General features: G+C 70.3%; 56 protein-coding genes, 3 pseudogenes and 1 riboswitch (1 of these 60 cut by a window edge). Of the genes and pseudogenes, 14 read left to right on the top strand and 45 right to left on the bottom strand.

Features of this window, described 5'->3' with window-relative positions; all coding sequences use genetic code 11:
* Positions 1-67 precede the first annotated feature (67 nt).
* Both ACFY32_RS28840 and ACFY32_RS28835 read left to right on the top strand, forming a co-directional pair.
* Positions 68-227, top strand: a pseudogene (locus ACFY32_RS28840) (CGNR zinc finger domain-containing protein); the annotation flags it as partial.
* A 368-nt stretch (positions 228-595) separates the two neighbouring features.
* Positions 596-769 (top strand): hypothetical protein, encoded by a 174-nt coding sequence (locus ACFY32_RS28835; RefSeq protein WP_390675789.1) that lies wholly within the window; start codon positions 596-598, stop codon positions 767-769.
* Positions 770-1,346: 577 nt separating this feature from the next.
* On the opposite strand, the gene rosC is transcribed toward ACFY32_RS28835, so the two are convergent.
* The 11 genes from rosC to ACFY32_RS28780 all read right to left on the bottom strand — a co-directional run bounded on the left by rosC (position 1,347) and on the right by ACFY32_RS28780 (position 12,088).
* Complete coding sequence (gene rosC, locus ACFY32_RS28830) at positions 1,347-2,015, bottom strand: 8-demethyl-8-aminoriboflavin-5'-phosphate phosphatase (protein WP_390675758.1); 669 nt, start codon at positions 2,013-2,015, stop codon at positions 1,347-1,349.
* A 28-nt stretch (positions 2,016-2,043) separates the two neighbouring features.
* Complete coding sequence (gene rosA, locus ACFY32_RS28825; protein WP_390675757.1) at positions 2,044-3,087, bottom strand: N,N-8-amino-8-demethyl-D-riboflavin dimethyltransferase RosA; 1,044 nt, start codon at positions 3,085-3,087, stop codon at positions 2,044-2,046.
* A gap of 25 nt (positions 3,088-3,112) precedes the next feature.
* Positions 3,113-3,850, bottom strand: a complete 738-nt coding sequence (locus tag ACFY32_RS28820) for an enoyl-CoA hydratase/isomerase family protein (protein WP_390675756.1) — start codon at positions 3,848-3,850, stop codon at positions 3,113-3,115.
* A 19-nt stretch (positions 3,851-3,869) separates the two neighbouring features.
* A complete protein-coding gene (locus tag ACFY32_RS28815) occupies positions 3,870-4,343 on the bottom strand; it encodes a PaaI family thioesterase (RefSeq protein ID WP_390675755.1) in 474 nt (157 codons plus the stop codon).
* A 31-nt stretch (positions 4,344-4,374) separates the two neighbouring features.
* A complete protein-coding gene (locus ACFY32_RS28810; protein ID WP_390675754.1) occupies positions 4,375-5,595 on the bottom strand; it encodes a beta-ketoacyl-[acyl-carrier-protein] synthase family protein in 1,221 nt (406 codons plus the stop codon).
* A gap of 16 nt (positions 5,596-5,611) precedes the next feature.
* Positions 5,612-5,887, bottom strand: coding sequence for an acyl carrier protein (locus tag ACFY32_RS28805; protein WP_390675753.1), 276 nt, complete (start codon positions 5,885-5,887; stop codon positions 5,612-5,614).
* A 20-nt stretch (positions 5,888-5,907) separates the two neighbouring features.
* Positions 5,908-7,572: a fatty acyl-AMP ligase gene (locus ACFY32_RS28800; RefSeq protein WP_390675752.1), complete on the bottom strand. Its 1,665-nt coding sequence runs from the start codon at positions 7,570-7,572 to the stop codon at positions 5,908-5,910.
* Positions 7,569-9,095, bottom strand: coding sequence for a B12-binding domain-containing radical SAM protein (locus ACFY32_RS28795; protein ID WP_390675751.1), 1,527 nt, complete (start codon positions 9,093-9,095; stop codon positions 7,569-7,571). Before ACFY32_RS28795 ends, ACFY32_RS28800 begins: the two co-directional genes overlap by 4 nt.
* Entirely contained in the window at positions 9,092-10,399 is a 1,308-nt protein-coding gene (locus ACFY32_RS28790) for a B12-binding domain-containing radical SAM protein (protein ID WP_390675750.1), read from the bottom strand. Before ACFY32_RS28790 ends, ACFY32_RS28795 begins: the two co-directional genes overlap by 4 nt.
* A gap of 358 nt (positions 10,400-10,757) precedes the next feature.
* Positions 10,758-11,834, bottom strand: coding sequence for a nucleotidyltransferase family protein (locus tag ACFY32_RS28785; RefSeq protein ID WP_390675749.1), 1,077 nt, complete (start codon positions 11,832-11,834; stop codon positions 10,758-10,760).
* 5 nt (positions 11,835-11,839) lie between these two features.
* Positions 11,840-12,088, bottom strand: a complete 249-nt coding sequence (locus tag ACFY32_RS28780) for a hypothetical protein (RefSeq protein ID WP_390675748.1) — start codon at positions 12,086-12,088, stop codon at positions 11,840-11,842.
* A 367-nt stretch (positions 12,089-12,455) separates the two neighbouring features.
* On the opposite strand from ACFY32_RS28780, the gene ACFY32_RS28775 reads away from it, so the two are divergent.
* The gene (locus tag ACFY32_RS28775; protein WP_390675747.1) at positions 12,456-13,424 is read left to right on the top strand and encodes a nucleotidyltransferase family protein; all 969 of its coding nucleotides are present in this window, start codon (positions 12,456-12,458) and stop codon (positions 13,422-13,424) included.
* Here ACFY32_RS28775 and ACFY32_RS28770 read toward each other — a convergent pair.
* Positions 13,405-13,992 (bottom strand): nucleoside monophosphate kinase, encoded by a 588-nt coding sequence (locus ACFY32_RS28770; protein ID WP_390675746.1) that lies wholly within the window; start codon positions 13,990-13,992, stop codon positions 13,405-13,407. The two genes, ACFY32_RS28775 and ACFY32_RS28770, sit on opposite strands and share 20 nt — an antisense overlap.
* 72 nt (positions 13,993-14,064) lie before the next feature.
* On the opposite strand from ACFY32_RS28770, the gene ACFY32_RS28765 reads away from it, so the two are divergent.
* Positions 14,065-14,841: an aminotransferase class IV gene (locus ACFY32_RS28765; protein WP_390675745.1), complete on the top strand. Its 777-nt coding sequence runs from the start codon at positions 14,065-14,067 to the stop codon at positions 14,839-14,841.
* 25 nt (positions 14,842-14,866) lie between these two features.
* Here ACFY32_RS28765 and ACFY32_RS28760 read toward each other — a convergent pair whose 3' ends face one another.
* The 6 genes from ACFY32_RS28760 to ACFY32_RS28735 all read right to left on the bottom strand — a co-directional run bounded on the left by ACFY32_RS28760 (position 14,867) and on the right by ACFY32_RS28735 (position 21,514).
* Positions 14,867-15,883, bottom strand: coding sequence for an alcohol dehydrogenase catalytic domain-containing protein (locus ACFY32_RS28760; protein WP_390675744.1), 1,017 nt, complete (start codon positions 15,881-15,883; stop codon positions 14,867-14,869).
* Positions 15,884-15,927: 44 nt separating this feature from the next.
* Positions 15,928-16,671, bottom strand: a complete 744-nt coding sequence (locus tag ACFY32_RS28755; RefSeq protein WP_390675743.1) for an SDR family NAD(P)-dependent oxidoreductase — start codon at positions 16,669-16,671, stop codon at positions 15,928-15,930.
* On the bottom strand, positions 16,668-17,375 hold the full coding sequence (locus ACFY32_RS28750; protein ID WP_390675742.1) for a dTMP kinase: 708 nt from the start codon (positions 17,373-17,375) through the stop codon (positions 16,668-16,670). Before ACFY32_RS28750 ends, ACFY32_RS28755 begins: the two co-directional genes overlap by 4 nt.
* Positions 17,372-19,495, bottom strand: a complete 2,124-nt coding sequence (locus tag ACFY32_RS28745; protein WP_390675741.1) for an aminotransferase class I/II-fold pyridoxal phosphate-dependent enzyme — start codon at positions 19,493-19,495, stop codon at positions 17,372-17,374. Before ACFY32_RS28745 ends, ACFY32_RS28750 begins: the two co-directional genes overlap by 4 nt.
* Positions 19,492-20,658: a 3-dehydroquinate synthase family protein gene (locus tag ACFY32_RS28740; RefSeq protein WP_390675740.1), complete on the bottom strand. Its 1,167-nt coding sequence runs from the start codon at positions 20,656-20,658 to the stop codon at positions 19,492-19,494. Before ACFY32_RS28740 ends, ACFY32_RS28745 begins: the two co-directional genes overlap by 4 nt.
* A gap of 136 nt (positions 20,659-20,794) precedes the next feature.
* Complete coding sequence (locus ACFY32_RS28735) at positions 20,795-21,514, bottom strand: hypothetical protein (protein ID WP_390675739.1); 720 nt, start codon at positions 21,512-21,514, stop codon at positions 20,795-20,797.
* 116 nt (positions 21,515-21,630) lie between these two features.
* Between ACFY32_RS28735 and ACFY32_RS28730 the strand changes: the two genes are divergently transcribed.
* Positions 21,631-23,034 (top strand): SDR family NAD(P)-dependent oxidoreductase, encoded by a 1,404-nt coding sequence (locus ACFY32_RS28730; protein WP_390675738.1) that lies wholly within the window; start codon positions 21,631-21,633, stop codon positions 23,032-23,034.
* A gap of 87 nt (positions 23,035-23,121) precedes the next feature.
* Here the strand turns inward: ACFY32_RS28730 and ACFY32_RS28725 are convergent, their stop codons facing one another.
* The 12 genes from ACFY32_RS28725 to ACFY32_RS28670 form a co-directional block, all read right to left on the bottom strand.
* Positions 23,122-24,117, bottom strand: coding sequence for a phosphotransferase (locus ACFY32_RS28725; protein ID WP_390675737.1), 996 nt, complete (start codon positions 24,115-24,117; stop codon positions 23,122-23,124).
* On the bottom strand, positions 24,114-24,974 hold the full coding sequence (locus ACFY32_RS28720; RefSeq protein WP_390675736.1) for an SAM-dependent methyltransferase: 861 nt from the start codon (positions 24,972-24,974) through the stop codon (positions 24,114-24,116). The genes ACFY32_RS28725 and ACFY32_RS28720 overlap by 4 nt, the downstream gene beginning before the upstream one ends.
* A gap of 19 nt (positions 24,975-24,993) precedes the next feature.
* Positions 24,994-25,260, bottom strand: a complete 267-nt coding sequence (locus ACFY32_RS28715; RefSeq protein WP_390675735.1) for an acyl carrier protein — start codon at positions 25,258-25,260, stop codon at positions 24,994-24,996.
* Between the two features lie 30 nt (positions 25,261-25,290).
* Positions 25,291-26,913 (bottom strand): hypothetical protein, encoded by a 1,623-nt coding sequence (locus ACFY32_RS28710; protein WP_390675734.1) that lies wholly within the window; start codon positions 26,911-26,913, stop codon positions 25,291-25,293.
* An 18-nt stretch (positions 26,914-26,931) separates the two neighbouring features.
* Complete coding sequence (locus tag ACFY32_RS28705; protein WP_390675733.1) at positions 26,932-28,140, bottom strand: cytochrome P450; 1,209 nt, start codon at positions 28,138-28,140, stop codon at positions 26,932-26,934.
* Entirely contained in the window at positions 28,141-29,049 is a 909-nt protein-coding gene (locus ACFY32_RS28700; protein WP_390675732.1) for a hypothetical protein, read from the bottom strand.
* Between the two features lie 49 nt (positions 29,050-29,098).
* A complete protein-coding gene (ribB, locus tag ACFY32_RS28695) occupies positions 29,099-29,755 on the bottom strand; it encodes a 3,4-dihydroxy-2-butanone-4-phosphate synthase (RefSeq protein ID WP_390675731.1) in 657 nt (218 codons plus the stop codon).
* A gap of 119 nt (positions 29,756-29,874) precedes the next feature.
* Positions 29,875-30,003, bottom strand: a riboswitch (FMN riboswitch).
* A 109-nt stretch (positions 30,004-30,112) separates the two neighbouring features.
* Positions 30,113-30,493 (bottom strand): phosphopantetheine-binding protein, encoded by a 381-nt coding sequence (locus ACFY32_RS28690; RefSeq protein WP_390675730.1) that lies wholly within the window; start codon positions 30,491-30,493, stop codon positions 30,113-30,115.
* Positions 30,494-30,802: 309 nt separating this feature from the next.
* Positions 30,803-32,143, bottom strand: coding sequence for a condensation domain-containing protein (locus tag ACFY32_RS28685; RefSeq protein ID WP_390675729.1), 1,341 nt, complete (start codon positions 32,141-32,143; stop codon positions 30,803-30,805).
* A gap of 10 nt (positions 32,144-32,153) precedes the next feature.
* The gene (locus tag ACFY32_RS28680) at positions 32,154-32,930 is read right to left on the bottom strand and encodes an ABC transporter permease (RefSeq protein WP_390675728.1); all 777 of its coding nucleotides are present in this window, start codon (positions 32,928-32,930) and stop codon (positions 32,154-32,156) included.
* The gene (locus ACFY32_RS28675) at positions 32,927-33,730 is read right to left on the bottom strand and encodes an ABC transporter permease (RefSeq protein WP_390675727.1); all 804 of its coding nucleotides are present in this window, start codon (positions 33,728-33,730) and stop codon (positions 32,927-32,929) included. The genes ACFY32_RS28680 and ACFY32_RS28675 overlap by 4 nt, the downstream gene beginning before the upstream one ends.
* Positions 33,727-34,593 carry an ABC transporter ATP-binding protein gene (locus ACFY32_RS28670; protein ID WP_390675726.1) on the bottom strand — a complete coding sequence of 289 codons (867 nt, stop codon included), beginning with the start codon at positions 34,591-34,593 and terminating at the stop codon, positions 33,727-33,729. Before ACFY32_RS28670 ends, ACFY32_RS28675 begins: the two co-directional genes overlap by 4 nt.
* A 429-nt stretch (positions 34,594-35,022) precedes the next feature.
* On the opposite strand from ACFY32_RS28670, the gene ACFY32_RS28665 reads away from it, so the two are divergent.
* Positions 35,023-36,867 (top strand): amino acid adenylation domain-containing protein, encoded by a 1,845-nt coding sequence (locus ACFY32_RS28665; protein ID WP_390675725.1) that lies wholly within the window; start codon positions 35,023-35,025, stop codon positions 36,865-36,867.
* An 80-nt stretch (positions 36,868-36,947) separates the two neighbouring features.
* Here the strand turns inward: ACFY32_RS28665 and ACFY32_RS28660 are convergent, their stop codons facing one another.
* The 4 genes from ACFY32_RS28660 to ribX form a co-directional block, all read right to left on the bottom strand.
* Positions 36,948-37,097, bottom strand: coding sequence for a hypothetical protein (locus ACFY32_RS28660; RefSeq protein ID WP_390675724.1), 150 nt, complete (start codon positions 37,095-37,097; stop codon positions 36,948-36,950).
* Between the two features lie 225 nt (positions 37,098-37,322).
* Entirely contained in the window at positions 37,323-38,099 is a 777-nt protein-coding gene (gene rosB / locus ACFY32_RS28655) for an 8-demethyl-8-aminoriboflavin-5'-phosphate synthase RosB (protein ID WP_390675723.1), read from the bottom strand.
* A gap of 62 nt (positions 38,100-38,161) precedes the next feature.
* Positions 38,162-39,208, bottom strand: coding sequence for a riboflavin ABC transporter substrate-binding protein RibY (gene ribY, locus ACFY32_RS28650; protein ID WP_390675722.1), 1,047 nt, complete (start codon positions 39,206-39,208; stop codon positions 38,162-38,164).
* A gap of 73 nt (positions 39,209-39,281) precedes the next feature.
* Positions 39,282-39,842: a riboflavin ABC transporter permease RibX gene (gene ribX / locus ACFY32_RS28645; protein WP_390675721.1), complete on the bottom strand. Its 561-nt coding sequence runs from the start codon at positions 39,840-39,842 to the stop codon at positions 39,282-39,284.
* A 39-nt stretch (positions 39,843-39,881) separates the two neighbouring features.
* On the opposite strand from ribX, the gene ACFY32_RS28640 reads away from it, so the two are divergent.
* On the top strand, positions 39,882-40,130 hold the full coding sequence (locus ACFY32_RS28640; protein WP_390675720.1) for a hypothetical protein: 249 nt from the start codon (positions 39,882-39,884) through the stop codon (positions 40,128-40,130).
* 1,238 nt (positions 40,131-41,368) lie between these two features.
* Here the strand turns inward: ACFY32_RS28640 and ACFY32_RS28635 are convergent.
* Entirely contained in the window at positions 41,369-42,217 is an 849-nt protein-coding gene (locus ACFY32_RS28635; protein WP_390675719.1) for a helix-turn-helix transcriptional regulator, read from the bottom strand.
* 138 nt (positions 42,218-42,355) lie between these two features.
* Here ACFY32_RS28635 and ACFY32_RS28630 point away from each other — a divergent pair, with 138 nt between their 5' ends.
* A complete protein-coding gene (locus ACFY32_RS28630) occupies positions 42,356-43,135 on the top strand; it encodes an NAD(P)H-dependent oxidoreductase (RefSeq protein ID WP_390675718.1) in 780 nt (259 codons plus the stop codon).
* A gap of 374 nt (positions 43,136-43,509) precedes the next feature.
* Here the strand turns inward: ACFY32_RS28630 and ACFY32_RS28625 are convergent, their stop codons facing one another.
* From ACFY32_RS28625 to ACFY32_RS28610, 4 genes are read right to left on the bottom strand one after another with little or no spacing between them, the layout of a single operon-like run.
* Positions 43,510-45,531, bottom strand: coding sequence for a HEAT repeat domain-containing protein (locus tag ACFY32_RS28625; protein WP_390675717.1), 2,022 nt, complete (start codon positions 45,529-45,531; stop codon positions 43,510-43,512).
* A complete protein-coding gene (locus ACFY32_RS28620) occupies positions 45,532-46,212 on the bottom strand; it encodes a DUF7019 family protein (RefSeq protein ID WP_390675716.1) in 681 nt (226 codons plus the stop codon). It abuts the gene before it with no gap.
* Between the two features lie 7 nt (positions 46,213-46,219).
* Positions 46,220-46,408, bottom strand: coding sequence for a DUF397 domain-containing protein (locus ACFY32_RS28615; RefSeq protein ID WP_390675715.1), 189 nt, complete (start codon positions 46,406-46,408; stop codon positions 46,220-46,222).
* A gap of 36 nt (positions 46,409-46,444) precedes the next feature.
* Positions 46,445-46,801, bottom strand: coding sequence for a hypothetical protein (locus ACFY32_RS28610; protein ID WP_390675714.1), 357 nt, complete (start codon positions 46,799-46,801; stop codon positions 46,445-46,447).
* Between the two features lie 473 nt (positions 46,802-47,274).
* Between ACFY32_RS28610 and ACFY32_RS28605 the strand changes: the two genes are divergently transcribed.
* Positions 47,275-47,691 (top strand): hypothetical protein, encoded by a 417-nt coding sequence (locus ACFY32_RS28605; RefSeq protein WP_390675713.1) that lies wholly within the window; start codon positions 47,275-47,277, stop codon positions 47,689-47,691.
* A 181-nt stretch (positions 47,692-47,872) separates the two neighbouring features.
* On the opposite strand, the pseudogene ACFY32_RS28600 reads toward ACFY32_RS28605, so the two are convergent.
* Positions 47,873-48,378 (bottom strand): annotated as a pseudogene (locus ACFY32_RS28600) (transposase); the annotation flags it as partial.
* A gap of 1,468 nt (positions 48,379-49,846) precedes the next feature.
* Here ACFY32_RS28600 and ACFY32_RS28595 point away from each other — a divergent pair.
* The 3 genes from ACFY32_RS28595 (at position 49,847) to ACFY32_RS28585 (ending at position 50,937) form a co-directional block, all read left to right on the top strand.
* Positions 49,847-50,044: a hypothetical protein gene (locus ACFY32_RS28595; RefSeq protein WP_390675712.1), complete on the top strand. Its 198-nt coding sequence runs from the start codon at positions 49,847-49,849 to the stop codon at positions 50,042-50,044.
* A 124-nt stretch (positions 50,045-50,168) separates the two neighbouring features.
* Positions 50,169-50,342, top strand: a complete 174-nt coding sequence (locus ACFY32_RS28590; protein ID WP_390675711.1) for a hypothetical protein — start codon at positions 50,169-50,171, stop codon at positions 50,340-50,342.
* A 46-nt stretch (positions 50,343-50,388) separates the two neighbouring features.
* Positions 50,389-50,937 carry a TspO/MBR family protein gene (locus ACFY32_RS28585; protein WP_390675710.1) on the top strand — a complete coding sequence of 183 codons (549 nt, stop codon included), beginning with the start codon at positions 50,389-50,391 and terminating at the stop codon, positions 50,935-50,937.
* Here ACFY32_RS28585 and ACFY32_RS28580 read toward each other — a convergent pair.
* From ACFY32_RS28580 to ACFY32_RS28570, 3 genes are all read right to left on the bottom strand, one after another.
* A complete protein-coding gene (locus ACFY32_RS28580; RefSeq protein ID WP_390675709.1) occupies positions 50,918-51,187 on the bottom strand; it encodes a hypothetical protein in 270 nt (89 codons plus the stop codon). The two genes, ACFY32_RS28585 and ACFY32_RS28580, sit on opposite strands and share 20 nt — an antisense overlap.
* Before the next feature lie 777 nt (positions 51,188-51,964).
* Positions 51,965-52,345 (bottom strand): toxin Doc, encoded by a 381-nt coding sequence (locus tag ACFY32_RS28575; RefSeq protein WP_390675708.1) that lies wholly within the window; start codon positions 52,343-52,345, stop codon positions 51,965-51,967.
* 3 nt (positions 52,346-52,348) lie between these two features.
* Positions 52,349-52,600 (bottom strand): antitoxin MazE7, encoded by a 252-nt coding sequence (locus ACFY32_RS28570; protein ID WP_390675707.1) that lies wholly within the window; start codon positions 52,598-52,600, stop codon positions 52,349-52,351.
* Positions 52,601-53,402: 802 nt separating this feature from the next.
* On the opposite strand from ACFY32_RS28570, the gene ACFY32_RS28565 reads away from it, so the two are divergent.
* Complete coding sequence (locus tag ACFY32_RS28565) at positions 53,403-53,651, top strand: hypothetical protein (protein WP_390675706.1); 249 nt, start codon at positions 53,403-53,405, stop codon at positions 53,649-53,651.
* A complete protein-coding gene (locus ACFY32_RS28560) occupies positions 53,644-54,723 on the top strand; it encodes a response regulator (RefSeq protein ID WP_390675704.1) in 1,080 nt (359 codons plus the stop codon). Before ACFY32_RS28565 ends, ACFY32_RS28560 begins: the two co-directional genes overlap by 8 nt.
* Before the next feature lie 276 nt (positions 54,724-54,999).
* Here the strand turns inward: ACFY32_RS28560 and ACFY32_RS28555 are convergent.
* Together ACFY32_RS28555 and ACFY32_RS28550 are read right to left on the bottom strand one after the other, a co-directional pair.
* Positions 55,000-55,514 (bottom strand): annotated as a pseudogene (locus ACFY32_RS28555) (glycosyl hydrolase 53 family protein).
* Positions 55,515-55,689: 175 nt separating this feature from the next.
* On the bottom strand, positions 55,690-55,940 hold the 3' portion of the coding sequence (locus tag ACFY32_RS28550; RefSeq protein WP_390675703.1) for a sugar kinase. The gene runs 736 nt beyond the window's last position; the window shows 251 of its 987 coding nt (coding positions 737-987); its start codon lies off the right edge, out of view — the gene reads right to left on this strand; it ends in the stop codon at positions 55,690-55,692.

Genomic DNA, 55,940 nt, shown 5'->3' with positions numbered 1-55,940 from the left:
CCACCGCCCCCCGTCCACCTGCCCGGGGGCCGCACCGACGCGCACCGTCAGAACACCACCCGGCAGTGCGTGCGCGGCCATCGGCTTCCTGAGCGGCCCGTACCGCGAGGAGCCGCGCGCCTGTCACGCGCCGCCGCGTGCGGTACTTCGTACGGGGCCACGGACGCCAGGAGTGGTGCAAGCCCTCCTGCCGCAACCGGGCCCGCGCCACCCGCCACCGCCGACGGGCTGTCGCCCAGGAGATCGAGGTCAGCCAGCGGTCGGTGGAGCGCTACCGCAAGGGCGAGCGCAAGCACCCGCCCAACGTGATCGCGGACCGGGATCGACGCGGCCGTACGGGCGCACTGGCAGCCTCTGGCGCGCAGGCGCCGGCAGAACCAGACCGCCACCACACACGGGATCACCGTGGAAACCCGAACCCGGCTCAGCTACAGCACACCCACCGACACCACCGAGACGCTCATCGTCGTGCCCGGCGGCGGCATCCATGCCCAAGGGCTGCCGCAGGACGGCCCGCCCGATCAGCTAGAGACTCTTGTCGAGCGTGTGCGCGGACCGTTGCACGTCGCCTCCGCCCGACGACCGAACCATCCGGGTGCCCATCGGACACATCGAGCGTCAACAGATCTTCGCGGACGGCACGATCCATGTCGACCAGGACCCGCCCACCCACGCTCCGGCCGTCGCCCCGGTCTGGAACCAGGGCATTCCCGAGACGACCGGTCTGCTGGCCACCGTCCGGGCAGCCAGCGCCGGAAACCCGGCCTGACCCGTCGGCACGGTCAGCGGGCTGAGCGCGGTGACGGCGTCGCCGGGCGCGGTGACGCACATGATCTCCAACCAGAGCTGGACACCGACCGGGGCGAGGAACCGCCGACGGCCCCGACCGTGGCGGACGTCCACCAGGGCGACGGCGGCATACCGGCCGGCACCGGGCCATCGGACGGTCGCCTTCGCGTCCGCCGTGGTGCGCTCCCAGTCCTACGCGCCGGATGCTCGCAAATCCTCGTTCGTTGTCTCGCCTTGAGCCGTCCAGGTTCGAATTCCCTGCGAACACTTTGACGATCGCCGGTGTCGAGGTCCGCCGCGACTGACTCGATCGGGGCAATCCGGGCTGCTCGTCATCTGCACGTCGTCGCGCGGCGCGCTCGATCCCGCCGCGGCCTTGGCGGAGCCGGACTCTCGTGGGTCGCATGGTCGGCCGTTGCCGTGCCCCGGGTCGGGCCCGGACCGTCCGGGTGTTCTCCTCGTGGGCCGCCTCGGGGCGTGCCGTCGCGGACCGGGCCCCGATGCGTGCGCGGACCTCGGCGAGCGTGTCCGGGCCGAGCCGTCCCGGTGCCACGCCCTCACACCACGTCGGACGGGGCCGCCGCCAGATGGGTGGCGTCGCCGATGGATCGGACGACCATCCGATCGTCCTTGACGGCGAGGACGGAGACGCTGGTCAGCGGCAGGATCATGTCGAGCTGCCCCCAGCCGAGGTTCATCAGGCTGCCGAGCAGGATGACCAGCGCGGAGTCATGGCCGACCACCGCCACCCGGGTGGTTCCCTCAGAAGCCGGCGGAGTGCCCGCGACGGCTGCCGCGATCGCCTCCCGCATGCGCTCGGCGACCTCCTTCTCCGGCTCGGGGAACGGGTACACGCCAGGCGGTTTGAGCTCGCTGGGCCGTCCGTCGTCCCAGTCGGTGCGCACCTCCCGCAGCCGTGGATCGGTGTGGACACGCAGCCCGTGCTCGGCGGCCACGACCGAGGCCGTTTGCTGGGCACGGTGGGCGCCGCTCGCCCACACACCGTGCAGGGGGACCCCGGCCAGCCGCGCCGCCAGGTACCTCGCCTGTGCTCTGCCCCTGTCCGACAGCGCCGGGTCGCGCGGGTCGCCCTCGTAGTTCTCAAGGCCCTTGTAGGAGTCGGCGTGCCGGATCAGCCAGACCTCACTGACACCGGGGACTCCTACGAGGTAGCGCTCGTACACCGAGCGCATGACCTGAAGAAAGCTCTCGCGTCCGTCACTCACCACGTTCTCCGTATCCGTGCTCGGCGGTTCAGGCGGGGATGTTGCGGCATTCGATGACGGCCCACACGTCGCCCGCCACGTGGATGCCCACGATCTCGAAGCCTGCCCGCGCCAGCAGGTCCTCCCACTGGGCGCGGGTGCGGTGCTCGCCCTCGACCAGTACCAGCATGTCGAGGTCCAGCACCTTGCCGAGCTCCCCCGTCTCCCCGATGACCGAGTCCAGGAGGAGCAGGCGAGCCTCGGGGGTGTCGCCCATGGCCTGGTGGATGCGTGAGAGCAGCCGTACGGCGTCCGCATCCGCCCAGTCCTCCAGCACTCCGCGCAGGACGTACGCGTCGCAGCCGGCGGGCAGTACGTCGAAGAAGTCTCCGATCCGTACCTCGACGCGGTCGGTCAGCCGCCGCGACGCGAGGAACTCACGGGCGCTCTCGGCCACGGCGGTTCCGTCCACGAGCACCCCGGTCGCCGACGGAACCGCCGCCAGCACACCACTCAGGAACTGGCCACGGCCGCCGCCGATGTCGGCGAAGCGGGAGAACTGGGAGAAGTCGAAGGCGGACAGGAAGTCTTCGGCGAAGTACTGGCCGAATTCCACCATCGCCGCGTCGAACTCGTCGCGCACCTCCTTCTTCTCGGGGCGGGCGAGGAAGTCGTACAGCGGTTCCCGGTGGCGCAACTGGAACGCCGGGACTCCCCTGCGGACGGACTCCACCAGGTCGCCGTAGGCGGCGAGGACGTCCGGTTCGGCGAAGAACGTCGTCATGCCGCGCATGCCGCGCGGGTGGTCGCAGCGCAGCAGCTCGCCCATCGCGGCGAGTCCGAAGCCGTCGTCCGCTTCCTCGGTCAGGGCGTCGACAGCGGCCGCCGCGCGCAACAGTCGGCGCAGCCTGTCCGGGTCGGAGCCGGTCGCCGCCGCCAGGTCCGCGGCGGAGCGCGGGCCCTCGGCGAGGAGATCGGGGATGCGCAGTTTGGCCACGGCGTGGAGCACGAAGGCCACTTTGAGATCGACGTTGTACTGATAGAGCCGCCTCGCCGCGGTCCGTTCCGGGTTCTGGATCGATTCCGGCTGCATGCGTCCTCTCTCGGCAGGGGGCTCGTCAGCTTCGGCGCAGGGACGTGAGGTACGCGCTCAGCATCCGGGCCGTGCGCTCAGCGCTCCAGATCCGCGCCACCTCGGGGTCCTCCGATGGCGCCGCGGCGGCGATGCGTTCGAGGACGGGCCGATGGAGCTGGCGCTTGGACAGGGCGTACACCTCGGGTGGGGTCGAGCAGAGTGCTTCGGTACGGCGCAGGGCCGCGGTGAGCAGGAGGCCGGGCTCGACGGTCTCGTGCACCAGGCCGATCGAGGCGGCCTGTTCGGGTGTGAGACGACCGGCGGCGAGCACCATCGTGTCCAGTGCCGGGCCGACGGCGTGGCGCATGACCTCCAGACAGGCCGTGGGGAACGGCACCCCGGCGGCGAGCTCGGTGAGCCCGATGGTCCCGCCGCACATCAGTCGCAGGTCGCAGGCGGCTGCCAGCACACACCCCCCGGCCAGGGCATGGCCGTTGAGCGCGGCGACGACCGGTCTCGGATGGCCGTACAGGGCGAGCGTGGCCTGATGCAGGGCGGGCAGGAACGACGCGACATACGTCGGGCCGCCGTCGATGATCCGTTTCAGGTCCACGCCCGCCGAGAAGCTGCTTCCGCTGCCGGTCAGCACGATGCCTCGGGCTCCGGCGGCCTTCGCCAGGGCTTCGGGGAGGGCGGTGAGCAGCTCCAGGTCCAGTGCGTTCACCGGTCCATGACGCAGGGTCAGGACGGCGATGCCGTCGTGGTCTGCTGTGTCGATCACCTGTCGGGCCCCCGTCGGTTCAGTCGTCGTAGCCGTCGAGGTCGGTCAGGAGGATCGTGGACACCGTGTAGGTGCCCTGTCCCGCCGCCACGAGTTTGCCGCTCTCGGAGTAGACGTCGCTGCGGGCGACGTAGATCGTTCTGCCTGCGGTCACCACCTCGCCGACGGCGTAGACGCCCTCCTTGCGGACCGGCCGGACCAGGTTGATGTGGTAGTCGACCGTCAGGACACTGTACGTCTCCTCCAGCGAATTGGCGGCCATGAACCCGGCGGTGTCGCCGACCTCGAAGAGCATGGCCGCGTGCAGGAAGTCCGCGTTCTGCGTCAGCTCCGGCTGAAACGGAATGGCCACCCGTGCGCGTCCGGCCTTCTCGATCTCGATCGTCTTGTCGAGGAACCGGGAGATCTTGCAGCGCATGCAGCAGCGGGTCAGCTTTTCGAAATGCGAGGACGCCGAACTCGTGGCGGCGGAACCGGTGGACGCGGAACTCAAGACGGTGCTCCTTGTGAGTGCGGTGGCGCGGCTAGGTGCGGGACACCACCAGACTGGCATTGATCCCACCGAATCCGAACGCGTTGATCAGACATCGTCGAATCGCTGTCCCGCGTGGCTCACGGGCGATGTCGACGTCGGCGAACGACGGATCGGTCCGGTCCAGTTTCACGGTGGGCGGCACGGTCTGATGGCGCAGCGCCATGAGCGAGGCGGCCAGATTCATCGGGCCGTTCGCGGCGAACGCGTAGCCTGTGTGTCCCTTGATCGAGGTGACGAGCGGCCTCCGGCGCGCGCCCGCCGTCGCGGCCCGTATCGCCTCCAGTTCGGCCGCGTCGCCCTGGACCATGCCGGATGCCTGCGCGAACACACAGTCGACCGCGTCCGGCGCCAGGGCGGCGTCGGTGAGCGCGTCCGCCATGCACCGCGTGATGTGGCGGCTCGACAGGCCCGTGATGCCTTCGCCGCCGCTGTTCGAGGCGAAGCCGGCCAGCTCTCCGTGGATCGCCGCGCCCCGCGCCTCGGCGTGCTCCCGTTCCTCCAGTACGAAGACCGCGGCCGCCTCCCCGACGATCATGCCGTCCCTGCGCTCGTCGAAGGGGCGGGGTGTCAGCTCGGGGTCCTCGCCACGGCTGAGCACCCGCATCGCCTCGAAACCGGAGTAGGTGATCGGCGTCGTCACCGCCTCGGCCCCGCCCGCGACCGCCCAGGTCAGGGTGCCGCAGCGGATGGCGCGCATGGCCTGCCCGAGCGCCTGAGCGCCGCCCGCGCAGGCCCCGGCGACCGTCACCTGCTCCCCCTCGATGCCGTGCCGCAGCGCGATCATGCTCGCCGCCATGTTGGGGATGAGGGAGGGGATCAGGAACGGACTGGTCTTTCGCGTTCCCTGATGTTCCTGCTTGAGCACGCCCGCCTCGATGCTGGGCAGTCCGCCCATGGCGACACCGAGGTAGACGCCGCCCTCGCGCGGTTCGGCGATCCCGCTGTCCTTCAGCGCTCGGTCGGCGGCGAACAGGGCGTAGCGAACGAACCCGCTCATCCGCTCGATCTCGAACCGGAGCGGGACCGATTCGAAGACCACCCGGGTGTCGTCGATCTCGGCGGCATGCCGGGAGCGGAACCGTCCCGGGTCGAAGCGGGTCACGGGGCCGATCCCGGAGCGACCGGCGATCAGCCCTTTCCACAGTTCGTCGGCGTCCGCGCCGAGCGAGCAGACGACCCCCATGCCCGTGACCACTACGCTGCGCGGCACGACGTCACCGAGTCGGTCACGCCTGCTGCCGGGGGGCCACCAGGGTGTGCCTGATGTAGTCCTCCAGGTCCTGCATGGTCTCCATCCTGTCCATGGCGGACTCCTCGAAGTCGACGCCGAAGCAGTCCTCCAGATAGAGCAGCAGCTCGATCATCTTGAGCGAGCTCATGCCCTCGATGGAGTTGCTGACGTGCGACTGCGGAGTCAGATGGGAGACATCCTGCTCGACGAACTCACCGATGTGTGCGACGAGTTCGTCGAACAGTTCCAGGTCCTGCTTGTCATCCTGCATCGTGAGGGCCTTCCCCATCGTCATACGTGTCGGCTGGGCGCGGTGAGCTGTTCCTCGATCATCTTTCGGCACAGATGGCGCTGGATCTTGCCGCTGGTGGTGCGCGGAAGCTTCGACCGGGCGATCCAGTGGAAGCCGACGCCGGCGATCCCGAACGCCTCCGCGAGGGCGCGGGTCACCCGGTCGGTGACGGCCTGCCGTTCGCCTTCCTCGGCGAGCCGCTCGTCGAGCAGCAGATGGAGCTGTTCGGTGGGCAGACTCCGGTCGGGGACGCCGACGGCCACGACGGCCGGGGTGCGCGGGGACTCGGTGACGGCTTCCACGAACCGCTCCAACTGGTCCGGGATGTAGTTGCGGCCGGCGATGATCACGAGGTCCTTGCGGCGGCCGGTGACGTAGACCTCGCCGTCGACCTGGTACCCGAGGTCACCGGTACGGTGATGGCCGTCCGGCGTCCTGAACGCGTCGTCGGTGCCGTGCTCGGGCCCCGCCAGATAGCCGTCGATGACACTGGGGCCGGCCACCTCGATCTCGCCGATCATCCGCTCGGGCACCGGTTCGCCGTCCTCGTCGACGATCCGCAGGCGGTGTCCGGGCAGCACCCGGCCGACGCACACCATGGCGACGCCGCGCGGGTCGTCGGCGGGCCGCGGCTCGGCATGCCCCTCGGCAGTGACGGCCTCGGCGTCCACCCGGTCCACGGCATAGGGGCGGTCCACGTCGGAGATGGTCACCGCCAGCGTCGACTCCGCGAGCCCGTACACGGGCAGCAGCGTCGTCTCGGGCAGACCGAACGGACCGAAGGTGTCCTGGAACTCGCGCATGGTGCTCTCGTGCACCGGTTCCGCGCCGCACAGGGCGACCCGCCAGCTCGACAGGTCCAGTCCGTCCGGCGGGCGGCGCCGCGCGACCCGCGCGCAGATGTGGAACGCGGAACTCGGCGCGGGCGACAGGGTTCCGCCGTACCGGCTGATCCAGTGCAGCCACGACATGGGGTTGCGCAGGAAGGCGACGGGGTCCGCGAGCACCATCGGGATACGGGCCTGGAGCGCGTACGAGATCCCGATCAGGCCCATGTCGTGGAAGAGGGGCAGCCAGCTCACCAGCAAGTCGTCCGGTCTGGCCCGGATCGCCTGGGCGATGGCACGGACGTTGGCGACGATGTTGCCGTGCCGGACCATCGCGAGCTTGGGGTCGCCGGTCGAGCCGGAGGTGGCCTGGAGATGGGCGAGCCCCTCCGGACCGACGCGCGGCGCGTCGAGGTCAAGGGCCGCGCCGCGCAGGGCCTCCGGTGTGGTGACCGGGGCCGGGAGGGCCTGCGCCAGGTCCGGGGGCGCGATGATCCGGCGGGCACCGGTGTGGTCGGCGAGCCTGCGCAGGTGCTGCGCGTAGCGCTCGCCGGCGCCGCCCCTCGGTTCCGCGGCGACGACCGGAACGACTCCGGCGTAGAGGCAGCCGAGGTACACGGCGAGGAAGTCGCGGGAGGTGGGCAGGACGAGGATGACCCGGTCGCCCTTGTGCAGGTCCTGGGCGCCGAGTCCGGCCGCGGTCTCGCCGAGCAGTCGGGCCATGTCCGCGCAACTGAGGGCGAACTCCCCCTCGTCCCTCTCGATCACCCGGAAGGCGAGCCGGTCCGGGGTGCGCCGGGCGCTGTCGAGCAGGGCGTGGACGACGGTCCCGGTCATCGCGCGTATCGCTTCACGAACTCGACGTCGCTGCGCTTGGACGACTTCGCCAGCCAGTCGCGGAGCTCTCCGTGACGTGTGTCGAAGTCGGCCTTCAGCAGGTCCTCCTTCAAAGCCCCGGACGAGGTGTAGTACGGCTTCTCCAGGTCCTCCAGGAAGCGGATGTGCTGTTCCATGCCGGCCCGTCCGCGGTCGACGCTGCGGGCATAGGACTTCAGGCGGGCCCGCCGCTGCGGGCGTTGCTCGATCTCGAAGGCCCGTTTGAAGAAGATGTCGTAGCTGTCGAGGATGCCCCGCTGGAGTGTGCTGGGGCGCATCCGGCGGGGGAAGATGCCGACGAAGGAGTAGTGCTGGTAGGTCGGGACCTCCATGATGATGCGGTGGTCCTCGACGTCCTGCCGGGCCCCGTACAGCAGGTCCTGGAAGGGGTATTCGGCCAGGCACACGAAGACCGGGTGCATGATGCGGGCCTCCGCGCACCACCGGGCGGTCGCCTCGATCGCCTGCCTGTCCTGGACGTCGAGGCCGAAGATGATGGCCGAGTGGATGGCGATGTCGTTCTCGGCGAAGCGCAGCAGCCGGCGTGTCTGTTCCGAGGGGTCGACGCGTTTGTTGAACGCTTCGAGGACGCTCGGGTCCTCCGACTCCACGCCGAGGCAGTACTCCTCGAATCCCGAGCGCTTCAGGTCGAGGACGAGATCCATGTCGTCGGCGTGGTTGACCCGGCTCATGGCGATGAACTTGTAGTCGCGGTCCCGGAAGGTCTCGGCGATCTCCCGGCAGTAGCTTTTGCGGGTGGTGAAGTTGAGGTCGGTGACGTAGAAGCGGTTGCAGCCGGTCTGTTCGTAGATGGCGTCCAGTTCCTCCCGGACGTCTTCTGCCGTCTTGGTGCGGAACTTCCGGCCGAGCAGACGGATCGCGTAGCAGAACGAGCAGTCGAAGGGGCAGCCCCGGGACATGGAGACGGTGGCCCAGTGCAGTTTGGGCGCGCGGGCCAGGAGCCTTGGGTCGATGGCGTTGGCGATGTTGCCGTACCGGGCGACCTGGCTGAGGACCAGCCGGCCCTCCGCGCCGATGTAGGCGAGGTTGTCGACCCCGGTGACCGGGTCGCCCGCCTCCAGCGCCCTGATCAGTTGGACGGTGGGGATCTCGCCCTCGGCGATCACCGCGTAGTCGGAGTAGCGCAGGGCCTCGTAGGGTGCGAACGCGGCGTGCGGACCGCCCATGACGACCACGCAGTCGGAGCGCTTGTGTCGTTTGATCAGCTCCAGCGCCTCGATGTTGGACCAGAAGTGGGTGGCGAGCGCCGAGATCAGGATGTAATCGTAGCCGTCGAGCGGGAAGTCCTCGGGCCGCTCGCCCCAGAACATCTGGCACATCTCGACGCGGGCATCGGGGAACTCCTGCTGGACGAAGGAGGCGACGTAGTAGATGCCGTCGTTGTAGGTCGTCGCCAGGGTGGACGCGTCGGGATACGCCTCGTGGAAACCGAGTTGGACGCAGAGGATGTTCAGTTTCCTCATGACGGCGATCCCGAGTGGCTGACCTGCCGCTCGGCGTGCCGGCGCGCGAGTTCGTTGCGGACCTTCGTCTTCATCTCCTGCTTCAGCCGGGCGGCGATGCGGTCCGGGTCGTTGACCCGGCGCTGCGCCCAGGCGAGCAGGTCGCGCGCTTCGGTGCGGTTCATGTTCGGGTGCTTCCACACCAGGTTGTACAGATCGTGCTTGCTGAGGTCCGGCTCGTCGATCAGGTGCTCCATCTGACGGTAGAGCCGGGTGCCGTGGAAGGGGGTCAGCAGCGTCAACTGGCAGGCGAACAACCCCTCTTGGCTGAGCTGCTCGATGTCGTACCGCATATCCTCGATGGTGTCCTCGGCGAATCCCACCATGAAGGTGCCCAGGGCGCGGCGGCCGTTGTCGATGAGCTCGCGGACGGTCTGCCGTACGTTGTAGACGTCGTCGCGTTTCTTCACGTCGGCGACGTTCTTGTCCCGGTAGGACTCGATGCCGACGATGGCGCCGTCCATGCAGCGGTCGGTGAGTTCCGGGATGCGGCCCCGGATCAGGTCGGCGCGAGTAAGGCAGATCCACGGCAGTTCACGCTCGGCGAGGGCGTCCACGACCTGCTCGGCCAGTTGGTTGGTGAGGAAGAAGCTCTCGTCGTAGATGATGACGTGTGCGACCTTGGCATCCCGGTACGCGTCGAGTGCCGCGTACGTGTCCTCCATGAAGATGGCTTCTTCTTTGGGATTGAAGATCGGGGTCGAACAGAAGGTGCAGCCGATGTTGCAGCCGCGCTTGGAGTAGAGATAGCCGACCGGGGAGCTCATTCCACGGAATCCGCTCTCCCCCAGCATGGCGGGGTGCCGCACACGCGGCAGCGGCTTGTCGTAGACGTACTGGTGGATCGGTGCCTCACCGGCCCCCTTCACCAGCCGGGTGAAGTACTGGTCGATGCCCGGCGAAAGCACGCCGTAGTTGCCCGCCCAGATCTCCGGTACGCCGGCTTCCCGGGCACACTTGGCCATCTCGATCGCGACCGGCGTGGACCAGGTGTAGAAGCTGAGGCCGACCATGTCCCAGTCCTCGGCGTGCAGCGCGTCGAGGTATTCCTGCCAGGTCGGGTATTCGAGGATCTCCACGTCCGGCACATTGTGCTTGATGAAGCGGAGTCCGGTCGGCGGGCAGGTGACCGATAATCGGTCTTCCAGGTCGACCGCACAGGTCCAGGCCATATAGGTGTCGGTGCGGTCGTACCAGTTTCCGCCGATGCCGTCGGGCTCGATCAGTGCTTCTTTCGGAGCTGTCGCCAGGAGCACTTTCTTCATCGCGTCCCCTTCGCTTCGATCATTCCGTTGCGCGTATCAGCAGCGTGAATGGCTTTGATTTCGGGAGTGCTCCGAATTTTTGACCCTAGGTTCGCGCCAACTCGGGAGTCAACCCGGAAGCAGCGTTACGGTCATGGGGGCCGCCAAATTCACGCCACCCTGTCACCGGTGTCCTCGCTCGCAGCGAGGATGATCCGCGGCGCGAATCCGCGATCACGGCAGCGTGCCGGTAAGGAGCAGGTGGTCCACGGATTCCCGGCCGGCGGCGCGTGCCGGGGGCGGGAGATCACCGGGTGAGATCCGGGGACTGTTGCGGCGCCCGGTCCAATGGCCGGATCGGGCGCATCGATTGCCTGGCTCAACTGGGGCGCGTGGTCTGTTTCACCGAGTGGGAGAGCGCGCCCTCAGGAGGGGACGCCGGCGTGAAGCCGCCGGCCGGGAACGCCTCCTGGAAGTCGAAGAGCTTCGCGAGCTGCCAGCCCCAGTCGCGGACCCGGCTGTCCGAGGACCGGTGCACCGCGGCGAGGGTGTCCGAGGGAATCCGTCCGGGCGCCACCTGGTCGCAGAAGCGCAGGAAGTACGAGAGCGTCGGGCCGAGCGCAAGCTCCTCGGCCATCTGTTCGACGACGTCCCATGCCACCTGACCGGCGGCGATCTCGGGGAGCGTGTAGGCGAACGGGCGCAGCGAACAACCGCCGTGAATGGCCACCTCGTTGTAGTACCGGCTGAGGTTGAGCCAGACATGGTCGGCCGGCGACAGTGTCTCCCCCACTCCTAGACCGCTGGGTACCGCGCGGTCGAAGAGCGGGGCGGGGTCCGCGTCCAGGGCGACGTTGTGGTGCACGTCGATCGCGGTGAGGATCACCGCGCGGTCCCCGAGGGCGTAGAGCGGGTGGGCGTGGTGGGCGCGCGCCGCCGCCACCACCTCCGGTTCGGTCACCTCGACGGTTCTCACGAACGAGGCGAGCTCGTAGTGGCGCAGCTCGGTCTCGGCCACCTCACGCACATCCCGGTCCCTTACGATTCCGTGCGCCGTGTCGAAAACGGCGTGGCGGAATCCGAGCCCGTACAGGACCGACTTGACCGTCTCGATCCGGTCGCGTTCCACCAGGATGTCCCCGTCTCCCATGAAGCCGAGGGAATGACCGGGGAAGTGCCGCGGGATCAGCTCGCCGCCTTTGAAGATGAGCGTGCGCACTCCGCTGCCTGTCAGGGCTTCCACGACCTGCCGCAGCGCCCGGAGCTGGTGCTGCCACACCGTGTCGTAGGCGGTCTGCCGCGCGTCGGCGTTCCCCGAGGACAGCGCGAGGAGCGAGTCGATGTTCCGCGACCGAAGAAACGACCGGACCTCCTCGTCACAGGGGCCGAAGTCCGGGTCGTGTCCGCGGTCGGCGCACCATCGGAGCAGGCGGAATGCGGCGTGGGCGTTCGACAACCCGCCTACTCCTTCACGGGCCGGTCCGCCCGGAGGGAAATCCTGGCCGAGACGGCCACCGTGCTGTCCTCCAGGTCCGACAGAAGACCGACGACCACCGATTTCGAACCCCTGACCGATACGGCGACGGAATCGGCGACCTCCGCGAGAGTGCCGCGGATCATCCGCACCAGCGCGGACACATCGGCTGAGTCGCGCAGCGACAGGCTCACGGAGACGGGTGATTCGGCGCGGATATCCGGGATCTCGGACATCACAGATCACTTCCTCGGACTTGGTGGAGCGCACAAGGACCGCCTCCAGACTATTGCACGGCCGTCGGATCGGCACTCCGTAGGACTCCTTCTCCTGAACGGCAACAACCCGTTCGGCCGTCCCTTGTGCCGTGCGCTCCGGCGATCCTAGGGTGATCGGATGGCTGAATTATCGGTACTTTCCGCTGTCGATCGAATCGATCTCGTTCGGGCGACCCTGGTTCCGTTTCCCGGTGTTTCGTCGGGCCACCAGCGTGACTGCTTTTCACGGATCGTCGACACCCACGGTCCGCTGACGGTCTTCGACTGTCTGAAGCGGCGTCGGATCGTCAACGCCGCATTGACGAGTCATGCCTGGCATCCCGTGGTGCGGGATGCCGACGGGCCCTTCCGGCTCTTCCGGCAGGCCGGTCTGGCGGTGCGTGAGCTGCACCGGGCCGAACTGGCGCGAATCGCCGGGCTGCTGCACGGCCGGGGAATCCCGGTGATCGCCTACAAGGGGCTGGCGCTGGATGTGCTGCTCCACAACACGGCCGCGCCCTCGTTGAGCAGTGACATCGACCTGCTCGTCCGGCACCGGAGCCTGTCCGAGGCACGGGACGGACTGGTCTCACTCGGCTACGAACCCGATCTGCGCATCGACAGCGGCAAGGTGCGGCGCATGCCGGCCCGGATCACGCGCATGACCGAGGAATCCCTCTACTCCTTCGGGCAGTTGATGCCGTACGAGAAGGTCGTCCCGATGCCGGAACTGGCGCCGTACGGGGCCCGGCTGCGCGCGCTGATGCCGCACAGATTCTGTTTCGTCGACGACCGGCTGCACTTCAAGCTCTCGGTCGATCTGCACTACACGCTCAACATGCTGACCGACGACGTCGGCACCCGCGTCAAGCCCTCCGAGGACGACTGGTGGGCCGGTACCCAGAAGATCCGGGTCGCGGACCGGGACGTGGCGACGCTGAGCGACCGCGTCCTGACCTGGACCCTGCTGCACCGCCTCTACGCCGACTGCATGCTGCTGGGCGACCCCAACATCAAGGCGCTCTGTCACCTCAAACTGCTCTGGCAACAGGGCCGGTTGAACACCGGAGACCTGCGCGAGGACGCCAAGCGCTTCCCGTACCTCGCGCCGTCCCTGTACTACGCGCTGAGGGCGGCCGGACAGATCTGCGAGATCGAGGTACCTGAACTGCCGGACCCGGAGAGCATCCGCAGCACGACCGCGCCGCTGATGAACCTGGGCGACTGTCTTCCGGCTTTCCTCGACGTGGGTGTCATGGCCGAGTTGGGACCGCACGGCGGGCCTGGCGACCAGCTCACGGTCCGTATGTTCTAGGCCAGCCGTCGGGCAGCGACTCCAGAATCCGCCGGGTCACCGAGGACTCGTCCGCGGTGGCGTCGACGGTCACGAGCGGCCAGCGCGCCGCGAAGCTCTGCACAAGGCGGGTCAGGGACGCCGTCTGATGGGCCAGCCGACGGGCCGCCGTCTCCTCCAGGTCGTCCGGCCGGTCCGAGGGGGCACTGCTCCTGCGGAGCCTGATCCGTGGCTCGGCCACGGCGGTGGGCAGTTGGAGGAGCACACCGAAGACAGGAGTCCCGGCGGCGAGAACGTCGGCCAGCACCGGCACGTGCCGTTCGTCGCGCGGGGACCCGTCGAGGACGAGCACGCTCGCCGGCACCTCGTCCCGTACGTACCGCAAAAACCGCTTGTACTGGGCGGGCGTGATGGGCGAACCGTCGGCCACGGTCGACCGCGCGTCCTCGTCCCCGGCCGCCGCGAGCGCCCGCAGCCGGTCGCCGACGGAGACCGAGACCCCGCCGACGCCACGCGCGACCGCCCGCGCCTGCGTGCTCTTGCCCGCGCCCGGCACACCGAGGACCGCGATGACAGGAGGGAAGGTCACCCGGCAGACGGTACCGGAACCGGAGCCGGTCGCGTGCTGTTCGGTGCCCCCACGTCTCGTTACGCTGGGATCATGCCTCCCATCGACTTGCCTCGCTACGAGATGGATGGCCGCAGGGCCACGGCCGAGGACCTGTTCGGGCCGGTGCTGAGGGCGTACGGGCACTTCACCGCGATGCAGGTCCGCGCCGGCCGGGTGCGGGGGCTGGCGCTGCACCTGGCGCGCCTCGACGCCGCCAACCGCGAGCTGTTCGGGGTCGGCCTGGACGGCGAGCTGATCCGCGACCGTATCCGGCACGCGCTCGGGGACGACGTCCGGGACGCCTCCGTGCGGGTGCAGGTATATCCGGCGGGCGGCGGCGACGCGACGACGGTCCTGGTCGCCGTACGACCACCCAAGGCAGCGCCGAACTCCGCCCGGCGTCTGGCATCCGTCCCCTATCAGCGGTCCGTCGCCGAGGTGAAGCACATCGGGGACTTCGGGCAGGCCTACTACCAGCGGCTGGCCCGGCGCGGCGGTCATGACGACGCCCTGCTGGTGGCCGCCGACGGGACGGTGTCGGAGACGGCCACCGCGAACATCGGCTTCTTCGACGGCGCGACGGTGGTGTGGCCCGAGGCTCCGCTGCTCGCCGGGATCACCATGCAACTGCTCGTCGCGCACGGTCCGGAGTCGGAGCGGCGTCCGGTGCGGGTAGCCGATCTTCCGTCGTTCGCGGGCGTGTTCGTGGCGAACTCACGGGGCATCGCGGCCGTGTCGCATCTGGACGGCATCGAGCTGCCCTCGGCCGCGGACCGCACCGAAGGCCTGATCGAGACGTACGAGGCCCTGACCGGGGACCTGATATGAAACGGCGAGGCGAGCCGCCGCACCCTCACTGGGTCATGTCGAGCACGACCTTGAGGGAATCGCGGGCTTCCGTCACCGTGGCGAAGGCCCGTTGCACCTCCGTCAGCGGGACATGGTGCGTGATCAGCGCCTCGGCGTCGACGGCACCCTTCTCCATGAGCTCCAGCCCGCGGGCGAGGTCGACGTCCCCGGCGCCGTAGCTGCTCACCATCGTCAACTCCCGGCGCCAGAAGAGCTGGTTGAGCGTGAGCGGCATCGGGGTGGCCGGGTCCGGGGCACCGAAAAGGAGGAGGGTGCCGTGGCGGGTGAGCGCGCCGGATGCCGCCACCAGGGCCTCCGGGGCGCCGGTGGCCAGGACCGCCACGTCCGCCGGCCTGCCGTCGTTGACGCGGCGGACCTCGCTGACGAGGTCGGCGTCGGTGTCGAGCACCAGGGTCGCCCCGGCGCGCGTGGCCGCCTGCCTGCGGTAGCCGGCCTTGTCCACGGCGACGACCCGGTCGACGCCCGCAGCCAGTGCCGTCCGGATGTGCAGCAGGCCGAAGACTCCGCAGCCCAGGACCAGGACGCAGTGGTGCGGTTCGATCCGGGCGAGGCACTGGGAGTGCAGGGTGCACGCCAGTGGTTCGGCCAGTGTGCCGGCCGGAAAGGACAGACCGGACGGCAGCGGGGTGAGCCCGCGCCGGGCCACCTCCCTCGGTACACGGATGTATTCGGCCATGCCGCCCGGTTCGATCTCCGCCTGCTGCTCGCAGACGGCGTGGTGGCCGTTCCGGCAGGCGTGGCAGGTGCCGCAGGGGATCTGGTTGCGGACCACGACCCGGTCCCCCACCGCCCACGCGTCCGTCCGTGACTCGGCGACAACTCCGCTGATCTCGTGGCCGAGGATTCGCGGGCTCTTGGGCACGCGGAACCACTCCATCACGTCGCTGCCGCAGATTCCGCTCGCCACCACGCGCACGAGGACTTCCCCGTCCTCGACGACCGGGCTCGGGAACGACTCGACGCGGACCGTGCGATTGTCGTAGTAGCGGGCGATACGCATCGCCGGCACCTCCTTGGTATGGGCGGGACGGGCGGTGCCGGGCCTCACGCGCGGGCCGCTTCCCAGCGGCCGTCGCTGTCGACGGTGACGAGCATCCCGTCGAACCGCTCGCCGAGATCCGTCAGTGCCGTGCGGACGAACGGGGCGAAAACGGTCGGCGGGTCATACCCCTCGAAGGCGTATCCCGGTGGTCTGCGTGCCGCCAGGCCCGGGGTGGCGACCTGGTTGCGGGGCATCACCTGCACCACGGACACGTTGGTGTCCCTCAGCTCCTCGGCGAGTGCCCGGAAGAACGCCAGCGCACCCGCTTTGGAGGCCGCGTAGTGGGCCCGGCCCGGTGCGGACCCGAGTGCCGCGACCGAGCTGACGGAGAGAATCAGCGCCCTTGGTCTGGCGAGGAGTTCGGGAAGTACGGCGCGGACCGGGACGAACTGTCCCCGGAGGTTGACGGCCATCACCTCGTCCCACTCCTCCAGCGCCGTCGCGAGCACCGGGTGCCGGGGGCCACGGCCGTACGACACGGCGCTCAGGACGAGCCCGTCGAGCGGTTCGGGGACGCGCCCGCGCCAGCCGCGGATCGCGGCGTCCGTGGCGGACGCGTCCGTCAGATCGGCCTCGATCCGGTCGACGAGGGGCTGCCGGGCCAGTTCCGCCCAGGCCCGGTCGGCGGAGGACGGCCGCCGCCTCGACAGGACAGCGACCCTGCGTCCGGACGAGGCGATCGTCGCGGCGATGGCGGCGCCGATCCCCCTGGACCCGCCCGTGGTGAGGATCGCCCCGGGGGTCACGGACGGCCGCCTCGCCGCCCGGCCGGCCTGCGGCCCTCCTCCAGGTGGGCCAGACAGGCAGCGAGCACCTCCTCGGGCGAGCCCCTGGAGTCGATCGGCACCATGTGGTTCGCCGCCGCCAGCTCCAGCAGCAGCCGCTGAAGCTCCCCGTACTCCAGCGGGTCGAAACCCACGTCCGCCTCACCGGGCCGCGAGCGCAGCCGCCGCGCCGCGGTCTCCGGTTCGCTCCACAGGACGAAGGAGACGTCCGGCTGGATCAGCCTGCGGCACAGGTCGATGAACCAGACGTCACGGAAGAGCGCGTCCAGGACCGTCCGGCGCATCTCGGGCAGACGGAGCAGCAGGGTGCCGAAGGACGACAGTGCGTAGCGGTCGGTGATGACGGTCCGGCCCTCGCGGAGGGCGGGCGCGATGACGGCATGGCAGTGCTGAATCCGGTCGACCATGTACGTGACCTCGAAGGCCACGGGGTCCACCAGATCCGTGCGGCCCTGGTCGCGCAGGAGCCGGAAGAAGGAAGTCTCGCGCATCTGGGTGGTCGGCAGCCGCGTCGTGAGCACGGGCACGCCCGCCGACGTCAGACGGTCGCGCAGGGACGCCGTGAGGGTGGTCTTGCCGGAGCCGTCCAGGCCGTCGACGGTGATCAGCCTGCCGGGTCCCGGGCTCGGCGCGAAGGGAAGTCGGGGGGCGTCGCGCCAAGTCATTCGGTACGCCACCCGTCCGGCCCGAAGAACTCCCGCACCGCCGACACCACCGCGCCCAGCTCCCGGTCCCCGAGATCGGGGCGCAACGGCAGGCACAGCAGATGGTCGGCGAGATGCTCGGCGACCGGGAAGGCGCCCTCGCCCCGGCCGAGTTCGGCGAAGGCGGGTTGCAGATGGATCGGACATGGATAGCGGACCACGGCGTCGATGCCCCGGTTCTGGAGATGCGCCAGCAGGTCGTCGCGCCGGTCCGTGTACATCTGGAACAGGTGGTACACGTGTTCCTCGCCCGGCGTCTGGAAGCCGACCGGCAGCCCGGCGAGCGCGGACCGGTACTCGGCCGCCCGCTGTGCGCGTGCCTCGTTCCAGCCGTCGAGGAACGGGAGCTTGTGATGGAGGACGATGGCCTGCAGTGCGTCCAGCTTGGAGTTGTGCCCCTGCTCGCTGTGCACCTTGCGCCGGCGCTGACCGAAGTAGCGCAGGCCACGTATCCGTTCGGCGAGTTCGGAGTTGTTCGTCGTGACCATCCCGGCGTCACCTGCCGCGCCGAGGTTCTTGCTCGGGTGGAAGCTGAAGCATCCGATCGCCCCGATGGAACCCACCCGTCGACCGTCCACGCACGCCCCGACGGCCTGCGCGCAGTCCTCCACCAGCGGGAGATGGTGGCGTTCGCACACCTCGGCGACCCGTGCCAGATCCAGCGGGAGCCCGAAGAGGTGAACGGCCACGACGGCCTTGGTGCGGAAAGTCACGGCCGCGTCCAGGGCGGCGGTGTCCATCAGGTAGTCGTCGGGGCGGGCGTCGACCAGCACGGGGGTGGCACCGGCACGGATGATCGCCAGCGCGGTCGCGTGGAAGGTGTTGGCCACGGTGATCACTTCGTCGCCGGGGCCGATGCCGAGCGCCTCCAGGGCGAGTATCAGGGCGTCGGTCCCGCTGTTCACCCCGAGCGCGTGCCGGCAGCCGATGTACTCGGCGAAGGCTTCCTCGAATCGCGTGACCTCCGGCGAGAGGATCGCCTCACCGGACAACAACACGCTCTCCATCTCGGCGAGGACGGGCGTCAGGACCGGGGCCATCTCGAACCGGCTGTTGGTACGGGCTACGGCCACCTCGGACACGCCCGCCGGGAACCGCCTCAACGGTATGCACTCCCCCAGCAGTCGCTGAAGCCGCTCGTCCCCGGGCAGCAGTGCGGCCATTTCCCGCACGGCGGTCAGGGTGGTGCCGGGCAGGGGCCGTACCGAGGCATTCGGCAGGGCCCTCGCGAGCCGTTGCTCGAACCCGGTGCGCAGCAGGGACGGTTCGCCCAGCAGGGTGGAGCCGACGAGCAACACCTCGTGGGAGCCGCCCAGTTCGGCGCGCTCGGCCACGGCCCGTGCTCCGGCGACCAGTTCCTCCGCCGCGCGCTCCACGATGCCCCGGGCGCAAGCGTCCCCTTCCTGTGCGGCGCCGAGCACGAAAGGGGCGAACGAGCCGATGAGCACCTTGGGTTCGGCGGAGCCGTATACGAGATCGAACAGCTCTTCCTGGCCGACGTCCCGCCAGTGCCGTACCGCCTCGGTCAGCCGGGTGCGGGGACCGCGCCCGTCGGTGTCCCGGACGGCGGCGCGCAGACCCTGGAGGCCGATGTCGAAGCCGCCGCCCTCGTCGGCGAGGAGGTAGTCCTTGCCGGAGGCTCGGGCGGTCAGGCCCTTGGCGATGTTCACGGCGCCGAATCCGGTGCCGGTGCCGCAGACGACGACCACCCGGTCGGTGGCGTGTCCGTCGTGCACCAGCAGGGGGCCGATGTCGTTGGTGACCCAGACGTCCGCGGCCTGGTGGAGCAGCGAGGAGGGCAGGTCCAGCAGTCCGGTGGCGAAGTCGTCGAGGGCCTTGCGGGTCGAGGCCGTGGACAGGCACAGCCAGGCCGAGTCCAGGTCGCCGGCGTCCGCGGGCCGGCGCTGCCACGCCGTACGCATCAGGTCGTCGAGGTGGGCGAGGGCTCGGGCCCGTCCCACGCTGCGAGGGTTGCAACTGGGCCCGTCGCACTGCACGCACGGGGTGTCGTCCCCGTCGCGCCACAGGGCGACGCGGGTCGTCGTGCCGCCGCCGTCGACGAAAAGCCGGACGGCACTCACCGTCGGCCGGCCGTCACTCGCGGGGGAAAGGTCCGCGCCACGGCGGTCAGCGCGTCGGCCGCCGCCGTGAACTCACCGTACGAGACCTCGTCGACGACCACGCACTCGCCGATCGAGACAGGGAGCACCTCGTTGAGCACGCCATTGCGTATCCGGCGGATGACGTCGATCTCCGCCCAGGTGGCGGCGGTCTGGGAGGAGGGCAGCGCGATCTGGAGGCCGCACTGGGCCAGGCAGGCCATGATGCGGTCCTCGGTGCCGGCGTCGCACAGTCCGCGGTGCCGGCTCATCATCGTGGCCAGTGCGATGCCCACGGCTATCGCCTCGCCGTGGCGGTACACCTCGAACCGGGTCGCCGCCTCCAGCGCGTGCCCGAAGGAGTGGCCGAGGTTGAGCAGTCTGACCAGGGACCGTTCGAAGGGGTCGTCCTTGAGGAGGTGCATCTTGTAGGTGGCGGCGTCGCGCGTCACGGCGGTGAGCGCGTCGATGTCGTAGGGGGTGCCCGTGTCCAGCTTCTCCAGCTTGTTGAAGAGCGGTTGATGGAGGATGCCCACCTTGATCGCCTCCGCCAGCCCGCCCCGGATCTCGCGCGGGGGCAGGGTGCCCAGCAGTTCGGGGTCGATCAGGACGGCCGCGGGGTGGTAGAAGCCGCCGAGGAGGTTCTTGGAGCCGTTGTGGTCGATGCCCGTCTTGCCGCCGATGGCCGCGTCGAGCTGGGCCACCAGCGAGGTCGGGACATTGATGTACGGCAGCCCGCGCATGACGACCGACGCCACGAACCCGACGGAGTCGACGACGACCCCTCCGCCGAGCGCCACCAGCACCGAGCGCCGCTGCACGCCCCGGGCCAGCAGCGCCTCGATCACGCTCTGGAGTACGGGCCAGGACTTCGATGCCTCACCGGAGGGGATGATGATCGGTTCCGCCCGGACGCCGCTCGCGCGGAACACGTCGAGGGTGCGCCGCAGCAGCACGTCGGCGACGTCGGTGTCGGTGATGACGAACGTGGAGTCGGTCAGGCCCAGTTGTTCCGTCAGCGCGGGCAGAGCGGCGAGCTTGCCCGCGCCGATGATCACCGGGTACGTGTCCTGGCGTGTCACCGCGACGGAGAGCGTTCCGTCGGGGTCCTCACGTAAGTCCAGCGTCCCGTGTCCCAGTGGCATCGGCTGTCTCCTCCTCGTGACTGACGTTGCTTTTGGTCGTTACGAGCGCGGCTGACGCATACTGAATCAACCGACCGGTTTCATCAGTCCCGTCGACTCATTACTCGCCAGCCCAGGGGACCGGGAATCGAGCGCGTCAGATGACGTCCGCCTCTTCGAGCATGGTGACGAACGCGCGGTACTCGTCATCGCTCAGCCTCCGAGAAGCGAGCACATCCGATGTCTCGTTGGCCCGGCCGAATTTCCACAGGTAACTGTGGCTGTCCGGTTGCAGTTGAAGCGCGCAGGGCTTCTGGGCGGGGCCGCGGCAGAAGACCGAGAAGGCGGTCTCGTCGGGCATGGCCGTCTTGTGGATCGTGGAGTGGTGGAGCGTGTAGGAGCTTCCGGCGCTCTGCACGGTCGCCAGCGCGGGCCGGAGCCCGACGGTCGCCAACTCCCCCACGGACGCACCCTCGTGGGTGCCTTCCGGCTGGTCCAGGGTCCACAGCGGGCGCCCCGGTTCGGCGTCCTCGGGCCGTTCCAGATCGAAGATGGTGTGGACGTAGGACCCCGCCAACAGCGCGGAGGAGAAGGAGAACCGGTGGTTGTGCGGGATGTCCTCCAGGCCCTTGGTGAAGCGGTGGAGTCGAATCCGCAGCCCTCGCTCCAGGCCGTCGTACAGTACTATGTACGTGAGTTCGAAGTGTTTTTCGGCGAGCGGACGCAGGTGTTCGTCCTGTTGAGCCTCCCTCACCATCCGCCGTAACAGGGCCCGGTCGGCAGCCAGGTGTCGCACGATCTCACCGGAGATCCGGCTCGCGCTGTCGAAGTCGTTCCAGTCGATCGATATGTGGTCGAGCCAGTCGGATTCACTCATGGAATCGTCCTTATGTCTCGGTTCACCGACGTACTGTTCCACCATAGGGTCACCTTCTTGGTGCGGCCATGAAACGGCCCTCTCAGCCCCACGAGGGCGCCGGAATCGTTTCGATAATGGCCGACGAACCCCTCATCGCGCCCCTGTCCGCCGCGTTCGACGGCGAGGTCCGCACCACCCTGCCCGAGCAGGGCCCGGTGCGTGCCGTCGTGGTGGGGGCTTCGCTGACCATGGCGGACGGCGATGAGCTGCGCTGTGTCGCGGCGGCCGCGCGGCGCGCCCGTAAGGCCGCCCGAGCGCTGGCTGCACGGCGTGGCGGGATTCTGGTCTGCGTTCTGCTGCTGCCCCGGGACGCCGTCGAAGCCGGCCGGCCACCTTGCGAGTCATTGTCTGGATTCGTGCGCTCCGCTGCGGCCGAACTGTCGTTCTACGGCGTTTCGGTCTGCGGTGTGCTGCTGAGCGAGGGGGCCGACGGGGCGCGGCTGGTCCGGATGGTGACACAGCGGCCGTCGGTCGCGGCGGGCCAGGTGTTCCTGGTCGGCGGCGGGACGGTCAGCCGGGTCGCGCCGCCGACGGTGGAGCGTGAGCTGTTGCACGCGGCCGGGCCACCGAGCTCGGCGCAGGTGGCTCAGGCGTTCGGGGCGGCGGGCGGGCACGAGATGGCGGGCCGGGTGGTGATCGTGACCGGTGGAGGCGGCGGGATCGGGCGGGCCGTGGCGGCCGGGCTCGCCGCGGAGGGCGCGACCGTCGTCGTGGCCGACCTCGGCTGCGACCCGGACGGACGGGGCCGGGATGCGGCTTTCGCCGAGGACATCGCACGCGAGATCAACCGGCGGGGCGGACATGCCGTCGCCGTCTGCGCGGATGTCTCACGGCCGGACGAGTGCCGGGACCTGGTCTCCGACACCGTGCGCGCCTTCGGCCGGGTCGACGCGCTGTGCCACGCGGCCGGTGTGGTCCGCCAGGCGCTGGTCCAGGAGGCCACGGACGAGGACTGGGACGCCGTACTGGGCGTCCATGCCGCAGGCGCGCGGCACCTGGCCGAGGCATGCATCGTCCCCATGCGCGAGCGGGGCCACGGCCGTGTCGTGCTGTTCTCCTCCCGCTCGGTCACGGGCTCGCCCGGTCTGAGCACGTACTCGACGGCCAAGGGGGCGGTGCTCGCCTACGGGCGCGCCCTCGCCGACGAGTTGGCGGGCAGCGGAGTCCATGTCAACGTCGTGCTGCCCAGCGGCAGGACCAGGGCCTCGGCGCCCCGGGCTCCGAGCGCCCGCCGCCGCCGGATCGAGCTGATGCGCGCCCGCCACCACGGCATCGCCGACCCGGTCGCCTACCGCAACGCGCCGGAGCAGGACCCCGAGAACAACGTGGCGGCGATCATCTGGCTGTGCGGCCCCGGGGCGGGGAACGGGCTCCTGGTCGGGACCGGTGGCCGACGGGTCGAGCTCTATCGTCCGGGGGCCGTCGAATGGTCGCTTCCCTTGTCCGAGATGCTGACCCCGGAGGACATCGCTCCGTAGGACCACCGGGACGACCGCCTCGTACCAGCCGTCCCTCAGCCCGGAGCGCGGACCCGGGGCGCACGACACCATGACCGGACCGCTCGCTCATCGCCTGGGTCCTGGCCCTCTCAGGAGGCCGTGGTCGGCAGCCGCCGCAGCGACTCTCCCGAACATCAGCTCACTGAAGGCGTTCGCCTCGGTGTCCGGCCCGCGGGACAGGGCGTACGAGGTGTTCATGAACGCCGTCCAGACGATCCCCCTGCGGAACTCGTCGAGTCCGACACCTCCGTAGGTGTCCAGCAACTCGGCCTCATGACCGCGCCGTACCTCGGGCGGCAGTCCCATGACGACGAGCCGAGCCACGTCCAGGCCCGCGTTCCCGCGCTGCACGAGCTGCCAGTCGACGAGCACGGCGTCCGGGGACGCGGGCAGGAGCACCTGGTCCATATGGAGGTCGCCGTGCACCACGGTCCTGGGGCTCTCGGCCACCCGGGCGAAGAACTCGTCCTGCCCTTCGCTCAGTCCGGCGAGCAGGGGCAGCACCGAACGCCCGTGCACCAGGCGCCCCCGGGCGGCGGCTCGGGCGATCCGGTCCAGCTCGAACCGCGTGTAGCGCCGGACCCGCGGGCCGTGCCAGTCGGGCAGCCACGGCACTCGGTCGGCGCCGGCCGCCCAGCGCGCGTGCAGGCCCGCGATGGTTCGCAGGGCCCGTCGTACGTCCGTGACGGAGCTGTGGGCGTTGTCGCCGGGCCGGGCCTCGCCGAGGTCCTCCAGGAGCAGCACGAAGGCGTCGGTGCCGGGGTCGTAGGAGCTGTGGTGCATCCTCGGCACGCTCGGCCCGCAGTCGCCGGCGAGGTCCCGGTAGAACATGACCTCCCGCTGGTAGGCACCGGATTGGCGGGCGACACGGCGGATGCGGGCATGCCGGGACGGCCACTTGGCGAAGACCGTCCGCCGGGTGCCGTCCGTTTCCCGGATGCGCACCCGGGCGCTCTCCGCCATCCGGCCCGGCCGTGCCACCGGGTCGACGCGCAGGACGCGCTCCAGCCGGAAGGCCGTCGCGAGGGCGGCCCGGACCGGCGCCGGGAGGCCGTGGGTCATGTCCCGTCGTCCGGCACTCGCGCGCTCACCACGTCCAGCCGCATGGTCCGGTCGTCGATCAGCCGGCGGAAGAGCCGGAAGTAGAGGCGGTACCAGCGGTAGACGTCCCGCCCGGTCAGCTCGGTCAGTTCCGCCTTCCGGCGCTCGCAGTTGTCCACCCACCCCTCCACCGTCCTCTGGTAGTCCGCCATGGACAGCGGCACCACCCGCTCGACCTCGAACCCCGCCTCCCGCAGCAGCTCGGTCTCCCGGTCGAGGGTGACGTAGTGGCCCTCCTCGTCCACGACCAGGCGTCCTCCGGCCTCGCGGCCCTTCTTGCGTACGTCGTCCAGGGCGGCCAGCGCCCGGCTCGCGCGGGACGCCGACGCGTCGGCCGAGCGCAGGTGCATCTCCTCGTTGAGCAGGACCCCGCCGGGCCGCAGCCACTGCCTGGCGCGGACGAAGTAGTCGAGGAGGCTGGGGAAATGGACGACGACGCCGGTCGTCATCACGGCGTCGAACGGTTCGTCCGCCTCGAAGTCCTGCCAGTGGCTCGGCCGGAACTCCAGGGGCACGCCGTGCCGCCGCGCCCGCCGGCCGGCGTAGGCACACTGCTGCGGGACCAGGGAGATCCCGACGCCGGTGACGCCGTACCGGGTGGCGAGGTAGGTGAGCGAACCGCCCCAGCCGCAGCCGACGTCGAGGACCCGGGCACCGGGGCGCAGGTGCATCTGTTCGGCGAGCAGGTCCAGTTTGGCCTGTTGGTTCTCGGTCTCCGTGGCGTGGCCGAGGATGTGGGAGGAGTACAGGTGCCACTCCCCGCCGAGCACCCTGGTGAAGAACTCCGTCAGCTCCGCCGTGTCGCTCGGGCTCCCCATGCGCGCACTCCTTCCGGGGCTACCGGTCGTGTATTCCACGGGACTTGAGGTAGGCGACCGCATCGCCCACGGTGAGGATCTTCCTCGCCTGCTCATCGGTGATCTCGAACCCCTCGCCGGCGTCCGCCTCTCCCTCGAACTCCTCCTCGAAGCGGATGATGATCTCCACCAGGTCCAGCGAGTCCATTCCGAGCTCCTTGAAGCTCATGTCGGGTGTCACCTGCCCTTCGCCGATGCCGAGATGGGAGACGAGGATCTGGATCACCCGGTCGAGAACGGTAGTCACACTGTGTCTCCCTCTGCTCCGGCTGGCTGGTCAGGTCGGTTCCGCGATGACGGATGAGCTGCCCGGCGTGGCGCCGCCGCCCTTGGCCAGGAGTGTGGCGGGCGCCTCGACGGGGATTCCGAGTCCTTCGGAGACCCGGAACCACACACGTACGTCGGCGACTTGCTTCATGAAACCCCGGTTGGTCTCGAACATGTCGGCGCGCGCCGGCATCCCGCACGCCTCCATGACGGAGCCGAACACGGCAACCGCCTCTTCCGGCACCCGCCGGAAGTCCTCGGACCGTTCGCTGCCCACGAGGTCGAGCAGTTCCAGAAAGCCGTCGCCGAGGGCGTCGGCCTGGAGGTCCATGGCGACGTTGCGGCCCACTTCGCTGCGTACGCTCCCGAGAGCCACCGTCATCATCCTCAGGTAGATCTCGGCCTTCCGCAGAATCGGCAGCACGCGGTTGCGGTGGCCGCTCTCCACGGCGCCGTGCAGATCGTCCGAGAGGCTCCACACCGTCATCGCGTACCAGTTGGCGGCGATGCGGCACGACACCCAGGCTTCGGGGCTGGGCGCGACCGGGGCCGTGCACACCTGCGACAGGGGTGGATGTCCGGCGGTGCGGTGGACGGCGGGCACGGCGCTGCCGTCCAGGTCGACCACCGCGGCGCCGGTGGCGAGGAGTTCGTCGGCGACGGGCCGGGCGAGCGTCCGGACGGCGCCGCGGTCCATCACGAAGCGGGCGACGGCGGGGCTGGTGGCGTACAGCGAGCGGTCGGGCCGTAGCAGGAAGCCCGCGCCGCCCGCGACCTGGGCCTTCCATCCCTCGGCCAGGTCGAGCCGCAGATGCCCCTCCGGCGGAAGGCCCGCTGCGGTGGCCTGGAGCTCCGCACCGAACTCGGCACCCAGCAGGGCTTCCAGTACGGCCGGGACCTCGCCGCTCCGGTCGGGTCCGGTGCCCCAGGCCCGGCGCATCAGGTCGTTGAAGAGACGCTCGACGTCGGCGGCGTCCCAGGGGTCCTCCGGGGCCTGCACCCGGCGCCCCTTCTCCAGCACGGTCCGGTCGCTGACGAAGGTGATCCCGCGTGCCGCCGCGACGCCTTCGACCGCGGCGAGCAGGGCCTCGCACAGGTACTGGGAGCCGGCCGGGAGGTTGCCCGAGCGCAGGTGCACTCCGGCCCGCCCGGCCATCCGGAGGCACAGGGCGCGTGAGTAGTTGTGGATCGCGGCCGACAGGAGATCCGCCGAGCTGTCCTTCAGGAACTCCGGGGTTACCCGCTCGGTGATCGGGACGCTGTTCACCACGCGGTCGTACAGCCACAGATGGTCGGCCCACCATTCCCGGTCGTCGACCGGGGGCGGGGTGCGGCCCTGGTACGGCTCGGTGACCGAGCGGGCCCAGGTGTTGACCCACCCCTTGGTCTGCTCCCACGCGTCGGGACAGAGGAAGTCGACGTCGACCCGTCGGCCGTCGTGGAAGGAGTGCATCGGCAGCCGCCCTGCCGTGCTGCCCGAGACGAGCAGGTCGAGGTCGGAGCGAGCGTGGCCGAAGCCGGACACCGAGGAGCCGATCAGCATGACGCAGTCGTCGTCCGCGAACCGGCCCCCCTGCCGGAGATGGGCGGCCACGGTCCGCGCGATCTCCAGTTCGTGCGACTGATCCAGCACGATCCCTCCCGGTTTGACTCATAAGTGCACGATGACGCGGTCCCAACTGCGCAGGGTGACGCACCGGCGCGAGGGCATCGCCTCTGCCAGCCGGACCCCGGGGAACGTCTCCAGCAGGCACGCCAGCGCCGACCGGCCCTCCAGTCGGGCCAGTCGTGCTCCCACGCAGCGGTGGATGCCGCCGCCGAAGGACACGTCCGGGCCGGCCCGTCCCGGGTCGCGGTTGGCGGAGGCGAGCACGAGCAGGACGCGGTCCCCCGCGGCGATCCTCCGGCCGCCCACGTCTGTCGGGACGGCCGCCGTCCGGGCCACGATCTGCACCGGCGAGATCCGTGTGATCAGGTCGTCCACCAGGGTGTCGTCGACGCGCTGTCGCGCGGGGGCCCCGGGCGGCAGCGCGCTCAGCCGCCGGGCGGCATCGGCCAGGAAGTCGGAGACGGTCCTGGTCCCGGCGAGGATCAGGAACATCAGCAGTTGCCGGGCCTCCGCCTCGCTCAGCCGTCCGGCCTCGACGTCGCGGGCCAGGGTCCAGTGCAGCGTCCCTGCCCGCGCCGGTCGGGCGCGCCCCTCGTCGAGACACGCGCCGAGTGCCCGATAGGCCGTCAGCGCCTGGTCGGCGGTGTGTGCCGTCGCCATGGGCTCAAGTCCGCCCACGACGTCGCGGACCCAGCCGGTGACCCGGTCGTCGGCGTGCAGTTCGAGCCCGGAGATCAACTCGAAGACGCGCAGCGGGATCACGGTGGCGAACCGCGGGACCAGATCGACCCGGTCACCCGCCCAGCCCAAAGAGCACACGACCTGACGGACGCACTCCTCCAGGCGCGGGGCCAGACGCCGTAGCGCCTCGGGCCCGAAGGTTTCGCGCACGGCGCCGCGCAGCCGGGTGTGGTCGGGCGGGTCGAGCATGAACAGGGAGGGGCGGCCGGGGTCGAGTGTGACGTAGGGATCGACGAGATCCTGGGTGGTCGCGTCCGGGCTGCTGCGGAAGACGATGTGGTCGCGCAGGACTCGGGCGACGTCGTCGTACCGAGTGACCACCCAGCAGTCCAGCAGGCGGCTGTAGTGGACCGGGCTGCGCTCCCGTAACTGCGCGTAGACCTCTTCGGGGGCCCGCTGAAAGGCGTCACGGAACGGGTTGAAGGCCAGTCCGGCCTCCTTCCGCTCCTCGGCGAGGCACCGGCGCAGCCAGGCGAGTCCCCTGTTCTCGGTGGCGTATCCGCTACTCATCTACCGTGCTGCCCGAACCCGTTCGAGGTGGCCCAGGGCGTCCTGCTCGATCCGTCGGACAGCTCCGGAGATGTTCTCGTCCTTCGGAACGTCCGCCAGGGCGACGGTCTGCCACCGCCACCCGTGCGCGGCCTGCCGGAAGGCGTCGCGGCAGTGGTCCTGCATCGCGAGGAAGGAAGCGTCACCGTGCTCCCCGGCAAGACCGTAGCTCTCGAACGGGGTGGTGACATCGCCGGTGGCCGCCCGCCAGCGCACGGCCAGCCGTGGATCGGTGTCGACCCAGTAGCCGTACGTCGGCCCGAACAGCGCGTGGAAGAGCCCTCTGGCGGTGTCCAGGACGCGCTGCGCCTCGGTGTGCTCGGGGGAGCCGGGACCGGACATGCGCTGGGCCAGCAACACGTTCTTCAGGACGTGTTTGTACCCGAAGCTGTCGTTGACGACGACCACGCCGTCGCGCAGCCGTGACTCGACATAGCTGTGCACCCAGAAGCCGCCGACGATCTCCAGGACGGCCGAGGAGAGCAGGGGCCGCGCGCTGTTGGCCGCGACGTCCACCGCGCGCAGCCGCTCCTCGATCTCGGAGAACTTGGCGGCGTCGTCGTCACCGGCCAGCAGCGCGCCGAGATCGTTGAGGGGGTCCGCCGGCACGGCCTCGGCGTACTGGGCGCGCAGGGCGGCGAACGCCACGTGGGACAGCACACCGGAGGTGGCCGGTTCCGCGCCCGCCATGGCCCGCTTGAAGTTGACGATTTCCACCTCGTGGCCGCCCGCCCGCAGGGATTCGGCCAGTTCGACGGCGATCGTGCTCTTGCCCGCTCCGTCGATGCCCATGAGGGCGATGTGCAGGCCCTCGGGCCTGGCGGAGCGCTGCGGCCGGTCCGGTCCTGCGTCAGGGCGGCGAACTTCCACGGTACCTCCGATGCTGCGGATGGGTTCTCGACTCAGCGGTCGGTACGGGTCACCTCGCGACGCCCACGGCCAGGACGCGTTCGTCGTGTGTGTCACCGGTCTTGCGGCGGTACTGGACCAACTGGGCGACGGTGATCAGCGGCAACTGGAACTCGTCGGCGAAGCGGCGCAGATCGGGCAGGCGTTTCATGGTCCCGTCGTCGTTGACCAGCTCGCACAGCACACCCGCCGGGTGGCACCCGGCCAGGCGTACGAGATCGAGCGTCGCCTCGGTGTGCCCGGTCCGGCGCAGGACGCCGCCCGGGACACCGCGCAGCGGCACCACGTGGCCCGGCCGGCACAGGTCTCCGGCCGTGGTGGCCGGATCGGCGAGCAGCCGGATGGTGTGGGCACGGTCGGCGGCCGAAATTCCGGTGGTGACACCTTCCCGGGCGTCCACGGTCACGGTGTAAGCCGTACCGCGCCGGTCCTGATTGATGGAGTACATCGGCGGCAGTTCGAGGCGGTCGCAGTCCTGCGGGGTCAAGGGCGCGCACACATATCCCGAGGTGTGGCGCACCATGAAGGCGAGCAGTTCCGGGGTGGCGTGCTGGGCGGCGAAGATCAGATCGCCCTCGTTCTCCCGGTCATTGTCATCCGCCACCACGACCGGCCTTCCGGCCCGCACGGCGTCGATGGCGTCCTCGACGCTTTCGAGAGGGAACATCCCCATCTCCTCTTCCGACATGGCCTTGCACCAAGCGCGAGCGAGGTCAGGAGCGGAAGAGCGCGACAGCCCAGGGCCACCGGCCGGGTGAACGCGCCGGTGTACACCAGAATGCCAACACACGCAAACTCCCTTCCGGACTTTAACCGTCGGCCCCGAAATTCCATCGGGTCAACCGGTCGATGGCTTCGACCGGGTCGCGGGCTTTCACCGCCGGTTCGGAATTGCACCGAACCCCGCTTGCGTTGTGTGGATTGATTTTGGCAGCTATATGCTGCCACAGGCCCATGTGCCGCGCCAAGCTGTTCCATCCCCTCCCGCGCGCAAACACCGGTTCTCGGCCGATAACGCGTTCGGTCATGCGGCCGCCCGGCGCCGGAGTACGGGGCGTGCCGTGGCGGGCCCGTCGAGGCATCCGGCCACCCCCCGTACGGTCGGATGGCCGAAGACGTCCCGGACGGCCACCTCACGGCCCGGCTCGGCCCGGAGCCGCGCCACCAGCCGTACGGCGAGCAGCGAGTGGCCGCCCAGTTCGAAGAACCCGTCCTCGGGTCCGACCGGCTCCACACCGAGCACCTCGCCGAACAACCGGCACAGCGCCTCCCCACGGTCGTCTCGCGGGGCGCCGCCCGTCGTGCCGGCGCCGTGGTCGGGCACGGGCAGCCGGACGCGGTCGACCTTGCCGTTCACCGTCAGCGGCAGCCCTTCCTCCCTCGGGCAGCACCGCGGCCACGGCACGTCTCACCTCGGCGGCGACGACGGGGCGTCCGGCCGCCGGCACGACGTACGCCACGAGCCGCCGGTCGCCCGGCCGGGTTCCCGGCTCTCGAAGGCGAGCAGGACCTGGAACAGCGGGTGGTGGGCCAGGGACCGGCTGGGGTTGAGCGTCTCGACCAGGAGGTCGAAGGGGAGGTCCTGGTGGGCGCAGGCGTCCAGGTCGCGGCCCTGTCAGCCGTATGCCCTCGGCCAGACGGTAGGCCACTCCCCCGGCCCCCACCTGCTCCAGGAACCGCAGCCGCCGTTGGGCGTGGGAAAGGGGAAGTCCTGTCATCGCTCGGCCCCGGGGCAGACAGCGGACCGGCACCTGTCGAGCAGGCCGTCCGTCGTGGCCGCGCCGTCGGTCGCCAAGCGGTGCAGTTCGTCGTCGTACCAGGCGAGCAGCGCGTGCAGGCCGGTCCGCGGGAGGAGTCCGGGGTCGGCGCGTACGACGAGCGGCATCTCGGGGCCGCCGCGGACCTTGACGTCCAGGCGCGGGCCGATCTGGCGGTAGGGGCGGGTGGTCTCGATCCGCCGGGTCCCGCCTCCGAGTCCCTGCGGATCGCCGGGGACGTCATGGGCCATGAAGTTGAAGAAGTGGTCGAAGCCCAGCACGATCCCCCGCTCGGTGAGCACCAGGCCGGTCACCGTGTCGATGTCGTACGTGCCGAGTCGGTACGCCTTCAGGGCGGCTCCGTGGACTCGCCGGACATATCGGGCGAAGGGAGCGGCTCCGGGTTTCAGCGCCAGGGGCACGTACTGGTTCATGGAGCTGACGATGGTGCGCCAGGGTGCGGTGAAGCGGTTGCTCGACTGGAGCGTGTGGACGACCTGTTCGGTTCCGGTCACGGCCGCCGTGGCGAGTGAGGTCAGGGCGAGGAGGACGGTCTGGGGCGGTACGCCGAGCCGCCGGGCCGCCGCGCCGAGCCCGGTCCGTGCGCCGGGAGAGCGAAGGACGGCCTCGATACGGCCGGGGTGGTGACCTGCCTCGTCCGGCACCGGGAACAGCTCCTGAGGCAGCGTGCGCAGCAGGTCGCGCCAGTGGCCGAGGGCCGCCTCGCGGCGCGGGCGTTGGGCGGCGGAGCGTTGGAGACGGGCCAAGTCCACCGGCCGGGCCGGGGTTTCGTCCAGTTGACGCCTGCCGTCGGGGTCGTCGGCGCCCATCAGGGCGGCGGCCTCGGCGCGCAGCCGGGCCAGTCCGTAGCCGTCGGCGACGATGTGGTCGACGACGATGACCGCGTACGCCGGGCGTCCGCCGTCGGTGACCACGGTGAAGCGGCGGGCGAACTCCTCCGCGCGGTCGAAGGGTTGGCCGCATCGTTCCCGTCCGGCCGCTTCGGCCTCGGCTGGCGTGGCGCCCGGTCGCTCGACGACAGCCACATCCACCCCGTCCGCGACCGGCATCACATGCTGTTGCCGCTCGACGAACCGCGTGCGCAGCGACTCATGGCGGGCGCACAGCGTGTGCAGTGCCTTCGTCACCGTCGCGAGAGGGCAGTCGGGCGGCACGGGCACCACCGTGCTCAGGTAGGTCTCGGGCCAGCGGTCGAGCGGCCAGTCGGTCATGACGCGCCAGACCGAGAGCTGGCCGTAGGTCAAGGGGGCGCGGTCGGCGGCCGACGTGGTGGTCATGTCCCTTTCCTCATACGTCGTCGAGGGCAGCGGAGGCCCGGCTCATCCGTTCCAGGACGCGCAGCAGGAGCAGGCCCAGCAGAATGTAGACGGCGGCCTTGGACAGTTCCCAGCCGAGCAGGCCCGCCACCCCGGCCTGTTCCGCGAGTGCGCGCCGGGCGGCCTCGATGCCCTGCGTCATGGGCATCGCCGCGCCGATGAGGGCGAGCCAGTCGGGCAGTCGGCCGACGGGAATGTTCACCCCGCAGAGCAGGAGGATGGCGTACAGCACCACGTTGGAGACGAAGGTCGCCTCGCGGGTGCGCAGTCCTATCGCGCCGATCACCAGTCCGCAGGCGCTGCACGACAGGGCGGTGACCAGGACCGCCGCGGCCAACCCGGGCAGGGCTGCGGCCGGGATGGCCACCCAGCCGAGGGCGACACCGAAAGCCAGCATGAGCGTCGAGGTGAAGGCGCCGATCAGGACGGCCGGGAAGATCCGGCCGCTGAACATGACCGCGCGGTTGGCGGGGGTGGCGAGGAGCGCGCTCAAGGTGCCGCTGTGACGCTCGCCCTGGATCGACATGGACGGGGCGAACAGACCCGCCATGGCGCAGGAGATGAGCGCGTTGCCCACCACGTAGTACGCGACCGGGCGGGTGCCCAGGTAGCGGCCGAGGTGGGCGAACCACACCAACTGCACCACCGGCACGCCGATCACGGTCGGGACGAAGGCGGACGGGCGCAGCCAGCGGAACAGGGCGAGATGCGAGCGCCAGCCCGCCACGAGGAACAGCCGCAGGGTCACTGAAGGGCCAGCGTGCCGCTGGAGCGTGCCATCCACTCGAACCTCCTCTGCAACAGCAGTGTGAGGGCGCCGTAGACGGCGGACAGCAGCAGGCACATACTCACCGCGCGGGCGGCCCCGGGGGTTCCGAGCGCCGCGCCTTCCAGGGCCTTCACTCCCCAAGTGGGCGACAGGCACCAGGAAATGACCCGGACCGGCTCGGGCAGCGTGGAGACGGGGGCGAGCATGCCGCTGAGCATCCAGACCGGGTACTCGAAGAAGTTGGCCAGCGACTGGGCGGTCGGGTACAGGATGAACGCCGAGGACAGCAGCAGTCCGAGCATGCCGAGCGCCAGCACGGTGGCCGGCAGGGCCAGCAGGAACAGCGCGGGGTCCCCGAGGTGCACAGGCATGTCGAACAGCAGCGCGCTCCACACCAGGGAGGCCGCGAGGCCGTAGACGCCCAGAGTGGCGGTGGCGAGGGCGAAGGGCACGGTGATCAGGAAGGTGGAGCGCGGGCTGGCGACCAGGGGTTCGAGGACCTGCGTCCAGCGCAGCCGGTTGATGGCGTTGCCTGAGCCGAGCAGGGTCGAGGACCACATGCCCATGAGCCCGGCGCTGAGCGCCACCGAGATGGGTGCGACGTCCCGGTCGGAGCCGTCGAGCATGTGGAAGGCCAGCGAGGCGCAGATCAGCGGCAGGAAGACGGCGAGGAAGACGTACAGCCGGGTGCGGACGAGCTGGCGCAGCTCCAGGCGCCAGGCGCGCAGCAGGTAGCCGGCTGTCGCACGCGGGCCGGCGTTCGTCGGTGCCGCGGTCACCGGGCGGCTCCGGCGATGAGGGAGACGTAGGCGTCCTCCAGCGTGGGTTCGCGCTTGAAGACCTGGAGGACGGAGAGCCCGCTCAGCGCGGCCAGGACGGCGGCGGTCACATCCGTCTCCTGGCCGCTGTGCACGTCGAGCACCTGGCCCGCGTCCCGGTCGGACAGGCTCACCGACTGGACGCCGGGCAGGGCGCGCAGCCGGTCCACGTCCCGCTGTCCCGCGCCGTTGAGGTGCACGGTCAGCACGACCTGGCCGTCGGTCTGCTTCTTCAGCGACTCGGGGGTGCCCTCGGCGATCTTCCGTCCGTCGCGCATCACGAGCACGCGGTCGCACAGTTCGTCGGCCTCGAACATGTAGTGGGTGGTGAGCAGCACCGTACGGCCCCGGTGGACCTGTTCGCGGACGAGCGCGCGCAGTTCGCGGGCGCCGACCGGATCGATGCCGTTGCTCGGTTCGTCCAGGATGACCACGTCCGGGTCGTGCAGCAGCCCGCGCGCGATGTGCAGCCGCTGTTTCATCCCGCGGGAGTAGGACTCGACCCTTTTGCGTTCCTCGCCCAACAGCCCGACCATGTCGAGAAGTTCGGGCACCCGCCGCTTCTGCTCCCGGTACGGCAGCCCGTACAGGTCGGCGAAGAGCAGCAGGTTGTCCCGGGCCGACAACCGGGCGTACAGGCCCTGGTCACCGCCCAGGATCACGCCGGTCAGGCGGCGCACGGCCTGCGCCTCGGCCACCACGTCGTGCCCGAGGACCCGGGCCCGACCGGAGGTCGGCAGCAGCACTGTCATGAGGATCTTGACGGTGCTGGTCTTGCCCGCTCCGTTGGGCCCGAGCAGTCCGACCATCTCGCCGCGTCCCACGCGGAGCGACAGTCCGTCGACCGCACGCTTCACCCCGCCCTGGGGTCCGCGGAAGGTTCGTGTGAGGTCGTCCACAGCGATGGCGGACGCTGATTCGGAATCCTGCATTCGCACCTCTTACGGCCATCGGACGAGAAGAGGGACCCGGCAACTCCACAGCGACCCTAAAACCCGGCCGGGTGGCCCTCAATCAACACCGTCCAGGTTGTCCGAAACTGACCCCGTCCTCCACGTGCGATCCAGGTGAACGGGGTTTCCCGCGCCTGGAGTTGGCCCAGATCACGCCTTGTCACTCCGATGGGGTCGAGTTAGGCTCCGCAAATCCCTCGCGATTTCCACGGTTTTCCGCACGTCACCGTCAAATTCCCGCCGACCGAAGAAATCCGGGCGTCCTCCCGGTTTCAGAAAAGGCGCCAGAAAGGTGTGACCATGCCACCGGAGTACGATCCGTGGGCCCGCTGCACACCCGCCGACCGGGCGGTGATCGAGAATCTCCAGGGCGAGATCACACCGGTGCGTCCCGACGAGGTGCTCCACGAGCTGCGTCGCCGGTACTCCGCGGGCGGCTCCGGCGTCGCACTCACCGACGGCGGCCGTGACTGGTCCTACGAGGAGCTCGGCCAGTGGGCCCTCGGCCTGTGCGCGGCGCTGACGGAGCGGTTCGGCGCCGGGGTCCTCGGCGTGGCGATCGACCGCTCGGCCGAACTCGTCGCCGCCGTCCACGCCGTGGCCCTCTCCGGCGGCGCCTACTGCCCGCTGGGGACGGCCGATCCGGTCGCCTGGCGCCGGTCGGCGGCCGACGTCGCGGGTGTCGAAGCGGTGCTGGTGGCCGGGGGAGGCCAGGATTTCGCCGCGAGTCTCGACGTACGGGCGCGTTGTGCCGTGCCCCCCGAGGGCGAGCCGTCGGCGCTGGACGCCGACGCTGTTGCCCAGGTCATCTTCACCTCGGGTTCCACCGGGCGGCCCAAGGGCGTCGTCTGCACACATCAGGGGTTCGCCAACCGAATCCGGTGGATGCAGCGGGCCTTTCCGCTCACCGAGGACGACCGGGTGGCCCTCAAGACCCCGGTCACCTTCGACGTGGCCGGGTGGGAGCTGTTCTGGCCGCAGTACGCGGGTGCGCGCGGCGTGGTGATCCCGCCCGGGGAACACACCTCGCCGGAAGCGCTGATCACCCGGTTCACCGAACACCGGGTGACGGTCGCCCATTTCGTGCCGTCGATGCTGCGCCTGTGGCTGCGGGCGGAGGGCGCCCGGCGCTGTCCCGAGCTGCGGCTGGTGTTCTGCAGCGGCGAGGCGCTGACGACCGACCTGGTCAGGGAGTTCGCCCGGCAGTCGGACGCCGAGCTGCACAATCTGTACGGCCCCACGGAGGCGTCCATCGACGTGACCCACGCGCGGGTGGACCTGGCGCCCCGGGACCCGGTGCCGATCGGGCGTCCCATGGACAACACGCGGGTGTACGTCCTCGACCGCGACGGCCTGGTCTGCCCGGTCGGCGAGACGGGCGAGATCTGCCTTCAGGGTGTCGGTGTGGCCGCCGGCTACCTCGACGGCGACCGAAGCCGTTTCTCCCCTGTGGGGCCCGAACCGCCCGCGGGCTGGCGCTCGTTCAGAACGGGTGACCTCGGCCGGTGCGCGCCGGACGGGCAGATCGAGTTCTGCGGGCGCGTCGACGACCAGGTGAAGATCAGGGGGCAGCGGGTCGAGCCCGCCGAGGCGGAGTGCGCGCTGCGGGAGCACGCGGCGGTGCTGGACGCGTGTGTGGTGCCGTACCGCAGCGGGTCCGGTCGCTGGTCCCTCGCCGCTCATGTGGTGCTGCGGCCCGATCACGATCTGCTCGATCCGCTCGGTGCGCTCATGGGGCATCTGGCGGACCGGATTCCCAGCCGGTCGGTGCCGGCCCGGATCAACGTCGTGGAGGGGTTGCCGGTCGGGAAGCACGGGAAGACGGACCGGGGCGCGCTGCTCGTTCCCCGCCGGGGGCGGCCCGACCTCGCAACGGCGTTCGAAGAGCCCTCGACCCGGTTGGAGTTGCTGATCGCCGGGGTGTGGGCACATGTGCTGGACCTCGACGAGGTGGGCCGGTTCGACGACTTCCATCAGCTCGGCGGCGACTCGCTGGCCGCCGTGGAGATCTCCTTCCTGATCGCCGAGCGGCTCGGGCTCGACTCCGACGACGATCTCGTCGCGGACATCCTCCTCGACGGGGACACGGTGGCGAACGCGGCCGGGGCGGCCGTCGCCGGAGGGATCGACGACGGCCCTCTGTGAGGGTTCGACGGTGGATCACTCCGGTGCTCCCGCCCCGGAGCACCGGTTCGCCCTGCTCGTTCTCGATGACCAGCCCGAAACTACACCGCGACGCCCTGCCCGAGCGAGGTCACGGTGACCTTCGCCTCGATGGCCTCGTCGGCCCACGCCCGCCGCGGGAATTTCCGGTCCGTGCGCACGGCGGTGAAGTGCGGTCGGCTGCCGGCCTTGGCCGCCAGGGACGCCGTCAACAGCCCATGACACATGACGCGTTCGGCCTGACAGGGAACGAGGTGGCCCCACAGGGCACACGGAGGCGGAGAAAGTCGTATCGGCCGCCCTGCGACACGACGCCCGCAACGCGGACCGCCCGCTCGCCCTGCTCGGGCTCAAGTGATCACGAAACGAATGTCCGCCGACTACGCCGAGGTCCTGAGGTGGAGCCGGGCGCCTGGAGGTCACCCGGCCCCCGGTCGTCAGCCGCTGAGCTGGCCGTCCTCGACCTTGACCTCACCGAGCTTCTGGAACCGCTTGTAGCGGATGGCCGGGGTGTTCACGTTGACCCTGATCGCGAACACGTCGTCGCTCTCCTCCCGGGCCGCCTCGGCGCACTGCTCCAGGTCGGTGGCGTACGGGGTCTCCTGGAGCATGCGCGCCAGGTGGGAGGTGTTGGCCACCATGAAGCGGATCAGCTTGTTGGTGTGGAAGTGCCGGTCGCCCTTGCCCTCGATGTAGCCGGGTCCGGTGCCGGCCGGGCCGAGCCAGTAGGCCGCGGCGTTCGGCGGCACGCTGTAGCCGAGCCGGCCGAGGTTGTTCAGCACGGTGCCGGCGACATGGTGGGCGCCGTCCTCGTTGCCGCACATCAGCAGCCCGGCGACCTTGTTGTACAGCGGGAACTGCTTAGTGTCGGGGTTCAGCTCGTCCATGAGGTTGAGCTTTTCGAGGATGACATGGGCGGACGAGGTGCACATGTTGAGGGTGATCGGGGTGGCGATGACAAGGATGTCGGCCTCCCTGATCTTGCCGAGCAGCCAGGGCCACTCGTCCTCGCGGCGCGCCTTCTCCCCGGCGTTCCAGTCGTCGTAGTCGTCCCAGTACTCCTGCTCGATGTCATGGTCGATGACCCGGATGACCTCGGTCTCGATTCCCTCCTTCTCGTAGAGGGGGAGGGCCTTGTCGATGAGTCCCTGGGTCTGCGAGCGGCTGGGTGACCGGCGCAGAGTGGTGTTGAGAATGAGAGCTTTGAGAGCCATTCTTCTCGTTCCTTCCCGTCGCGACTGGTTCGACTGCAGCGGAGCGGGGGCGCGTCTCGCCCTCAGTCCTTGGGCAGGTAGTCGTTGGTGTAGGCCTGTTCAGCCGGGATCTCCTTCTTGATCAGGCCCTTCTCCTTCATGAAGTCCGCCATCCGGCTCCAGGTCTGCGGGTCGCTCTCCCCGAGCCGCCCGCCGGAGCCGCGGATGAGCGGCACCGACGCCTTGAGCACCGCCAGCGCCGCAGCCTTGCCTTTGGAGTCCTTCAGCGTGGGGATGTGGGCGCGGCTGAGCTCGACCGCTTCCTCCGGGTCGGCCAGGGTGAACTCGACTCCGCGCAAGGTCGCCTCGACGAACTTCCGTACGTCCTCGGGCTGCTGCTTCAGGTAGCTCTCGGACGCTCCGATGCCCGAGGAGATCAGGGGCGCGCCGTCGGTGCCCTCGGCGAGCCGTACGGCGCGTACGTCCAGGCCCGCCTGTTCGAACTGCACCTGGTCGTTGTTGACGAAGCCCATCACTCCGTCGACCCGCTTGGCGGCGAGGGCCGCCTGCTGGGTGTAGCCGATGGACTTCACCTTCACGTCGTCGGTGGTGAGTCCGCCCTCGGCCATCAGCGCGAGCAGGCCGAAGTAGGTCTCGCCGTAGGGTCCCGGCACCCCTATGGTCTTGCCCTTCAGACCCTTGGCGTCACGAATGGACGAGTCAGCAGGGACCAGCAGGGCCACGGGGTAACTCTTGTAGAGCGTCATGACGTTGACGACCGGGACGGAGCCGGCCCGGCCCTGCACGATCTCGTCGCCGCCTGCGATGACGAGATCCTCTTTACCCGCTTTCAGACCGCCGAACAGGTCCTCGCTGGCGCTGTGGTGATGCAGCGTCACATCGAGGCCCGCGTCCTTGTAGTAGCCCTTCTCCTCGGCCACGTAGAAGGGCGCGAACTGGATGTTCGGTATGTAGGTGAGTCCGAGCGTGAGCGGGGTGGCGTCCCCGTCGCTGTTGTCGCTCGCGTTCGGTTCCTCCGCGCAGGACATGAGGGTCGCCGCCAGCAGGGCGACGGCGACGGCCGCCTTCACGGTACGGCGTCGGGCGGGGATTCCGATGGCAGCTCTCATGGACGGGGCTCTTTCTGATGGCACATCGATTCGGCTTCGGGCGGGGGGCGGTCAGGTGTGTGGTGCGGGTCGGTCACCAGCGGGCCCACCGCTCCAGCAGCAGCATCAGGCCGTAGAGGCAGGCGGCGAGCAGGGTCAGGACAAGCAGGGTGGCGAAGAGGCCGACGGTGTCCGCCTCGCTGCGCTGGACGGTGAGCAGTTGGCCGAGTCCGTCGCCGCCGACCACGAACTCGCCGACGACGGCTCCGGTGATCGAGAGGGTGAGCCCGGCCCGGATGCCCGCGAGGGTGCCCGGCAGGGCGAGTGGCCACTCGATGTACCGCAGCATCTGCGCACGGCCCACTCCGTCGACACGTGCCGCGTTCATGATGTCGGGGTCGATCTGCCGCAGCCCCAGAACCGTGCTGACCAAGATCGGGAAGAACACCAGCAGGGCGCACAGCACGGCGATGGGCAGCAACCCGTAGCCGAACCACAGGGCGAGCAGCGGGGCGAGCGCCACCGCGGGCACCGCCTGGGAGGCGGCCACATATGGTTGCAGCGCGGCGGCGGCCACGCGGTTGCGGGCGATGAGGTAGGCGAGCGGAAGAGCGACGGCCAGGCCCAGCGCGCTGCCTGCGATGCTCTCGGTCACGGTCCGCGCGACGTAGTCGAGCAGGAAACCGTCCCGCAGTTGGCTTACCAGCTCCTTCGCAATGGAATAGGGAGTGGGCAGGAAGAAGGTGGAGACGACTCCCCAACGGGTTACGGCATCCCACAGGGCGACGAGGAACAATCCGAGCAGGACCGGTGCCAGAAGGCCGAGACCGCCGCGACTGCGTATGCGTGGCCGCCGCGTGGCTTCCTTTTCCCGCGCCTCGATTCGGGCGTCTTCGAGATCATCCGCAATGGCGATCTCAAGGTCGTCTGCTTCGGATTGTGACGTGTCGCGCGTGGCACCTTGTTGGAACACTCAACCTTCCCTGGTTCCACTTCAGCACGTCCTGTGAATGCCACACAGGGCGAATTCGGCTCAAGTTGCGCTCCCCGCAAACTAGTCCACGATCCGGATACCCGCAACGAATAAGCGGGGGAGAAAAAACCGGTCACGCGGCCCGGTTTACGGACCAGGCGAGTTGCATCCGCGGGAGGGCGGGAAACACAGGAACGCCTCCCGCGAGGGAGGCTTATCACACAACCGCTCGACAACCGTGAGCAATGAGCGAGTTTCCGTCAGGGAGCTGCACCGTGTGACCACCACGTCAGAAGGGGTCCGGTGAGCCCACCGCCCTGTTCACCGCCTTGATGAGTCCGCTCGAACTTGGCCGGATACGGTTTCTGTTGAGGCGTCGATGGGTGCCGGGTTCGCGCACCGGGGAAGTGCGCCCAGCAGGGCCCCGGCAGCATCCGCAGCGGGATGTCGTCGAAGCAGGGCAGGGCCGCGGCCAACTGTGTGTTCCACGGGCACTGTCCGTCTCCTCCGGGCGTACCGCCGAGCGGGCGGACCGAGGGTCCCTCGCTGCAGTCCCGCCTCGGCCGGGCCCACCCCGCGCCGAACCCGAGGTCGGGGCTCCGCATCCAGGTCACGGCCTTGCCCTGGCCGGCGAGGGTCCGCTCGTCGAGCGGGCCGGGCAGGGGGCTTCGGTCGCCGGATGCCCCAGGTGATCGAGCCGCCGAAGGTCTGCTGCGTCTCGGTGAGCAGATGCGCCCCGGCGGCCGAGTCGGCGCGCCCGTCCTTGACGCGCGACGCCCGGGGAGCGCCTGATTCTGAAGCGTCAGCGGCCCCTGGGCCGGGGCGGGCGGCACGGCGGCCCGCCGCCCGGCGACCTCCGCGGCCGGGCAACGGCAGCGATCACGATCCGTGAGGTCCAGCATCGTCGCTCGGAACGAAAAGCTCCATTTAGTCTTCGTGACAGCAAACGTTGGTCCTGCTTGTCTGAAGTGCGATTCGCTCGTCCTCGTCGCAGTCCTCCGGCGCTTCCAAGCCGCGGAAGGGAGCGCAGCCCATGTCCGGGGCCACTAGCGAGGATCTTGAACAGGCAGCGGCCCAGGAGATGCACAACGCGGTGCTTGAGCCGGCTTCTTTGCCGGAAAGGAACATGCCATCGGCCGCGAAGCAGTCCGGGGAGCGGAAAGCCGTCAGCGCTGAGGGGTTCCGGGCGGTGAGTGGGCGGCGGCGCGTTACTCGCGGACCTGAGCGTTCACTGTGGGATGCGCGTCACCGCCGGCCGCGCCCAGGTCTGCGAGCAGGCGCAGCCCGTCCTCGGCGGGGCTGCCGGGGGTCGCGGACAGCACCACCAGCTCCATGCCTGATTCGTTCGGCAGGATGAAGTTCTCCTGGTGCAGTTCCAGCAGCCCGATCAACGGGTGCCGGTATGCCTTGCGTCCATATGTACGAGCGCGCACGTCCGCACGGGCCCACAGACGGCGGAAGCGCTCGCTGCCCATCGCCAGCTCGCCGATGAGCGAGGCCAGGCGGGGGTCCTCGGGGTACTTGCCGGCGGCCAGGCGCAGATGTCCGACCACGTCGAGGGTGCACGTCTCCCAGTCCGCGTAAAGGCCGCGCTCGGCCTCCTCCAGGAAGATGTGCCGGGCGGTGTTCAGGCCCGGCATCGACCGGCCGTAGAGGAGCCCGGCAAGGCGGTTCCCGGCGAGCACGTCCAAGCGGTGGTTCGTGATCAGCGCGGGTCCGTCGGCGACCAGGTCGAGGACGCGCAGCAGCTCGGGCCGGACCCGCCCACCCGGTGCCTTCGCGCGGCGGCGGCGCTGCCGAGCGAGCCGGTAGAGGTGCCCGCGTTCGGTGTCGTCGAGGCCGAGGACGTGGGCGAGGGCGTCGAGGACCTGCTCGGAGGGCTGGGTCGCGCGGCCCTGTTCCAGGCGTACGTAGTAGTCGACGCTGACTCCGGACAGGTGCGCGACCTCTTCGCGGCGCAGCCCTTGGACCCGGCGGCGGCTGTCGGTGGGGATACCGGCGGTCGCCGGGTCGACCCGGGAACGCCGGGTCCGCAGGAAACCCGCAAGATCGTCCATGCCCCCAGTATCGCCTCGGTGGTGTCCGTGAAGGTGGTCCTGCCGGTACCAGGAAGTCCCGTCCGACGGAACAGGAGCCCCTGAACGCGGGGTGCCGTGGTGTCCAGGATGGAAGGCATCCGATCCGAAGGAGTTCCCATGAAGACGCTGATCGTCTATGCCCACCCGGAGCCGAAGTCGCTCAACGGCTCGCTGAAAGACCTCGCGGTGTCCACGTTGGAGAGCGCCGGGCACGAGGTACGGGTGAGCGATCTGTACGCGATGAACTGGAAGGCGGCCGTGGACGCCGCGGACTACGGCCCCCACGCCTCGACTCCGTTGAAGGTCGCCCTGGACTCGGGCCGGGCCTTCGACGCCGGGACGCTCACCCCGGACGTCCACGCCGAGCAGGAGAAGCTGCTATGGGCCGAAACGATCATTTTCCAGTTCCCGCTGTGGTGGTACTCGATGCCCGCGATCCTCAAGGGCTGGGTGGACCGGGTGTTCACCTTCCACTTCGCGTACGGCGTCGGCGAGCACAGCGATACCAAGTACGGTGAGCGCTTCGGCGAAGGCACCCTCGCGGGCAGGAGGGCCCTGCTGTCAGTGACCGCCGGCGGCCCGCAGTCGCACTACGCCGCCCGCGGGATCAACGGCCCCATCGACGATCTGCTGTTCCCGATCCACCACGGCATCCTCTACTACCCGGGCATCGAGGTGCTGCCCCCGTTCGTGCTGTACGGCACCGACCGGATGACCAGCGAGGGTTACCGGGACGTCGCCAAGGCCTGGGAGCAGCGCCTGCTCACCCTGGAGTCGACCGAGCCGATCGCGTTCCGGCGGCAGAACTTCGGCGACTACGAGATCCCCTCGCTGCACCTGAAGGAGGGACTGGAGCCCGCGGGCCGCACGGGTTTCGGGCTGCACGTTCGGAGCTGACCGCCGGCGACGGACAGGGCGAGCCGGGGCGCGAAACCGAGGGGCGGACCGAGGGCCGTGGCGGTGGTGGCGGTTGACGCGACCGTCTGCCTGTTTGCGGTGTGACGTACCCGCTCCCTGCATGCCTCGACCTCTGCCTGGCGATGCGGCCCGATACTGCCGGCCTCGCTCGCTGCCCGAAGCGGCTCACGGACCTTGATCCGCGGTACGTCCGGGTCCGGGCCGGGGGGGGGAAGTCGGTCAAGGTCGTCGAGGAGGGTGTTCAGGTGCTTGCTCCTGGCCGCCGCGATGACGGCGAGGCAGGCGTCGGCCGCGTCGATCACGCGGCTTTCCTCCTCGGAACAGGCGTCTTTGTCGGCATGGTCATCAGCGCCTCAGGGGCCGAGCCGGACCCCGCGCGCCGCGGCGACGGCGTCCAGGGCGCCGACGTGCCAGGTGTGGAAGTCCTTCGTCGCGTAGCAGAACGCCAGCACGTGTTCGTGCGCCGCTTCGGTGCCGATCCGCAACAGGGCCTGTACGGCGGGCTCTTGGGCGCCGAACCAGGAGTCGGGGCCGAGGAGGGCCGTCAGGGGAGTGAGGTCCCGCGCCGAGCCGCGTTCGACGAGCGCGAGGGACGCCGCCTCCCGGGCCGGGGCCGATCTGGACAACCGGCACTCACCGGAGGTCACGTACGTCGTCCCGTCCCTCCGGTCCGGCGGCGGCGCCGTGGCGAGCCCGAGCAGCGCCCCGGTCGCCTCCGCCCCGGGGTGGGCGGCGAGCGCCCCGACGAGCCGGTGACCCACGTCCTCGGGCAGGCCGTCCGCGCCGGCGGCGAGCCGGACGAGGACCGCCAGCGCCGGGCCGCCGATCTCCCGCAGCGCCCGCACGGCGGCACGCGCGAGGTCCGGCTCGGCGCCGGGCGTCACGAACTCCCCGAGCGCGCGGGCGGCTTCCGGTACCGGGAACGCGCCCAGGGCCACGACCGCCCGTCCCCGCACCGCCTCGTGCGGCGACCGCGCGCAGGCGAGCACCACCGGCAGCATGTCCGGCGCACCGATCGAGCCGAGGGCCCGCACGGCGTGCGCCCGCAGGGTGCCGGGCTGCTCCTCGTCCGTGGCCAGGGCCGCGAGGAGGGGGGCGGCGGCCGCGTGCCGCAGGGCGCCGAGCGCGTCGGCGGCGCAGGCGCGTACCCCGACCGCAGCCGTGTCGTCCGCCAGGGCCGAATGGAGCACCGGGGCCGCGTCCGTGCGTCCGGCGAGGCCCAGCACTCGCGCCACACCGCGCCGCAGGGCGACGGATTCGCCGGGGCGCGTGAACAGGTCTACCAGCTCGGACAGCACCGGCTCCGGCAGCGCGGCCACGAGGTCCGCCACCGTGTCGCCGATGTGCGCGTCGCCCAGCGCCGCCACCAGCGCACCGGCCGCCCCGGCCCCCGCGGACGCGGCGAGCGCCCCGGCGGCGGCGCGGCGCACGGCCGGTGCCGGTGCCGCGCGCAGAAGGTGCGTGAGCAGGGCATGGTGTTCGCCGTGGTCCGCTACGGCGAAGAGGCCGGGTTCCGCCGCGATGTGGGCGCAGACCGCCGCCACGGCGTGGGTCGGGCAGCCGGGGCCGCCCTGCTCCGCCGCGCCGCGCAACACGTCCCACAGGTGGGCCCGGCCGTCCTCGGTCCTGGCGAGCAGGGCCGTCGCGAGGCGCGCCGTGCCGGGGTCCGGGTCGCGCTGGGGGGTGTGGAGGAGTCGCTCGACGGCCGGGTGGCGGTGCGGCGGCGGCCACCCGACGGCGGGCAGCGCGTGCAGCGCCTCGACCGCGGCGCGGCGCAGGTGGGTGTCCGATGCGGAGGAGTGCGCGAGGACGAGCAGGGCGGAGGCGGCCCGCGGGTCCCCGATCGCGCCGAGTGTGCGCACGACGGGTACCGCGCGATCGGGCAGATGCTCCCACAGCGTGGCCAGGAGGGGCGTCACGGCCTCCGAGGCCCGCAGCGTGGCAAGGGCGTCGAGCACCCGTACCGTCCAGTACCCCCGGCCGGACGGCAACCGCTCGCACAGCTCCACGAGACCGCGGACGACCTCCGGTCCACCGATGGCCAGCAGGGCTTCGCATGCCACCTTGTCCAGTTGCCGGCGGCTGTGGTCGGACTCGGCCAGGGTACGCAGCAGCAGCGGCACGGCCGACTCCGCGCGCAGCCTGCCCAGGGACGCGAGGGCATGCCAGTGCAGTCCGGGGAGCGGCTCGTCCCCACGCGTGAGGCAGAGGTGCAGTGTCCTGACGACTTCCGGTGTGCGTACCGCGCTGCCCAGCATCGCGGTGGCGTACACGGCGGCGCCATGGTTCTCTGACCACGTGGCCCGGCACAGCCCCGCCACGTCGCCCTCCATGCGCATGCGCATCACGTCGGAGATGGACGCCGCCCGCTCCACTCAGGCCCCCTCGCCCTCGTGCACCTGATCCGACATCGCCACGTACAGCGGTGTCCCGACGACGATCGTCAGCTCCTCGCCGTCCTCCCGCGTCACGGTGGAACGCATCAACTGCCGCGCCAGGAAATCGCAGTACACCGGCGGCACCGTCAGCCCTTCGGCCGCGTGCAGCACGTCGTGGGCCACCCCTTCCCGGCTCGGCATCCGGCCGCCGAGCGACCGCACGTTGAACTGGCTCTCCCACTCCGGAGGGGCGTCCTGGAGCAGCCGGAAGAGCGACGGCAACCCCGAAAAGCCGATCCGGCCCATCTCCGGCGGCGCCTCGTAGCCCACCAGATGGTGGGCGGAGCCGATGAGCGCGACCACGGTGCCGCCGTCGCGGCCCGTCATCAGCGTCGGCTTGTTCACCTGGCCGTATCCGGCGATGCGCAGCGCAAGGTCACCCCGGAACCAGGCGGTGGGCTCCGTCATCCAGCCGACGTCGAACTCCCGCTCCAGGTACGACTCGACGATGTCCAGCCGGTCGTACCTGCTCGCCTCGGTACGCGGCGACTGTACGGCCAGGCTGAGGACCTTGAGGTCGACCTTCGCCTCGACGGCGAGGCGCTTGAGCAGCTTGGGCGGGATCTGCCCGTACAGCATGTCCACCTTGGCGGTGGAGAGGTAGACGTAGTACCTCATGTGCCGGTCAGGCGCCGGGCTTCTGGGGGAGCGCCAGGAAGGCGGCCCGAGTGGCGGGGGCGGGGGTGCGGTGCGCGCCGCGCGGATTCCTGGAGTCCCTGATGCAGATAGCCGATGGGGCCGCCCCTATCTCCAGACAGGCGCCGCCCTGTTCGGTACTGTAACTGGACTTGATCCACTGCAATGCCGTACTCATTGCTCTCCTGACGAACGGGATCAACAGGGCCCCGCTCTAACGGCGTTGAGGGCCTGGGTCCGCAGCATCGCATACTTGCGCTCCCAGGATGGGCACATCGTCAGGGGCGACAATCAGATGGCTGCCACGTTGCACTGTCACGCCCTCCAGGGCGAGCTTCTGGGTGATGAGGTCGGCGACGGCGTCGCGGGAGAAGCCCGGATGACGGGGCAGATCGATGCGTATCTCCGCGTCGTCGTCGCTGAAGTTCTTCGGGACGTGGGGGTAGCGGCGCGGGTCGGTCTGCTCCGCCAGTCCGAGCGGCCGGTGGATCGCGTCGTGCAGCGGCTGGACCCACTCACGCATCAGCTCCCGGCGCTCGCGGGTGAGGACCATGTCCGCGGCGGTGCCCACCGTCAGGACGGAGGCCGCGCCGATCCCGCCGGGCTCCAGCGCGGCGAGCGCCGCCTCCCGGTTCTCCCACAGCTCCTGGAGGGCTTACCAAGTGGCGTCCAGGTCCATTCCTGGGTGAGGACCAAGTTCGACGACCATGCGAACCACTGGATGGGGCCGGGCCGGCGGGTTGCACTCGTGGCCCCCGATAAGTGACCCCGGCCACCTCGCTGCGCAGCGCTTACGCCAGCCGCTGCCCCGGCCCGTACAGAGATCACCTCCGGCCATTGTTCGGCCGCCGTGACCGCGTGCTGAACAATGCCCGGCCCCGGTGAAATCGGTGACACGAAGGCACGCCTACCTCACTACAGGGTCTTTCACATGCACAGACGTGAGGGACGGATCTCATGATGAGTGCAACTTCGACGCACCAGGAGGGACTTGCATGGCGAGTAGCGGTCACGGCGACGGCTGCCGCATCGGCGGTGCTCCTGATGAGCACCTATGCCATGGCGGCAGACGATGACAACTACGCGAGCCCGAGTTCTGCGGCCGCCGCCCAGGCATCGGATCTTTGCCGCGTTTTGCCGAGTCAGGCTGCGGGCTGTTTCAAGAAATATGGCGACGCCTTCTATGTCCAAGATCAGGGGGCCGACGGCCTAGAGACGTTCGTGCAATGGGAGAACCAACTCAAGAACAGCGCTTCGAGCTGGGTCGGTTACCGTTCCGGGGCGTGCCGGAATAGCCTGGGCGCCTATAACTGGGGCGTGTGCAACAAAGACTTCTACGAGAACTCCACCACCAACAACAAGGGTGGGAAAGGCAGCAGGATTCGGTTCAGGGTCTGCGTGGACGGCGTCTTCTCGGATGACTGCACCAGCTACAGCGAATGGCTGTACAACGACGCCTGACCTCGATCTTTCTTGGCGGTCCGCCGACGGGGTCGGCGGACCGTTTCGTTTGCGGTGGTTGAGGGCGGGCGGGCCGACGGCCCGAGTGTCGCGTCGAGTGGGCGCCGGGTTCGACTGCTTCGGTAGGGGTGACGCTCCTCGTAGGGACGTAAAGCCGCCGGTCAGCCAGGCTTCGGTAGGAGAGCGGGCGACGTCTGCCGGTCCCGACGAGTTGGGCGGCTGGGGAGGAGAGCCAGAGTCGAAGCCGGCGGGGTTCCCATAGCCGGGCTTTCCCGGCCAGGGCGAGCATGGGCATCCAGGCCAGCAGGTCGAGTGCGAGCTGGACGATGTCCAGCCAGACCTTGTTCTGCGCGGTGTCGTGCAGGGTCAGGTTGCGCGGTCCGCTTGCGCGGGCAGCCCGAATCCGGTCCTCAGCCCCGGGCCCGCAGCCGGTGACGGAGCTGGAGTGTGGTGATGGGACGGGGGACGGTCGGCGGTGTTGGTGGCGAAACAGGTGATCCGCGTGCCCCGGTCGCCGACCTGGTCTCCGGACACTTCCCCGGCACCCGTGTGACGCAGACGCCGATGCCCCCGGGCGACCCCCTCCAGAAGATCAACCCACCGGCCAGCCAACGTGACAGTGCCCGCGTGGGGGTCCGGCTGCCGCAAGGGGGCCTGCCCGGCACGGACCCACGGACCGGCCGGCGACACGGCAGCCCGCGAAGGCTTCCCCGCTCGCGCCCACCCCGGCGCCTCTGCCATTGAGAGCGGCGGTGGGAGCGGAACTCAGCCGGTGGGCTCCCCGGCCGCCGCTGGGCGGCATCCGGCGCCCGAAACGAAGCGGACGGGGCTGAGCGGACCCCCGTTGGTGTAGGTGACGGAGTCGCACCAGAGCAGTACGGTGGCGGAAATCCTCACCCAGCCCGGCCCTGTCTGATTGGCCGGTCCCAGGCAGGGAACCCAGCCGTAAACCGTGCCGGCTTCGGCGTCGAACAGTGCGCCATAGCACCAGTAGGTCGGGGGCACCGGGTCCTCGTGAGCCACGGCGTCCGGGGTGGAGGCAGTCATTCCGGCCAGCGATAAGGCGGCTGCGGCCAGGGCCGTTCCCGCCAGGCGGCGTAAGGGGAGCATGCGGAACCGTTCCCTTCATCGAGCGTGTGTGCGGGTTCTCCGAGTATGGGCAGAGCGTCTGCGGCCGACAAGACGGCGATGCCTGCCCCGGACGTCCGGGAGTCGTCCCCGAGCCCTCGTCTGAAGGAGGTCTCGTCGCCACCCATCGGGACCTTCGGCACGTAAGCTGCCGAGAGCACAGCCCTGGGGTTGGCGAGTCAGCGTCCCCCCTGCATGACGCCGCCCTCCGTCGTCGGGGCAGCCGACCCTCGTCCGCGAGGACGGCTACAAGTCGGACCTCCACTACGACCCTGTCCGCCTCCAGGCCCAAGCCCGCGCTCTGGAGGTCGGGCTGGGCCTGCGCCGGCTCAACAGGGGCGGGTACGCCCGGCGACTACCCTGCTCGCCTTCCAGGTCAACCGGCCGGGGGCGAGATCATGCAGGTGGGCGATGCACCGCCTTGCCGACGGTGGCAGCCGGGTGGGTGTCGGCGTCGGTGATGACCTGGTGGTTCGTGGAGGCGCCTTGACCCTGGATTCTGGGGCTGACCCGGCCCTGGGCCCGTTCGTACCAGCCGGAATGGCGGCCCAGAAGTGCGTGGGGGACGGTGGGCAGGGCGACGGGCGGGTCCGTCGTGCCTCCCGAGCCGCCTTCCGAGGAGCCTCCATGGCCCAACGTACGACCCTGGTGCGCAGCCTGCACGACCTCGGGCCGGCCGTCGGGTTCGGCGGGTGCCTCGTGGGCGCCGTCGGGTTCAACGGCGCCGCGCGGGCCGAGGGCGGCATATGGGCCACCGGCGTCCGCAGCGCCAGTACCGGCTGGGCGAAGTGGACGTCCGTGAGCGCCACCGCGATCGGTGCGCACCTGTTCGGCAGCGGCGGGCTGCTCGCCGCGAACGCGCCCCGCGTCACCGCCCAGCAGGGCGTGGCCGCCTCCACCGTCGCCAAGACCGTCGTCACCGGCGCCGCCCTGGCCGCCACCGCCTACACCCGGGTCCTCGGCAAGAGGATCGCGCTCACCGCCTCCGCCGACCCCCGGGAGGCCGAGAACGCCGCCGCGTACTTCCATGGACAGCGGCAAGGCGCAGCGCCACCTCGCCTGCGCCCAGGGGGTGGTGCCCGCCCTCACCGGCTGCCTGGGCGCCCTCGACGCCCTGCACGGCGAGCAGCAGCGCCCCGCAGTACAGGCGGCCGGCATGTGGCAGCGGGCCCGCTCGGTGACGCCGGACCTGCCTGCCGTCACCGACCGGCACCTGACGCACTGATGCCCCTCGCCCACACCCGTACCGCATCCGAAGGAGCGTCACGGACAAGAACGCGCTGATCGAGGCGACCGTCCGCAAGACCGCGGAGACGGGGCAGGAACTGGGCCCGGCGGAGGTCGAACGGGTGGTGGACGCGCTGTTCGGCACGGTCACCGTGCCCGGGACCATCGCGGACGGCCTCAGACGCGGCGAGATCGTCACCGTCCTCGGCTTCGGCGACTTCCACGTCGAGGGCACCCGGCCCCGCCTGCGCCCCGGCCAGGCACTCAACGAGTACGTCAACGGCGAGGCGCGGTGAGCGGCCGGTGACCGTATACGGGCCGCGGCGGGGAAGGCGCACGGACATGACCTTCGGCAAAGAGGACGAGGCTCACGGCGGACGGTGGCGGCGGTACGGCGCCGCCGCGGCTGCCGTGACCGTCGCCGCGGCGGCCGGTGCGGCGGCGGTCGACCCGGCCAGCGCCTGGTACCGGTCCCTGCGCAAGCCATCCTGGCAGCCGCCGCCGTGGGCCTTCGGCGCGGTGTGGACCCCGTTGTACGCCACCGTCGCCTTCGCCGGCGGTCACGCGCTCGGCCGGACACGCGGCCCTGAACGCGCCCGCGTCGCCGCCGACTTCGGGGTGAACCTCGCCCTGAACGCCGGCTGGACCTGGCTGTTCTACCGCTGCCGCAGCACCCGCGCGGGACTGGCGGGCACGCTGGCGCTCGACCTCAGCAACGCCTCACTCCTCCGCCGCACCGCCCGCGTCGACCCCACGGCGGCCCGAGCCCTCGTCCCGTACACCGCGTGGTGCGCCTTCGCCACCGCCCTCAACACGGCGATCCACCGCCGCAACGCATCACGTGGGGGCCGGGCCCGGTGCTCGCATCAGGTCAGCTACCGGTGGCGGTGACGCCGAACATCAGCGTGCGGCGGGAGACGTCATAATGCACTGTCGCGGTGTTCTCCAACAGGTCCTGCAGCACGTCGGCGTCCTCGGCGTCCACGGTGAGAACCTCTTCCCAGGCACCTTCGTCCAGGACGAGCTGCAGGGTGAAGGTGCCGCGCCTCCCGGGTTCCCCGGCCACCCAACTGAACTGGTAGTGGCTGAGCTGACGCACCTTGATGCTGTCGTCGGTGACGGGCTGCTGAACCTTCGGCATGGTGGAAAGACCTTCCTGTGTGTTGCGCGTGACGGCACACCAGCCGCTGCCGTCGGTGTGCCACGTACCCGGCGGTTGCTCGGACCAACGGAGTGACGGGCCCGCAAGCCTTGGAGCCCGTGCACGGACATGGTGCGGCCCGGCGCCGTGCGAACCGTCGCGCCCCGCCATGCGAGGCCGCGGACCACCCGGACGCAGTCACGGACCCGGCCGCGGCACGGGGCGGGCACCGCGGCACGGGGCGGGCACCGCGGCACGGGGCGGGCACCGCGGCACGGGGCGGGCACCGCGGCACGGGGCGGGCACCGCGGCACGCTGCCGCTCGCCTCCGCTCCGTAGCACCCGCGCGGCGACCGACCCGGGCAGCCGTCTGCCGGGTGGAGGCCGTCCAGCGCCTCACCGGCTCACCGGCCGTTCGGCCCCGGACTGGGACTGTGGGCCAGCCGTTCGGCCCCATGAGCGGGCCCGTACGACGTTGTCCCGCCCATACGCCCGGCGCCCGGGAACAGGGGTGATCATGGTTGCGGGCTCGGTTCGTCTACGGGGCCGGCAAGGGAGCCTGCGCGCAGGAGGAGGTCGCCCCGACGACGCGACCGCCCGGCACCGGCCGTACCCACCCGATGGAGGCGGTGGAGCAGTCCCCGATGCGCCCAGCCCGTGCGGCGCAGGCCCGCCCAGACGCAGCAGGCCGTCGGGGAGGCGGCGACCCTCGCCGCTATCGCACCAGGGCGCCTCGGCTTGGGTGGCAGATGCCCCCGGTTATCCGTTCCGTACGGTTCACCCGGTGCTGCGCAAGGAGCGCAGACGGTCGGCGATGTCGTAGACGGTGAGCCGCAGCGCGCGGATGTCGGTGATCAGGTCTCGCCAGGGCTCGAAGGAGTCGTCGATGTCCTCTCCGGATGCCCGGAGGTATGCCACCGCCACGCCATAGGCGAAGTACGCGTTGCGGGCCGGCAGCGGGCGCAGCAGCACCAGTTGCTCAAGCAGGGCGGCAGCCCGCCAGGAGGCGTCGGGTTCGCCCACGTCCAGTTGTGGTGTGTTCACCCGGTGCCGGGCGACGGCGGCCACCAGGCCCGAGTAGTCCCGGACCCCGAGTTCCTTGCCGAGCAGTTCCTCCTGTCGGTCAAGGAGCCACCGGATGTCGATATGCAGGTCCAAAGGTCAGGCCGCCCGCCCTGCGGTGTTTCGCCGGGCCGGGGCGTCGTCGGGGAAGGCCTCATCGAACGCCTCGGCCAGGCCGGGCCGGCCGATGACCTCGCGGAACGCGGCCGTCGCCTTGCTCAGCTTGATCTGGTTCTCTTCCTCTACGGCCAGCTCCGCCAGGTAGGCCCGCACGCTCTGCCCGCGGGCTGCGGCGACCGCGGCGAACCGGTCCCTGGTTGCGGAGTCGACCTTTACGGTGGTGTCAGCCATACCTCGAGTATGCACCCATGGGTACCTTTACGAATACCCGATCGAGGTCTCCCGCCACTTTCCGGTCGCTGGCCGTGGGCCACCAGCTCCGGCGAGAGGGCGCTGCGCACCCGTCGCACGCGCGGACGATGCCGACAGCGGCCGAACCGCGATTGCGGCTGATCCGCCTAGATCTTCACTGCGCCCTCCGGCCTGCCCGGCCAGGAACGCCCCGAAACCGCGCCGGGCAAGCCGACGTCTCCGTGACGCCGCCAGCCAGCGGCGCAACCTCGTGCGCCCGCACCGGGCTCGCCCCGACCCGACCCCGGACGAGATCCTTCGGCGGTGACTGGACGGTGCGGCACCGACGGGGGAACGGCGCCGCACCGCCACCAGACTACGACCGCGCACGGCCCACTGCCCACCATTCCGGCGACGCCGCCACCTTCCCGGCTCGTCGACGGCCGCAGCCGGGACCGGAGAAGACGCGCCGAGTATGCGGCTTCTGCCGGTTCGCGATCGGATGCGGCACCGGTCACCGTCCGGGTGAAGTCGAGCCCCCCCCCGCTGCGTTGCAGGATCTCAGCAGCGTTGCAGAGCAACACCCGGCAACGTGCGATACACCAGCTTCCTGACCAGCAAGTACATCCAGCGTACGGAGTGGAGGGACGTTGCAGCCGAACGCTGCAGCGCCCTCTTTTCCCGATCGCGGGCTGCAACACCCTGAGGTTCGTTCATTCTGGATCGATCCCCCCTTCCGCGATCCGCTGGGAGGGTGACAAGTCCCATGCCCCTAATCTGGGTTGAACGAACGGAGTCCGTGGTGGACCGTCCTCTGCTGTCGCTGAGATCGACGCTGGTGTTCCTCCTCGCCATGCTGGCCGGCGCGGCGGCCGGCGGGCTGACGGCACTGGCGGGGGAGAACGTGCCGCGCAGCCTGCTCACGGGGCTCGCCGCAGCGGGGGTGGCGGTCCCGTTCTTCAACCGTCTCATCGACTCCGACGCCACCGCGATCCGGTCCCCGGGGCCTTCGAGCCCCTGCGGCGTCGGAGAGGGAGAGAGCAATGGCTGAGCTGCGGCCTCTGGGAGACGACCTCAACGACGCCTCACGCGCACTCGCCCAGGCCTTGCGGGAACTGTTCGAAGGCCTGCAGGTCTCCGTTCGGCGGTATGCGGCGCGGCGCAGGCTCGACCCGGGCACGGTCTCGCGCTACCTGAACGGCACCCGGTTACCTCCCTGGCAAGTGATCAGCGACCTTTTCGCGGACGTAGCCGAGTACCGCGGGACGGCGGTCACCACTGAGGCCATTGAACTGGTGCGCGGCCTGTACGGAACGGCAGTGGACGCCGCGTCCTCGCCCAAGCACGCGGTGGAGATTTTGGAGCAGCAACTGGCCGACGCTGACCGGGTCTCCCGGCGATCCAGCGTCCGCGGTGACGTCTTGGGCGACGCGTTGCTCGACCGGACGCAGCGCATCGCCGACCTCGAGACACGGCTGAACCATCTGAAGGCCGACCACATCGCGGCCCAGAAGCGGGCGGACGAGCTGGCATCGGCGCACCCGGACGTCTCCGACCTCATCGCCGAACGCAACGAACTCCAGCAGGAAGTCGAGCGGCTCGGAGCGGACCTTCGGGAGGCGCAGGCTCAACGTGCCGCTGCGGAGGGCCGCTGCGATCTGCTCGAACGTCAACTGGCCGCCGTTGAGCAGGCAACCACGGCCGCCGGGTTGTCCACCGTGCCACGGAGCATGCCCAAGATCCTCGTCGTGGACGACCAGCCGGACAACCTGCTCGCCATGACCGCGGTGCTCGCGACACTCGACCAGGAACTCGTGACCGTCTCCTCCGGCCAGGAAGCGCTCAAGGCCTTGCTCGACCACGACGACTTCGCGGTCATCATCATGGACGTGCAGATGCCGGAGATGGATGGATACGAGACCTGCGCTCACATCAAGCGCCGGCCCCGGACCCGGGACGTCCCCATCATCTTCCTGACCGCCATGGGCGTGGACTCCGAACACTCCGCCCGCGGATACGCGGCCGGCGCCGTCGACTACATCAGCAAGCCCTTCGACCCCTGGGCCCTGCGCGCCAAGGTCGCCGTGTTCACCTCCATCTACCTCGAGAGACACACCCCATAGAGTCCAGGCACGCACAGCCCCGCCCGGTCCCGTACGCGCCTTCAACTCCAGCGGCGGCACGCTCGAATGATCGTTGCCGGGGCTCGTCCCGGCCTGGTGCCCGCCCTTCGCGCGGCCGGACTCGACCGCGTCCCGGGCGAGGGCGGCATCGTTCCCGCGGGGGGCGACGCTCCAGGCGATCTCGTACGACGTCGTAGCCCGGGTCGGGCCTCGGGACCCGGCCACCGTCCCGGCGGGGGCGCGGGCCTGGACGGAGAATCACGGGCTGATCCGCGATCAGAGTCGTCTCGCTCGCGCCGTTCGCCTTGGTCGTCCACGGGTAGCCGGTCCCCATCGCCATGACCGGTTTCCCGCTCGTCGAGCCCACCCAGCTCGCGAAGTTCGCCAGGGACGCGATCGACTGGTCGGGGAGGTGTCGCGTACCGCCTTCGACGCGGACGCAAGCAGCGCGCAGTAGTCGGCCGGGCTGGTCCAGCGGCTCACGTCGGCGAGGGCGTTGTTGATCTCGTTGCCGATGGACACGTACTCGAGGGTCACGCCCGCGGTCCGCATCGCCGGACGGACTGGGCCGTGTAGTCGTAGATCGCCTTTTCCAGCCGGCTCTGCGAGTAGCCGGCCCAGTCCGTGGGCCTTATCTGCGACCCGGGGTTGGTCCAGAAGTCGCTGTGGTGGCGACCAGGTCGATGCCGCCCGCCTTCGTCTTGAGGAGTTCCTCGCGCCGCTCGGCGGCCGGACAGCGGCTGAAAGGGAACTCGCCCATGACCGTGCGGCGCGGTGTCGGAACTGCCCATCGGCAGATGCCCGGTCAGGGCAGGGGGCACGGGTGAGCGGGCGGCCGGTGAGGATGTCGACGCAGACGAGCCGGCCGTCGGCCCAGCGGATGCCCTCGCCGAGTTCCAGGCGGTCCGGTGCGCCCAGGGGCATCGGATCGGTCATGGTGAGGTGCTCCTGATGGTCGGTGACGGGTCAGCGGATGGTGGTGCCCGGGGCGGCGGCGAGCAGATCCAGTTCGTCGCGGCGGGGCAGTCCCTCCCAGTCGCCGTCCGAGGCGACGGCGAACGCGCCGAGGGTGTTGGCGCGTTCGAGGCGTCCGTCCGGCGGCAGTCCGTCGAGCAGTCCGGAGAGGTAGCCGGCGCAGAACGCGTCGCCCGCCCCCACCGTGTCCCGTACGGGCACCCGCAGGGCCGGGACCGTGTGCCGGGAGCCGTCCCGGCCGT

The sequence above is a fragment of the Streptomyces sp. NPDC000134 genome, assembly GCF_042899225.1.
GTDB lineage: Bacteria > Actinomycetota > Actinomycetes > Streptomycetales > Streptomycetaceae > Streptomyces.
Note: the sequence above shows the minus strand (reverse complement) of the source record. Positions and strands in the feature narration are given on the sequence as shown.

Coding starts and splice junctions, on each gene's coding strand:
- rosA (WP_390675757.1), bottom strand. CDS start 3,087: ATGCAGCCGGAATCGATCCAGAACCCGGAACGGACCGCGGCGAGGCGG.
- ACFY32_RS28805 (WP_390675753.1), bottom strand. CDS start 5,887: ATGCAGGATGACAAGCAGGACCTGGAACTGTTCGACGAACTCGTCGCA.
- ACFY32_RS28800 (WP_390675752.1), bottom strand. CDS start 7,572: ATGACCGGGACCGTCGTCCACGCCCTGCTCGACAGCGCCCGGCGCACC.
- ACFY32_RS28795 (WP_390675751.1), bottom strand. CDS start 9,095: ATGAGGAAACTGAACATCCTCTGCGTCCAACTCGGTTTCCACGAGGCG.
- ACFY32_RS28790 (WP_390675750.1), bottom strand. CDS start 10,399: ATGAAGAAAGTGCTCCTGGCGACAGCTCCGAAAGAAGCACTGATCGAG.
- ACFY32_RS28780 (WP_390675748.1), bottom strand. CDS start 12,088: ATGTCCGAGATCCCGGATATCCGCGCCGAATCACCCGTCTCCGTGAGC.
- ACFY32_RS28765 (WP_390675745.1), top strand. CDS start 14,065: ATGCCTCCCATCGACTTGCCTCGCTACGAGATGGATGGCCGCAGGGCC.
- ACFY32_RS28760 (WP_390675744.1), bottom strand. CDS start 15,883: ATGCGTATCGCCCGCTACTACGACAATCGCACGGTCCGCGTCGAGTCG.
- ACFY32_RS28750 (WP_390675742.1), bottom strand. CDS start 17,375: ATGACTTGGCGCGACGCCCCCCGACTTCCCTTCGCGCCGAGCCCGGGA.
- ACFY32_RS28740 (WP_390675740.1), bottom strand. CDS start 20,658: ATGCCACTGGGACACGGGACGCTGGACTTACGTGAGGACCCCGACGGA.
- ACFY32_RS28735 (WP_390675739.1), bottom strand. CDS start 21,514: ATGAGTGAATCCGACTGGCTCGACCACATATCGATCGACTGGAACGAC.
- ACFY32_RS28730 (WP_390675738.1), top strand. CDS start 21,631: ATGGCCGACGAACCCCTCATCGCGCCCCTGTCCGCCGCGTTCGACGGC.
- ACFY32_RS28725 (WP_390675737.1), bottom strand. CDS start 24,117: ATGACCCACGGCCTCCCGGCGCCGGTCCGGGCCGCCCTCGCGACGGCC.
- ACFY32_RS28720 (WP_390675736.1), bottom strand. CDS start 24,974: ATGGGGAGCCCGAGCGACACGGCGGAGCTGACGGAGTTCTTCACCAGG.
- ACFY32_RS28705 (WP_390675733.1), bottom strand. CDS start 28,140: ATGAGTAGCGGATACGCCACCGAGAACAGGGGACTCGCCTGGCTGCGC.
- ribB (WP_390675731.1), bottom strand. CDS start 29,755: ATGTTCCCTCTCGAAAGCGTCGAGGACGCCATCGACGCCGTGCGGGCC.
- ACFY32_RS28685 (WP_390675729.1), bottom strand. CDS start 32,143: ATGACCACCACGTCGGCCGCCGACCGCGCCCCCTTGACCTACGGCCAG.
- ACFY32_RS28665 (WP_390675725.1), top strand. CDS start 35,023: ATGCCACCGGAGTACGATCCGTGGGCCCGCTGCACACCCGCCGACCGG.
- rosB (WP_390675723.1), bottom strand. CDS start 38,099: ATGGCTCTCAAAGCTCTCATTCTCAACACCACTCTGCGCCGGTCACCC.
- ribY (WP_390675722.1), bottom strand. CDS start 39,208: ATGAGAGCTGCCATCGGAATCCCCGCCCGACGCCGTACCGTGAAGGCG.
- ACFY32_RS28635 (WP_390675719.1), bottom strand. CDS start 42,217: ATGGACGATCTTGCGGGTTTCCTGCGGACCCGGCGTTCCCGGGTCGAC.
- ACFY32_RS28630 (WP_390675718.1), top strand. CDS start 42,356: ATGAAGACGCTGATCGTCTATGCCCACCCGGAGCCGAAGTCGCTCAAC.
- ACFY32_RS28620 (WP_390675716.1), bottom strand. CDS start 46,212: ATGAGGTACTACGTCTACCTCTCCACCGCCAAGGTGGACATGCTGTAC.
- ACFY32_RS28615 (WP_390675715.1), bottom strand. CDS start 46,408: ATGAGTACGGCATTGCAGTGGATCAAGTCCAGTTACAGTACCGAACAG.
- ACFY32_RS28605 (WP_390675713.1), top strand. CDS start 47,275: ATGAGCACCTATGCCATGGCGGCAGACGATGACAACTACGCGAGCCCG.
- ACFY32_RS28595 (WP_390675712.1), top strand. CDS start 49,847: ATGGACAGCGGCAAGGCGCAGCGCCACCTCGCCTGCGCCCAGGGGGTG.
- ACFY32_RS28585 (WP_390675710.1), top strand. CDS start 50,389: ATGACCTTCGGCAAAGAGGACGAGGCTCACGGCGGACGGTGGCGGCGG.
- ACFY32_RS28580 (WP_390675709.1), bottom strand. CDS start 51,187: ATGCCGAAGGTTCAGCAGCCCGTCACCGACGACAGCATCAAGGTGCGT.
- ACFY32_RS28570 (WP_390675707.1), bottom strand. CDS start 52,600: ATGGCTGACACCACCGTAAAGGTCGACTCCGCAACCAGGGACCGGTTC.
- ACFY32_RS28560 (WP_390675704.1), top strand. CDS start 53,644: ATGGCTGAGCTGCGGCCTCTGGGAGACGACCTCAACGACGCCTCACGC.